Source organism: Streptomyces sp. F63 (assembly GCF_018070345.1).
GTDB lineage: Bacteria > Actinomycetota > Actinomycetes > Streptomycetales > Streptomycetaceae > Streptomyces.
This window is the reverse complement of the sequence record NZ_JAGPXX010000044.1, coordinates 1-41872: the sequence shown is the minus strand read 5'-3', so window position 1 is coordinate 41872 and position 41872 is coordinate 1. Positions and strand designations below refer to the sequence as shown.

28 protein-coding genes are annotated in these 41872 nt (G+C 74.4%); 15 read left to right on the top strand and 13 right to left on the bottom strand.

The genetic code is table 11. From position 1 onward, the window contains the following. Positions 1–73 precede the first annotated feature (73 nt). A complete protein-coding gene (locus KBZ10_RS27415) occupies positions 74–787 on the bottom strand; it encodes a response regulator transcription factor (RefSeq protein ID WP_210990430.1) in 714 nt (237 codons plus the stop codon). A gap of 449 nt (positions 788–1236) precedes the next feature. Here KBZ10_RS27415 and KBZ10_RS27410 point away from each other — a divergent pair, with 449 nt between their 5' ends. Together KBZ10_RS27410 and KBZ10_RS27405 are read left to right on the top strand one after the other, a co-directional pair. Further along, positions 1237–1713, top strand: a complete 477-nt coding sequence (locus KBZ10_RS27410) for a pyridoxamine 5'-phosphate oxidase family protein (protein WP_210990429.1) — start codon at positions 1237–1239, stop codon at positions 1711–1713. Positions 1714–1934: 221 nt separating this feature from the next. Continuing rightward, entirely contained in the window at positions 1935–3134 is a 1200-nt protein-coding gene (locus KBZ10_RS27405; RefSeq protein WP_210990428.1) for a globin domain-containing protein, read from the top strand. A 188-nt stretch (positions 3135–3322) separates the two neighbouring features. Here KBZ10_RS27405 and KBZ10_RS27400 read toward each other — a convergent pair whose 3' ends face one another. From KBZ10_RS27400 to KBZ10_RS27380, 5 genes are all read right to left on the bottom strand, one after another. Then, positions 3323–4003 (bottom strand): vitamin K epoxide reductase family protein, encoded by a 681-nt coding sequence (locus KBZ10_RS27400; protein WP_307847630.1) that lies wholly within the window; start codon positions 4001–4003, stop codon positions 3323–3325. Then, positions 4000–4785, bottom strand: a complete 786-nt coding sequence (gene narI, locus KBZ10_RS27395; RefSeq protein ID WP_210990427.1) for a respiratory nitrate reductase subunit gamma — start codon at positions 4783–4785, stop codon at positions 4000–4002. Before narI (KBZ10_RS27395) ends, KBZ10_RS27400 begins: the two co-directional genes overlap by 4 nt. Further along, positions 4782–5576 carry a nitrate reductase molybdenum cofactor assembly chaperone gene (narJ, locus tag KBZ10_RS27390; protein ID WP_374223425.1) on the bottom strand — a complete coding sequence of 265 codons (795 nt, stop codon included), beginning with the start codon at positions 5574–5576 and terminating at the stop codon, positions 4782–4784. The genes narI (KBZ10_RS27395) and narJ (KBZ10_RS27390) overlap by 4 nt, the downstream gene beginning before the upstream one ends. Next, a complete protein-coding gene (narH, locus tag KBZ10_RS27385; protein WP_210990426.1) occupies positions 5573–7126 on the bottom strand; it encodes a nitrate reductase subunit beta in 1554 nt (517 codons plus the stop codon). The genes narJ (KBZ10_RS27390) and narH (KBZ10_RS27385) overlap by 4 nt, the downstream gene beginning before the upstream one ends. Before the next feature lie 73 nt (positions 7127–7199). Further along, a complete protein-coding gene (locus KBZ10_RS27380; protein WP_210990425.1) occupies positions 7200–10898 on the bottom strand; it encodes a nitrate reductase subunit alpha in 3699 nt (1232 codons plus the stop codon). Between the two features lie 211 nt (positions 10899–11109). On the opposite strand from KBZ10_RS27380, the gene KBZ10_RS27375 reads away from it, so the two are divergent. Beyond that, positions 11110–12372: a TIGR04053 family radical SAM/SPASM domain-containing protein gene (locus tag KBZ10_RS27375; protein WP_210990424.1), complete on the top strand. Its 1263-nt coding sequence runs from the start codon at positions 11110–11112 to the stop codon at positions 12370–12372. 199 nt (positions 12373–12571) lie between these two features. Here KBZ10_RS27375 and KBZ10_RS27370 read toward each other — a convergent pair whose 3' ends face one another. Genes KBZ10_RS27370 through KBZ10_RS27360 form a run of 3 tightly spaced genes read right to left on the bottom strand, consistent with a single transcriptional unit; the run spans position 12572 to position 17693 of the window. Then, entirely contained in the window at positions 12572–15364 is a 2793-nt protein-coding gene (locus KBZ10_RS27370) for a multicopper oxidase domain-containing protein (RefSeq protein ID WP_210990423.1), read from the bottom strand. Continuing rightward, positions 15361–16944, bottom strand: coding sequence for a hypothetical protein (locus KBZ10_RS27365; protein WP_210990422.1), 1584 nt, complete (start codon positions 16942–16944; stop codon positions 15361–15363). Before KBZ10_RS27365 ends, KBZ10_RS27370 begins: the two co-directional genes overlap by 4 nt. Beyond that, complete coding sequence (locus KBZ10_RS27360) at positions 16941–17693, bottom strand: metalloregulator ArsR/SmtB family transcription factor (protein ID WP_210990421.1); 753 nt, start codon at positions 17691–17693, stop codon at positions 16941–16943. Before KBZ10_RS27360 ends, KBZ10_RS27365 begins: the two co-directional genes overlap by 4 nt. 69 nt (positions 17694–17762) lie before the next feature. Between KBZ10_RS27360 and KBZ10_RS27355 the strand changes: the two genes are divergently transcribed. The 9 genes from KBZ10_RS27355 (at position 17763) to KBZ10_RS27315 (ending at position 31105) form a co-directional block, all read left to right on the top strand. Continuing rightward, a complete protein-coding gene (locus KBZ10_RS27355; RefSeq protein WP_210990420.1) occupies positions 17763–18551 on the top strand; it encodes a DUF2249 domain-containing protein in 789 nt (262 codons plus the stop codon). Positions 18552–19489: 938 nt separating this feature from the next. Then, positions 19490–20719, top strand: coding sequence for an MFS transporter (locus KBZ10_RS27350; RefSeq protein WP_374223426.1), 1230 nt, complete (start codon positions 19490–19492; stop codon positions 20717–20719). 76 nt (positions 20720–20795) lie between these two features. Further along, complete coding sequence (locus tag KBZ10_RS27345) at positions 20796–21311, top strand: hemerythrin domain-containing protein (RefSeq protein ID WP_210990419.1); 516 nt, start codon at positions 20796–20798, stop codon at positions 21309–21311. Positions 21312–21492: 181 nt separating this feature from the next. Next, positions 21493–25239, top strand: a complete 3747-nt coding sequence (locus KBZ10_RS27340) for a nitrate reductase subunit alpha (RefSeq protein WP_210990418.1) — start codon at positions 21493–21495, stop codon at positions 25237–25239. Next, entirely contained in the window at positions 25239–26948 is a 1710-nt protein-coding gene (gene narH / locus KBZ10_RS27335) for a nitrate reductase subunit beta (protein WP_210990417.1), read from the top strand. Before KBZ10_RS27340 ends, narH (KBZ10_RS27335) begins: the two co-directional genes overlap by 1 nt. Next, a complete protein-coding gene (gene narJ / locus KBZ10_RS27330; RefSeq protein WP_307847629.1) occupies positions 26945–27586 on the top strand; it encodes a nitrate reductase molybdenum cofactor assembly chaperone in 642 nt (213 codons plus the stop codon). Before narH (KBZ10_RS27335) ends, narJ (KBZ10_RS27330) begins: the two co-directional genes overlap by 4 nt. Continuing rightward, positions 27583–28392, top strand: coding sequence for a respiratory nitrate reductase subunit gamma (gene narI, locus KBZ10_RS27325; protein WP_210990416.1), 810 nt, complete (start codon positions 27583–27585; stop codon positions 28390–28392). Before narJ (KBZ10_RS27330) ends, narI (KBZ10_RS27325) begins: the two co-directional genes overlap by 4 nt. 109 nt (positions 28393–28501) lie before the next feature. Beyond that, positions 28502–30193: a GAF domain-containing protein gene (locus KBZ10_RS27320; RefSeq protein ID WP_307847628.1), complete on the top strand. Its 1692-nt coding sequence runs from the start codon at positions 28502–28504 to the stop codon at positions 30191–30193. Between the two features lie 303 nt (positions 30194–30496). Then, positions 30497–31105 (top strand): ATP/GTP-binding protein, encoded by a 609-nt coding sequence (locus tag KBZ10_RS27315; RefSeq protein ID WP_210990414.1) that lies wholly within the window; start codon positions 30497–30499, stop codon positions 31103–31105. Positions 31106–31149: 44 nt separating this feature from the next. Here KBZ10_RS27315 and KBZ10_RS27310 read toward each other — a convergent pair whose 3' ends face one another. After that, positions 31150–31986, bottom strand: a complete 837-nt coding sequence (locus tag KBZ10_RS27310) for a M15 family metallopeptidase (protein WP_210990431.1) — start codon at positions 31984–31986, stop codon at positions 31150–31152. Between the two features lie 608 nt (positions 31987–32594). Here KBZ10_RS27310 and KBZ10_RS27305 point away from each other — a divergent pair. Next, positions 32595–33134 (top strand): NUDIX domain-containing protein, encoded by a 540-nt coding sequence (locus KBZ10_RS27305; RefSeq protein ID WP_210990413.1) that lies wholly within the window; start codon positions 32595–32597, stop codon positions 33132–33134. A gap of 62 nt (positions 33135–33196) precedes the next feature. Here the strand turns inward: KBZ10_RS27305 and KBZ10_RS27300 are convergent, their stop codons facing one another. Further along, positions 33197–35584 (bottom strand): TIM-barrel domain-containing protein, encoded by a 2388-nt coding sequence (locus KBZ10_RS27300; protein ID WP_210990412.1) that lies wholly within the window; start codon positions 35582–35584, stop codon positions 33197–33199. Between the two features lie 330 nt (positions 35585–35914). On the opposite strand from KBZ10_RS27300, the gene KBZ10_RS27295 reads away from it, so the two are divergent. Next, positions 35915–37954: an acetoacetate--CoA ligase gene (locus KBZ10_RS27295; protein ID WP_210990411.1), complete on the top strand. Its 2040-nt coding sequence runs from the start codon at positions 35915–35917 to the stop codon at positions 37952–37954. A 292-nt stretch (positions 37955–38246) separates the two neighbouring features. After that, positions 38247–39158 (top strand): hypothetical protein, encoded by a 912-nt coding sequence (locus tag KBZ10_RS27290; protein WP_210990410.1) that lies wholly within the window; start codon positions 38247–38249, stop codon positions 39156–39158. 93 nt (positions 39159–39251) lie between these two features. Here the strand turns inward: KBZ10_RS27290 and ptsP are convergent, their stop codons facing one another. Together ptsP and KBZ10_RS27280 are read right to left on the bottom strand one after the other, a co-directional pair. Then, complete coding sequence (gene ptsP, locus KBZ10_RS27285) at positions 39252–40922, bottom strand: phosphoenolpyruvate--protein phosphotransferase (protein ID WP_210990409.1); 1671 nt, start codon at positions 40920–40922, stop codon at positions 39252–39254. Between the two features lie 84 nt (positions 40923–41006). Continuing rightward, positions 41007–41456 (bottom strand): PTS glucose transporter subunit IIA, encoded by a 450-nt coding sequence (locus tag KBZ10_RS27280; protein ID WP_210990408.1) that lies wholly within the window; start codon positions 41454–41456, stop codon positions 41007–41009. Positions 41457–41872: the final 416 nt, after the last annotated feature.

Genomic DNA, 41872 nt, shown 5'->3' with positions numbered 1-41872 from the left:
CCTACGGCGAGGTGCTGTCGGGCCGGGGCCCCCCCCGCCCCCGCCCCGCCTCCGTATGCCTCGCGCTCCCCGGTCAGCCGTGGGAGCGGCCGCGCGCCGGCGGGTGCGCGGGCTCCCGGGCCTCCGCCTGGGTGGCGATGATGGCGGCCTGCACGCGCCGCTCCACCCCCAGCTTGGCCAGCAGCCGCGAGATGTGGTTCTTCACGGTCTTCTCCGCCAGGTAGAGCCGCTGGCCGATCTGCCGGTTGGTCAGCCCCTCCCCGATCAGGGTCAGGATCTCCCGCTCGCGGGCGGTCAGCCCCGGCAGGGCGTCCGGCTCCGGCTCCTTCTCCTCCTCGGAGCGGAGGCGGGCCATCAGCCGGGTGGTGGCGCTCGCGTCCAGCATGGACTGGCCGGAGGCGACCGTGCGCACCGCCGAGACCAGGTCCGTCCCCGAGATCTGCTTCAGCACGTAGCCCGCGGCCCCGGCCATGATCGCGTCGAGCAGCGCCTCCTCGTCGTCGAAGGAGGTGAGCATCAGACAGGCCAGCTCGGGCATCCGCGACCGAAGCTCCCGGCACAGGCTGACGCCGTTGCCGTCGGGGAGCCGGACGTCCAGCACGGCGACGTCGGGGCGCAGCGCCGGCACCCGGACGAGGGCCTGCTCGACGGTGGCGGCCTCACCGATCACCGTGAGGTCCGGCTCGGCCTCCAGCAGGTCGTGCACCCCCCGCCGGACGACCTCGTGGTCGTCGAGCAGGAAGACCTTGACCGGAGTGTCTCCGGTGGCCCGGTCGTTTTCCGCCATCCATCGCTCCTCTGTCCGCGCCGTCCGTTGCGGGGCCGGCGGCGCCCTGGTACCTGCGGTGCGGGTGCGGCCCGCACCGGATACGCGGGGTCGGGCCGGGTCGCGGGCCCGCGCCGCGCACCCCCACCGTATCCGGTGGGAGGGGATCGACGTATCCGTGTGTGGTGCCCTCTTCCAGCGGATACCCGGTGGAAGACGAAGGGAAGGGGGGCGGGAAGCGGTCCGTTCCGTCCGTTCCGCCGGAAAGGCCGGGACCGGTCGGCGGGGGATCGGGACCTGTGGCCCCTGCCGCCCGGCCGCGCGCCGGTGGATCCTGGGCCGCTGGGGCGGGAGTGCCTCCGGCCGGACGGCCGGGAGCCGGCGCCGCCCCGGAACCCCGCCCCGCCCGCGGCACCCGCGGGGCACAGCTGCCCCGGCGCGGACCGCCGCGCCGCAACAAGGATGGACAGATGCACCCAGACAACGGCTTCCACAAACTCGACCGGCAGGAGTGTCTGCGGCGGCTGGCCACCGTTCCGATCGGACGTATCGTCTACACCAGCGAGGCGCTGCCCGCCGTCCTGCCGGTCAACTTCGCCCTCGACAGCGACTACTCGGTGATCGTCCGCACCTCGGCCGGCTCCCGGCTGGCGGCCTCGGTGAACGGCGCCGTGGTCGCGTTCGAGGCGGACCAGATCGACGCGGCCACGTCCAGCGGCTGGAGTGTGATCGTCACCGGCATCGCCCACGTCGTGACGGACCCCGCGGAGCACCGGAGGCTGGAGGTGGTCGGCCCCGACTCCTGGGGGCCGGTCGCCGACGGCGTCTACATCCTCATCGAGCCGGAGCTGGTCACCGGGCGCGCCCTCGGCAGCCACGCCGATCTGATCGCGCCGCCCGAGCCCCGGGACGCGACGTCCGCGGCCGGGCTCTGGACCATCCCGTAACCGGCGCGAGGGCCGGACGGCGACCCCGCGGGGTGCCGTCCGGCCCTGATTTGTCACGGAGAAGACCGGGACTTTTGGCCCTGGTCTGTGGGACCTGTGTCCCGAGATCCACCGCAGAGGTCCCATCGCCCCTCTGACCTCGTATTTCGGCTGCTATACACGGATTGGCCGCCCCGTACGGGAGGCCGGAAACCCTTCTCCTCACCCCCCTGGGAGCTGCCGTGCTGTCCGCCGAGTCCGCCGAGCTCGTCCGCGCCACCCTCCCCGCCGTCGGCGGGGCACTGGACCAGATCACCACCCGCTTCTACGGCACGATGTTCTCCGAGCGCCCCGAGCTCCTCGACGGGCTGTTCAACCGGGGCAACCAGGCCAGCGGAGTCCAGCGGCAGGCGCTCGCCGGTTCCATCGCCGCCTTCGCGACCTGGCTCCTGGAGAACCCGGACCGCCGTCCGGACGCCCTGCTGGACCGCATCGCCCACAAGCACGTCTCCGTGGGCATCACCGACGACCAGTACGTGATCGTCCACAAGTACCTCTTCGGCGCGATCGCCCACGTCCTCGGCGACGCCGTGACGCCCGAGGTGGCCGCCGCCTGGGACGAGGTCTACTGGCTGATGGCCGGCGCCCTCATAGCCCAGGAGGCCCGGCTCTACCAGGCCGCGGGCGTCGGCCCCGGGCAGAACTGGCGGACGTGGCGGGTCACCGACCGCCGCGAGGAGACCGCCGACACGGTCTCCTTCGTCCTCCGCCCGGCCGACGGGGAGCCCGCTCCCGAGGCCCGCGCCGGGCAGTACGTGAGCGTCAGCATGGTCATGCCCGACGGCGTACGGCAGCTCCGGCAGTACACCCTCTCCTCCGCCCCCGGCGAGGACGAGCGGCGCATCACCGTGAAGCGGGTCGACGGCGAGGACGCCCCCGACGGCGAGATGTCGAACCTGCTCCACTCCACCGTCCGGGTCGGCGACGAGCTGGAGCTCTCCCCGCCGTTCGGCGACATCGTCCTGGAGGACTCCGACCGGCCGCTCGTGCTGGCCTCCGCGGGCGTCGGCGTCACGCCCATGGCGGCCATGCTGGCGCACGTAGCGGCCACCACGCCCGAGCGCGAGGTGCTCGTCCTGCACGCCGACCGTTCGCCGGCCGACCACGCGCTGCGCGGCGAGACCCTGGAGCTGGCCGCGAAGCTGCCCGCGACCCGCGCCCTCTTCTGGTACGAGAACGGCGCCGGGGAGGCCGGGGCCCGTACCGGCCTGATGGACCTCTCCGAGGTGGAGATCCCCGCGGACGCGCAGGCGTACCTGTGCGGCCCGCTGGAGTTCATGCGCGGTGTCCGGACGGACCTCCTGCGGGCCGGTGTCCCCGCCCGTGACGTCAAGTACGAGGTCTTCGGCCCCGACCTGTGGCTGGCCGACCCCGCCGCCTGACCCGGCTCCGCCGGGAGGCGTCCCCCTCCCCGGGACGCGCACCGGCGACCGTGGGCGCCCCGTCCCCCGCCACCGGGCGGGAGGCGGGGCGCCGCCGTGTGCGCCGCCGCCGGCCCGGCCCGCACGGCGGCCGGCCGTCCACGGGAGAGGTCCCCGGACGGCCGGCCGGCGCGGTCCGGCGGCACGGCTCAGACGAGGCTGGTCCAGTACGACCAGAAGCGGGTCAGGATGAACACGGCGATCAGCGCGTACCAGCCGGAGAGCAGCAGCCAGCGCACGTCCAGCACCGCCTCCGCCGCCTCCCGCCGGTGCTCGGGCAGCGGCAGCACCCCGTTGCGCAGGGCGTCCGTCAGCAGCGTCCAGAAGAGGGCGATGGTGACCACCCAGATCAGCATGCAGTACGGGCACAGCTCGCCCAGGACGTAGAGCGACTGGTAGATCAGCCAGTGGGCGAAGGCGACCCCGAGCAGGGACCCGCCCAGGAGAAGCAGCCACAGCCAGCGACGGAACCGCGCCCCGGCCAGCAGGGCCAGCCCGAGCGCCCCCACGACGGCGAAGACGCCCAGCCCCCACAGCATGTTGGGGATCCCGCCGAAGGCCTCCGACTGCCAGGTCCGCGCGATGTCGCCGCAGCCGATGACGGGGCTGATGTCGCAGGCCGGCGCGTAGGACGGATCCTCCATCAGCGCCCAGGAGTCCCGGGCCAGGCCGAACGAGGCGAGCCACCCGAGGGTGCCCGCCACCGTGATCAGGACGGCCGTGGAACGGCCCGCGCCGATGCCGTCCCCCTCGGGGGCGGGCATCGGCGCGGGCCGGGCGGTGGCGGAGTCCCGGGCGGGGCCCGGGGCGGAGGCGTGCCGGGCGGTCACCGCCGGGCCCCCTGGCGCTCCCCCGGGCTCCCCGCCGGGGCCCCGCGCCGCCGGGCGGCCGGCGGCGCGGACGGACGGTGCCGGTAGACCAGATACGGCCGGGACAGATACGCGACCGGCGCGCTCCACACGTGCACCAGGCGCGTGAACGGCCAGACGGCGAAGAGCAGCAGGGCCGACAGGGCGTGCAGCTGGAACAGCAGCGGCGCCCCGGTCATCGCCTCCGGCAGCGGCTGCAGGGTGAACAGCCCGCGGAACCAGGGCGAGATGGTGGTGCGGTAGTCGTAGCCGCCGCCGAAGACGTTGTGCGCCGCCGTCGCCGCGATGCCCAGCAGCACCGTCGCGGCGAGCACCGGGAAGAGGACCTTGTCGGAACGGTCGGTGGTGGTGCGGATCCGGCGGGAGAGCAGCCGGCGGGCGCTGAGCATCCCCAGCCCGGCCACCATGGCGATCCCCGCGACCGTGCCCAGCCACACGGCGGCCACGTGGTACATGTGCTCGGTGATGCCGGCGGCCTCCGTCCAGGAGGCGGGGATCAGCAGACCGACGGCGTGGCCGCCGATCACCGCGAAGGCGCCCAGGTGGAACAGCGGGCCGCCCCAGCGCAGCCAGCGGTGCTCCAGCAACTGCGTGGTGCGGCTGGTCCAGCCGAACTGGTCCCTGCGGTAGCGCCACACGTGGCCGACGAGGCAGACGGCGAGCGCGGCGTAGGGAAGGGCCACCCACAGCAGGAGGTCACCTGCCGTGGTGGCAGCGGCGAGTTGGCCGCCGGCGAGGGTCATCGGACGTTCTCCCTGGTGGTCGGGTTGGTGGAGGGACCGGCGGGGGCGGGCTCCGTCCGGGTGGGCGGGGCCGGGGCCGGGGGCGTGAAGGTGCCGGGCGGGGCGAACACGCCGCCGTCGAACGGGTCCAGGCCGACGTCCTCCGCGGGCGGCCCGGCCGCGGCCAGTTCGGCCACGGCCCGCAGGTCCGCGTCGGTCGCCGGCGGCAGCAGCGACAGCACCGCGGCCAGGACGTGCTCGTACGGGGACTCGACGGCGCCCAGGGAGCGGCGGATCAGCTCCAGGCCGCGCCGGTGCCGCCGCAGCGGGGCCTCACCGGCCGCCGTGCCCGTCAGGGCGGCGTACTCCAGGACCACCGGCAGATGGTCGGGGAGTTCCCCGCTGCCGCTCTCCCAGCCGGTGGCGCGGTAGCACTGGGCGAGGGTCAGCAGCGCCATGCCGCGCCGCCGGGTGTCGCCGTGCAGGTAGTAGGTGAGGTAGAGGCTGCTCTTGCGCCGCAGGTCGAACACCTCGACGTAGTGGCGCCGCAGGTCGTCCGGGCCGGTGGCCGTGAACCACCCGGCGAACGCCGTCAGTTCGGCGGCCGCCGGGGAGTCCGGCAGCGCCCGTACGGAGCTGCCGAGCACGGCCCGGGCGGCGGCCAGTTCGTCGTCCGGGTACTGCAGGAAGAGGGAGCAGAGACGGAGCAGCAGACCGCGGGTCTCCCGCTCCTCGGGGGTGAGGTCCGCGGGCCGCCGGGCGGCGGGGCGGATCCGGGTGCGGACCGCGTGCAGCGGGTTCCGGGGGCTCACGACACTCCTCCCGCGAGTCCGCCGGCCTCCGGGGCCGCGTCGCGGCGGCGGATCCTGGGCAGGCCCAGCATCACCTTGCCGCTCGCGGCCGGCTCGCCGCCGGAGCTCTCCACCGGGCAGCGGTTCTCCATCGCGCTGAGCGCGGCGGCGTCCTCCTTGTGGGCGGCGGGGACGACGTAGCGGTCCTCGTACTTGGCGATCGCCAGCAGCCGGTGCAGGTCCTCCGCCTCGACGGCGTCGAGCCCCACCGCTGCCAGGGCCTCCTCCTCGCCGGCCTCGCCGAGGTTGACGGCGCGCATGTGGCTGCGGAGCGCGGTGAGCTTCATCAGCACGCCGGCGACCACGTCGGTGTCGCCCGCGCTGAACAGGTTCGCCAGGTACTCCAGCGGGATCCGCAGCCGGGTCACGGCGGCGAACACGTGGTCGGGGTCGTCGGCGTTGCCGCCCGCCTCGCCCACCGCGTCCAGCACCGGCGACAGCGGCGGCACGTACCAGACCATCGGCAGCGTCCGGTACTCCGGGTGCAGCGGCAGCGCCACCCTGAACCGGGAGATCAGCGCGTACACGGGGGAGCGGCGGGCCGCCTCCAGCCAGTCCTCGGCGATGCCGTCGCGGCGGGCCGCCGCGATCACCTCCGGGTCGGACGGGTCGAGGAACACGTTGCGCTGCGCGTCCAGCAGGTCGTGCTCGTTCTCGACGGCCGCGGCCTCGCCGACCCGGTCGGCGTCGTAGAGCACCAGGCCGAGGTAGCGCAGCCGGCCCACGCAGGTCTCGGAGCACACGGTCGGCTGGCCCGCCTCGATGCGCGGGAAGCAGAAGGTGCACTTCTCCGCCTTGCCGGTGGCGTGGTTGACGTAGACCTTCTTGTACGGGCAGGCCGTGACGCACATCCGCCAGCCGCGGCAGCGGTCCTGGTCCACCAGGACGATGCCGTCCTCCTCCCGCTTGTACATCGCCCCCGACGGGCAGGCCGAGACACAGGCCGGGTTGAGGCAGTGCTCGCACAGCCTCGGCAGGTGGAACAGGAAGGTCTGCTCGAACTCGAACTTCACCTTCTCGGCGAGCGAGCCGCGCAGGTTCGGGTCGGCCGCGGCGGTCTCCCCGGCGCCACCGAGCCCGTCCTCCCAGTTGGGGCCCCAGGTGATGGCGGTCGGCTCGCCGGTCAGCACGGAGCGCGGGCGGGCCACCGGGACGTGGGTGCCCACGGGGGCGTCGACCAGGGTGTCGTACTCGTAGGTGACCGGCTCGTAGTAGTCGTCGATCGACGGCAGATCGGGGTTGGAGAACAGCGACAGCAGCCGCTTCACCCGGCCGCCGGACCGCAGCACCAGCCGGCCGCGGCGGTCCAGCATCCAGCCGCCCTTCCAGTGCTCCTGGTCCTCGTAGCCGCGCGGGTAGCCGACACCGGGCTTGGTCTCGACGTTGTTGAACCAGGCGTACTCGACCCCGGGCCGGTTCGACCAGGTCTGCTTGCAGGTCACCGAACAGGTGTGGCAACCAATGCACTTGTCGAGGTTCATCACCATGGCGACCTGTGCCATGACTCTCATCGTGCTGCTCCGCTCTGGGCGCCGGGGGTCCGGGCGTCCGCGATCCGTGGGGCGGGGGTCCGTGCGCCGGCCATCAGTAGTCGACCTGCTGCGCACGGCGGCGGATCACGGTGACCTCGTCGCGCTGGTTGCCGGTCGGGCCGTAGTAGTTGAAGGCGTAGGTGAACTGGGCGTAGCCGCCGATCAGATGGGACGGCTTGAGCAGCAGCCGGGTCAGCGCGTTGTGCGTGCCGCCGCGCTTGCCGCTGACCTCCGTCCTCGGCACGTTCACCGTGCGGTCCTGCGCGTGGTACATGTACACCGTCCCCTCGGGCATCCGGTGGCTGACCACGGCCCGGGCGGCGACGACGCCGTTGCGGTTGTACGCCTCCACCCACTCGTTGTCGCGGACGCCGATGCGCTCGGCGTCGGCGGAGCTCATCCAGATCACCGGGCCGCCGCGGGACAGCGCCAGCATGTACGCGTTGTCCTGGTACTCCGAGTGGATCGACCACTTCGAGTGCGGGGTGAGATAGCGGACCGTGACCTCCGCCCGGCCCTCCTCGCCCAGGTGCTCGTCGCCGTAGTGGCGGCGGGCGTCCAGCGGCGGACGGAACACCGGGAGCTGCTCGCCCAGTTCGGCCATCCAGTCGTGGTCGACGAAGAAGTGCTGCCGGCCGGTGAGGGTGTGCCAGGGCTTGCGCTGCTCGACATTGATGGTGAACGGCGAGTAGCGCCGCCCGTCCGTCTCGCTGCCCGACCACTCGTAGGAGGTCATCACCGCGCGCGGCTGGGTGCGGGTGTCGGCGAAGGTGATCCGCTCGCCCTCCCGCTCCGCCGCGAGGTGCGCCAGCTCCGTCCCCGTCCGCTCCTCCAGGGCGCGGAACCCCTCGGTCGCGAGGCGGCCGTTGGTGGTGCCGGAGAGAGCGAGGATCGCCTCGCACATGTCGGAGGCCGTGGCCAGCGAGGGCCGGCCGTCCGCCGCGCCGCCGCGCACCGCGCCGTTGCGCCGCCGCAGCTCGCCGATCTCGCGGTCCGGGTGGACGGTGACGCCCTTGGTGGTGGTGCCCAGGGTGTCCAGCAGCGGGCCGACCGCGCGCATCTTGTCGGCCACCGCCGCGTAGTCGCGTTCGACCGTCACCAGCTTGGGCATGGTGCGCCCCGGCACCGGCTCGCAGGCGCCCGTCTTCCAGTCCCGCACGATGCCACCGGGCTGCGCCAGCTCGTCCGGGGTGTCATGGGTGAGCGGCACCGCGAGGACGTCGGTACGGGTCCCCAGGTGGTCCTTCGCGAGTTCGCTGAAGCGGTCGGCGATGGTCAGGAACGTGTCGTAGTCGGTCCTGGCCTGCCAGGGCGGGGCGATGGCCGGGGTGAAGGCGTGCACGAAGGGGTGCATGTCCGTGCTGGACAGGTCGTCCTTCTCGTACCAGGTCGCCGCCGGCAGCACGACGTCCGAGAAGAGGCCGGTGGAGGTCAGCCGGAAGTCCACCGAGACCATCAGGTCGAGCTTGCCCTCCGGGGCCTCCTCGTGCCACGCCACTTCCTTCGGGCGGCCCCCGGGCGGGGTCTCCGCGGAGCGCACCGCGGCGTCCGCGCCCAGCAGATGGCGGAGGAAGTACTCGTTGCCCTTGCCGGAGGAGCCCAGCAGATTGGCCCGCCAGACGGTGAGGACGCGCGGGAAGTTGGCCGGGTCGTCCGGGTCCTCCGCCGCGAACGTGAGCTCGCCGGACTTCAGTTGCTCCACGATGTGGGCGGGGATATCGCGCCCGGCGGCCTTCGCCTCGTCGGCGAGGTCGAGCGGGTTGCGGTCGAACGCCGGGTGGCCCGGGGTCCAGCCCATCCGCACCGCCTGGGCGAGGCAGTCGGCGAACGCCCGTCCGGCGAACCGGCCCTCGCCGAGCGGCGAGGAGAGCTCCTCCGGGCCGAACGCCTCGTACCGCCACTGGTCGGTGTTCATGTACCAGTAGGAGGTGCCGGTCATGTGCCGGGTCGGCCGCTGCCAGTCGAAGGCGAACGCCAGATGCTGCAGCCCGGTGACGGGGCGCACCTTCTCCTGGCCGACGTAGTGCGCCCAGCCGCCGCCGTTGACGCCCTGGCAGCCGGTCATCGTGGTGAGCGCCAGGAACGCCCGGTAGATGGTGTCGGAGTGGAACCAGTGGTTGGTCCCCGCCCCCATGGCGATCATCGAACGCCCCTCGGTGCGCTCCGCGTTGCGGGCGAACTCCCGCGCGATGCGCGCCGCCTGCACGGCCGGCACCGAGGTGACCGTCTCCTGCCAGGCCGGGGTGTACGGCTCGGAGGCGTCCTCGTAGCCGGTGGGCCAGCGGCCGGGCAGGCCCTCGCGGCGCACGCCGTACTGGGCGAGCATCAGATCGAAGACGGTCGTCACCAGCCGGCCGCCGACCCGGCGCACCGGGACCCCGCGGACCATCGAGGAGCCGCCCTCGGTGGCGCCCTCGTCGAAGCGGGGGAGGGCCACCTCCACCCGGTCCTCGGCGCGGTCCTGGAGGGTGAGCGCGGGCACCGTGTCGCCCAGCTCCAGATTCCACTTGCCCTTGCCCTGCTCGCCCCAGCGGAAGCCGAGCGAGCCGCCGGGGACCACGGGCTCGCCGGTGGTCCCGTCCAGCAGCACGGTCTTGAACTCGGGGTGCTCCCCGCCTTCGCCGAGGTCGGCGGCGGTCAGGAAGCGGCCGGGCACCAGGGAGCCGTCCTCGTGCTCGCGCAGGGTGATCAGGAACGGGGCGTCGGTGTAGCGGCGCAGGTAGTCGCGGAAGTACGGCACCTCGCGGTCGACGAGGAACTCCTTGAGGACCACGTGCCCCATCGCCATGGCCAGGGCGCCGTCGGTGCCCGGGTGCGGGGCCAGCCACTCGTCGGCGTGCTTGACGTTGTCGGCGTAGTCCGGGGCAACCGCGACCACCTTGGTGCCCCGGTAGCGGACCTCGGTGAGGAAGTGCGCGTCGGGGGTGCGGGTGACGGGGATGTTGGAGCCCCACATCACGAGATAGCCGGCGTTCCACCAGTCGGCCGCCTCCGGCACGTCCGTCTGGTCGCCGAAGGACTGCGGGGAGGCGATCGGCAGATCGGCGTACCAGTCGTAGAACGACAGCAGCGTGCCGCCGATCAGCGACAGGAAGCGGGTGCCCGCGGCGAAGGACGCCATGGACATCGCGGGGATCGGGGAGAAGCCGGCGGTGCGGTCCGGGCCGTAGGTCTTGACGGTGTGCACATGGGCGGCGGCGATCAGCTCCGCCACCTCGTCCCAGTCGGCGCGGACGAGGCCGCCCTTGCCGCGTGCCCGCTTGTACGCCCGCGCCTTCGCCGGATCGCCGGTGATCTCCGCCCAGGCGGCCACCGGGTCGCCCAGCCGCTTCCGGGCCTCCCGCCACATCGTCAGCAGCGTGCCGCGCACATACGGGTAGCGGACCCGGCTGGGGGAGTAGGTGTACCAGGAGAACGAGGCGCCGCGCGGGCAGCCCCGCGGCTCGTACTCGGGGCAGTCGGCACCGATCGACGGGTAGTCGGTGGCCTGGTGCTCCCAGGTGATCAGCCCCTCCTTCACGTAGACCATCCAGGAGCAGGAGCCGGTGCAGTTGACCCCGTGGGTGGAGCGGACGACCTTGTCGTGCGCCCAGCGGCCCCGGTAGAAGTCCTCCCACCGGGGATCGTTCTCGCCGTACACCGCCCGCCCGTCCGGGGACACCTCACCGCGCGTCAGCAGCCGCCGGGCGGACAGGGGCCAGTGCCGGCCGGGGGCGTCCCCGCCGGGGTCTGCGGTTCTCTCGTTCGCCATGCGCCAGAAGCTAGATCGCGGAGAGCCGCGACCAGCAGGGCCCGTTGGTCCCCCGGGACCGTCCGGTAGGTCCCCCGGTACGGGCCGGGCCGGGCCTGTTGGGGCCCTCCGATCAGGACCAAGGTCCCGGCGGCCCGCCCCCGGACGGCCGCTGCCGCGCGGGGCGGACGGCGGGCACGCTGAGCCGGATGCCACTCAGGAGGGAACGGCCATGACCGATCACGGACCGGCCGCCGGGACGGAAGCGGCCGGCGCGCCCGCGCGCCCGGGCGTCCCGGCGCACGGACCGCGCGCGCTGCGCAGGCAGCACCAGAACGTCGCCGAGCGGCCGTTCATCGTGATCTGGGAGTCCACCCGGGCCTGCCCGCTGGCCTGTCTGCACTGCCGCGCCGAGGCCGTCACCCGGCGCAGCCCCGGGGAGCTGGACACCGCCGCGGCCGAGGACCTGCTGCGCCAGGTGGCCGCGTTCGGCCGCCCGGCGCCGCTGTTCGTCATCACCGGCGGCGATCCCTTCCAGCGGCCCGACCTGCGGCACCTCGTCGCGTACGGCACCTCGCTGGGCGTACCGGTGGCCGTCTCCCCGTCCGGCACGCCGACCCTGACGCCGGAGAACCTGGCCGGGCTGCGCGAGGCGGGCTGCACGGGCCTCTCGCTCAGCCTCGACGGCTCCACCGCCGAACGGCACGACGGCTTCCGCGGCGTGCCCGGCGTGTACGGCTGGACCCTGGACGCCTGGGACGAGGCGCGCCGCCTCGGAATGAAGGTCCAGATCAACACCACGGTCAACCGCGGCAACCTGGACGATCTCCCGGACATCGTCCGGCTCGTCCGGGAGCACGGGGCGATGCTGTGGAGCGCCTTCTTCCTGGTGCCGACCGGGCGCGGCCGGCTGCTGGACGCCCTGACCCCGCAGGAGGCCGAGGACGTCCTCAACTTCGTGTACGACGTGGGGCTCACCGTGCCCGCCAAGACCACCGAGGCGCACCACTTCCGCCGGGTGGTGCTCCAGCGCCGGATCCTGGAGGCCCGCGGCGCCGGCCACGTGCCCGCGCTGCGGCTCGGACCGCTCTACGAGAAGCTGCGCGCCCGCGCCGGTGAACTCGGCCTGCACACGGCCGTCCGCACCGCCCGCCGGCCGCCGCTGGACATCAACGCGGGGCGCGGCTTCGTCTTCGTCTCGCATCTGGGGACGGTGCACCCCAGCGGCTTCCTGCCGCTGGGCGCGGGCAGCGTGCGGGAGCGCCGGCTGAGCGAGATCTACCGGGAGTCCGAGCTCTTCACGGGGCTGCGCGATCCCGACCGGCTGGGCGGGCGGTGCGGCCGGTGCGAGTTCCGCACCGTCTGCGGCGGCTCCCGCTCCCGGGCGTACGGGGTCACCGACGACCCGTACGCCGAGGAGCCCTGGTGCGGGTACCGGCCGGGCTCCTTCCCGTACCAGGAGGACCTGGCGGAGCTGCTGCCCGGGGGCCGCTGAGGCGGGGCGGCGGCCCGGACGGTGACGGGCGGTGCGCGCGGAGCACGGCGCGGGCCGCCCCGTCACCGTGTCCGGGGAAGCCCGGACCGCGCCCGTGCCGTGCCGGGAGCCGCGCCGGCGCGGGCGCGCGTGGCCGGTGAGGGCGCGCGTGGCCGGTGCGGGGCCGCCCCGGACCGGGCGGCCCCGCGTGGCCGGCCGGTCAGCGGCGGACCTCGAACACTCCGTGGGCGCCCCGCTCGGCATCCGTCATCCGGTGCGAGACGAAGGGGTAGCTGCCCGGCTCGGGGAAGGCGAGTTCGACGAAGCCGCCGGAGGCGGGGGCGAGCCCGAGGACCTGGGCCCCGCCCTTCCCCGGATCGTCCGGCCGGAGCCGGTGGCTCCCCTCCTCGTACAGGGTGTCGAACTGGCCGCCGACCACATGGAAGGCGGTGTCCCGGTTCGGCCCGGCCGCCAGCACCCAGACGCGCACCCGCTCGCCGACGCGCGCCGTGAGCGGGTCGTGGTCGTACTGGCTCGCGTAGCCGTTGAAGACCACCGCGTCCGGCTTCTCCGCCGCGATCTTCGCCGCGTCGGCGGTGCCGCCCTGCGGGCCGAGGTACAGCTCCGACTGCACCAGCAGATACTCGCGGTCCACCTCCGGCAGATCCGGCGGATCGATCACCACGGCGCCGAACATGCCGTTGGCGATGTGCGTGGACATGGGCATCGTCGAGCAGTGGTACATCCACACCCCGCTGCGCTCCGCCGTGAAGCGGTACGTGAGCTTCTCGCCCGGCTGGATGGTGCGCATCGGACGGTCCGGGGCCAGCGCCCCGGCATGGAAGTCGACCGAGTGCCCGATCGAGCCGTCGTTGACGAGCGTGATCTCGAAGACGTCACCGACCCGTCCGCGCAGCACGGGACCGGGCGCGGTGCCGCCGAAGGTCCACAGCGTCTGCCGTACCCCCGGGGCCACCTCCCGCTCCGTCTCCCGGACGGTGAGGGTGCGCCGGTGGGTGACGGGTTCCGGTCCGCCGGCGGCGGGCGGGAGGACGGCGTCCCGGGCCTCGAAGCCCTCGGCGGGCTCCGCCATGGGGTCGAAGTCCCGCGCGGCGCTGTTCTTGTCCGCATCCGCATCCGCATCCGCGTCCGCTCCGCCCGGTGTGTGCCCGGCGTGACCGGAGTCCGCCGGGTCCCCGGAGTCCTCCTTTCCGGTGGCGGTGTCCTCACCGCCGGTGCCGCCGCCCGTGACGTTCACGGCGAACACCATGCCCATCTGCCGGTGCCCCACCACCGAGCACCACCCCTCCAGATCACGGCCGACGACCCCCGCGTCGAGCGTCTCCCGGCCGCCGGGCGCGAGCCGCCCGGTGCGCTTGCCGGACTCCAGCACCAGGTCGTGCCGGTCGGTCCCCGTGTTGCGGAACTCCACGACGAGGCGGTCCCCGGCGGGGACGTCGACGGTGCCGGGGGAGAACCGCATGTTCTCCACGGTCACCTCGACGGTGGTGGTGTGCCCCGTCGGCGTGACCTCGCCGCCGTCCCCGGTCGCCGACGGGGAGCCGGCGAGCACCGGCAGCGAACGCGTGTCCAGCGCCGCGCCCCCCGCCACGGCCAGCACCACGACGGCCAGCCCGGCGGCCACCCCGCCGAGCAGCCGGTGCCGTCCCGGGCCGGCGGGCGGCCCGGGGAGCGGTCTAGCGGGCGCTCCGGGGAGCGGTCCGGGAGCGGACGCGGACGTGTCCGGAGCGGGGGAGCGGCGGACCCTCCGGCTCCGCAGCACCGTGCGGACGAGCAGCAGGAGGAAGTGCACCAGTACCCACAGCAGCACCGTCGAGCAGACGACCCGGACCGTCGAGGGCACCGGCAGCAGGCACAGCAGCAGCGACAGGTTGCCCGCGGTGAGCCGGGCCGGCCAGGCCCCCTCCAGACCGGCGGTGGCCGCCCGGACGGCGGCGGGCCCGCCGCCGAGGACCACCGGCACGAGGAAGCTGAGCGCTCCCAGCAGCACCTGCGCGATCCACCCGGCGGCGAGCGGGGCGGTCAGCGCGGGCGTGCGCTCCGCGACGACGGCCCACGACGGAGCCGTGACCAGAACGGCCGCCAGCGCCACCAGCGACCCGGCCAGCCAGCCGCACCCGAGCGCCACCGACCAGGGGGCGAAGGCGCGCGGCGGCTTCACCCGGGCCTCACGCAGCCAGGGCGCGCCCGCGCGCACCAGCCCGGCCGCGTACAGCAGCACACCGGCCGCGGCGGCCGGCGGCGGGCCGGCCAGCGCCGCGGCCACCGCCAGCGCCAGTCCGGCGACCAGCACCGGCAGCGCCCGCCGGGTGGCCCGCTCGGCTCCGTCGGCCACCCGGGTGCGCAGCATGGTCGGCCAGAGAGTGATCAGTGTCCCGGCGATGGTGAGACCCACCCAGCCGAGCAGATTGACGAACTCGTGGGCCACCAGCAGCCGCGCCGTGAGCTCGCCCGAGTAGCCGCCGCGCGCCATGAGAACGCCCAGGGCGGCACCCGCCGGCAGCATCGACGACGCGGCGACGTAGTAGCGCACCGTCATGGAGAACCGCGCGGGCAGCGCCCGCTTGAGCAGGCGCACCAGCCACACCGCGTGCGTCAGCACGGCGGCCCCGACCGCGCCGCCGCCCGCGAGGACCACCGGCCACACCCCCGCCACCATGCCGGCGACCACGGCGACCGCCCCCGCGTTGAGCACCCCGAGCCGCCACGCCGCCGGGGCGCCCCGGTCGGCCTCGGGCAGCCGCAGCACGGACGCCGCGAAGTGGCCGGACCAGATGACGATGGCGTTGCTGACCGCGCCGAGCAGCAGCAGATGCACCAGCAGCCACCGGGCGACGGGGACGAACGGGTGCACGAGCACCCCGGCGACGAACAGCCCGAGCCAGCCGGCCACGACGGCGTTCACCCCGAGATGCCAGGAGGCACGGGCGGAGGGCCGCTCCGGGGCGGCGGGCGGCCGGCCGGGCGACGGGGGAGAGGAGAGCAGAGTCACCGCGGGACCTCCGGGTGTTCGGTTCCGGGCGCGCGGCCCGGCGTGCTGGGTGCGGCGCCCGGTACGGGATCCGGTGTGCCGGGAGCGGGCCGGGCCGGCCCGGATCCGGCCGCCGTACCGGCGCCGCGTGCCGGTGCCGTGCCGGGGGAACGGCTGTCGCCGGCCCGGTGGTTGCCGGGGCCGGTCTCCTCGCCGGTGCCGCCGCCGACCGGTACCGCCATCGGTACGCCGTCGGGGGCGGGCCCGGCGTCCGTCCCGGCTGCGCCCGGGGCGCCGTCCGGTGCGGGCACCGTGCCCCGTGAACCCTCGTCCACGTCCGGGCGGCCGCCGCCGTCCGCGGGCCCCGGGTCCGTCACCGGGGCGCTGCCCCGCGGCGCGGGCCGGGCGGCGCCGTCCGGTCGGGTGCCCTCCCGCCCTCCCGCGGCTCCGGGCCGCGCCCGTCCCGCGCGGACCGAGAGCGTCGCGGCCAGGACGACGAAGAGCAGGACGGCGGTGATGTTCAGCGCCCCGCCGAGCCGCCAGGCCGTCTCCGGCCCCCGGAGGTCCCCGATCAGGACGCGCAGGGCCAGCGAGAGGTGGAGCAGCCAGGCCGGGCCCGCGAGCACCCGGTGGTACGGCAGCGGCCGGCGCAGCACGGCGGGGAGGATCACCGGCGCGTGCGCCATGATCATCGACAGGACGAAGCCCAGGAAGACGGCGTGCACCACGGCGTCGTACCGCGGCCCCTCCGCCACCGGCCCGCCCACCAGCCACAGCGCCCCGGCCAGCCCCAGCCAGGCGTAACCGGCCAGCAGGCAGGCGGCGGAGAACCGCGGCAGGCCCGCCGAGCGCAGCATCCGGCGGGCCACGTCGTGCGCGGTGAGCCAGCCGACCAGCGCGAGCAGCGCCAGGCCGAGCAGCGCCGAGCCGGTCCCCGGCCACAGCAGGGTGACGACCGCCCCGGCGAGCACGGCACCCGAGGCGGCCAGGAAGCCGTCCTCCGTCCGCGGCGCGAGCAGGGCCACCCGGGCCAGCTCCAGCCGCTCACCGGCGATGGTCAGGACGAGGAAGGCGGCGAGCCAGGGCAGCAGCCGGGGGACGTCGAGCCCGCCCAGCCACAGCAGCGCCGCGCCGAGCGCGGCCACCGCACCCGCGCCCTGTACCAGCAGCGCGGCACCGGGCTGCCGCTTCCAGAAGCGGGTGTACAGGACGAGCAGCAGCGCCGTACCGGCCACCAGCAGCAGCCGCCCGGCGCGGAGGTCCACCGGCGCGGCGAGCAGGAGACCGCCGGCGCCGAGGCAGGCCGGGGAGAGGTACGCCCAGCGGGCGCCGAGGGCGACGGCCCGCTCCAGCGCCACCAGCGTCCCCGCGAAACCGAGCACCAGCAGCACGCCGTGGACCTCGGGCAGCCGTTCGGCGGTGAGCGGAGCGGGCAGCTCCAGCAGGATCAGGGCGGCGTCCAGCCCGAGCAGCAGGGCCGGCCCGGCGGGCAGCAACAGCACGGCCCGCCGGGCCCCGGCACCGCGGGACCCCTTGCATCGCGCCTCCGTGGCCCGCTCCCCGGCGGGCGCGCCGGGCGTGCCGGTCCCCGGGCCGCTCACCGGGACTCCCCGGCGTCCGCCGGAGCGGCGTCGCCCCGGTCGGCGGGGTCCGCGTTCCCGGCCGGCCCGCCGGGCGGGATCCCGAGCCGCAGCCGGCAGGCGTCGGGTTCCGCGAAGGGCAGCAGCTCGACCTGTGCCGGATCGCCGCCCAGCTCCGCGACGGCGCCCTTGGCCAGCCCGGTGTGGACCGAGCAGATCACGCCCGGGTGCTCGCGGACGGCCTCGATGAACGGGCAGCGCGGCAGCCGCGCCCCGTAACCGCCCTCGTCCGCCTCCGGCGCGAAACCGATCTCGCCGAGCAGGCCGAGGACCCGCCCGCGCGCCTCCTCCGGCGACCGGGCCGGCTCCTCGCCGGAGAGCAGGGCATGGCCCCACTCCTCACCGGCCGCGAGGGCGTCCGCCCGCGGATCGGCGCTGGACCGGGCGATCTGCCCGGCGAGCACGGTGGCCAGCCCGGCGTACTCGCGCGCGGCCGACTGCTGCGGCGGCCGGGCGCGGTAGCGCCAGGCGGGACGGCCGCGGCCGGCGGCCGGGGCTCGCTCGCGTACCGCCAGCCCGGAACCGACCAGCGCGTCGAGATGCTCCCGGACGGTGTTGGAGTGCAGGCCGCAGAGCTCGGACAGCGCCGTGACGGTGACGGAACCGGTCTGGCCGCGCAGGTGCCGGAGCACGGCACCGCGCTGCCGCGACAGGGGCGGCCGGTCGTCCGACCCGCCACCCGGCTGGGGACCCTTATTTTTCACGGACATGTCCGGAGTATATTGCAGGCACCGGACCCGGTCGGCCCCGGCCGGCCGCCAACGCTGGAGGAATGCGTCATGAGCACGATCACCATCGCCTCGGACCCCGAGGACGCCGCCGCCGTGGAGGCCGTCGAGGCGCACCACACCCAACTGGCCGGTGAGCTGGCCGGGCGGGTCTCCGTCCTCCTCGACACCGTGGTCCGCGACCCGGCCGGTGCCGAGGAGATCCGGGCGGGTCTGGCCGCCTTCTGCGAACGTGAGCTCCTGCCACACGCCGCCGCGGAGGAGAAGGCCCTCTACCCGGCCGCCCACGCCACCACCGAGGCCCGGCTGCTGGTCGACGGCATGCTCGCGGAACACCGCCGGCTCGCCGCCCTCGCCGCCGCCGTCCGCTCCGCGCCCACCGCCGTCCACGCGGCGGCCGAGGCCCGGGCCCTCCAAGTCCTCTTCGAGGAGCACCTGGAGAAGGAGAACACCCTGATCCTCCCGCTCATCGCCGGATCGGCCGAGCTCTCCCTGGCGGAACTGCTCGCGGGCATGCACGAGCTGCTCGGCGGCCACGAGCACGGGGAGGACGGCGAGCGGGCGGAGGCGGGCGGCTGCGGCGGCCACTGCGCCTGCGGCGAGACGGAGGAGGCCGCGGACCCGGAGCTCGACGTCCGCGAGGTCCCGCACGCCATCCGCCACGCCACCGTGTTCGGCGCGCTCGGAGCCGTCCCGGCCGGCCGGGCGATGGTACTGGTCGCACCGCACGACCCCAAGCCGCTGCTCGCGCAGATCGAGTCCCGCAACCCGGGAGTGTTCTCGGTGGAGTACCTGGAGCGCGGACCGGAGGCCTGGCGCCTCCGCCTCAGCCACCGCTGACACCGGCCCGCTGACACCGGCCCGCTGACACCGGCCCGCAGGCACCAGCGCCGACACCCGCCGCCGGCCGGACCGCCGGGGCCGCCGACCGATGCCCCGGCGGCCCCGGCCCAGTGCGCCCCGCGCGACCCGGCCCGGCGCGGGCGGTCCGGGGCGGCCCGGCCCCAGCGCGGCCGGTCGCCAACGGCCCCTTTCGGTGGCCTGTTGACGGTGACTCTCGTCCTGTGCGCGGGCGGGCGCTTGCGTGCCGCAGCGCGCCCACCATCACGTCTCCCCCGGCCCGGCACCGCCCGTACCGCGTCACGAACGCCGGCCCGACGCCCCCGGGGTACCCGGCACGTCCCCACGTCTCCCACGCCCCGCGGACCGTCCGTCAGCAGGCCGGACGGAGGTGCGGCAGGATCCCCGCGGGCGCTCCTCCCCGTCCGTGTCACCACGGAGCTGCCGTTTCCCGGTACCAGGCGTCACCCGGGTCCCGCCGGCCGCAGTTGGGCGGCCGGACCCCGGCCGCCCAACTGCCGCCGCACACCGCCGTACAAGGCGCCGTCTCCCCGCACGGCCGGGCTCACGGCCGCGGACCTCCCGGGGCGGCGCGGCCTCGGCCGCGGCCCCGCCCGCCGGCTCCCCGCTCCCGCTCCCCGAACGGCGCCGCCCGTGACGCGCGCCGGAGCGCCCGGCCACATGACCCCACGTCACGAGGGAAAGCGGAGACCACACGGCCCCCGGCGACGGTCCCAATGGTCCCTAACCGCTCACCGGGAGAGTGAAGATCCTGGGACACACGGGGATGACACCCGCGGCCGGAGGGCACCCATGGGAAACCCGCCGTGCCCCCGGTGCCACTCAGCCCCTCTCCATTCGGACTCTTTCGAGCGACAGCCGGGGACACGATGACCACAGACAGCCACACGAGGGATGCGGACACCTCCATGGACGACATGTCACGAGCGGCCACCGCAGCGCCCCCGCCGTCCGGCACCTGCGCCTCGTCCGGACCGCGCGGACTGATGCTGACCCTGGCCACGCTCGGATTCGCCCTCAATTTCTGGGCCTGGGCGCTGCTCAGCCCGCTGGGGCCGCGCTTCCAGGAGATCCTGAACCTCTCCTCGTTCGAGCAGTCGCTGCTCGTCGCGGTACCGGTGATCGTCGGCTCGGTCGGCCGCATCCCGGTGGGGGCCCTCACCGATCGCTACGGCGGCCGGATCATGTTCCCCCTGATCTCCGCCGCGACCATCGTCCCCGTGCTCTATCTCGGGCTGGCTGGGCACACCACCTTCGCCGGACTGCTGATCGGCGGCTTCTTCCTCGGCATCGGCGGAACGGCCTTCGCCGTCGGCGTCCCCTTCGTCAACTCCTGGTTTCCGCCCGAGCGCCGCGGTCTGGCCGTCGGCGTCTTCGGCGCCGGCATGGGCGGCACCGCGATCAGCGCGCTGACCACGGTCAACCTGGTCAAGGAGTACGGGACCGCGGCGCCCTTCGTCATGACGGCCGTCGCCCTGGGCGTCTACGCGCTGGTCGCCATCCTCCTGCTGCGGGACATCCCGGGCCGTACGGTGTCCAGCGGCTCCCTGCTGAGCCGGCTGGCGGTCACCGCGCGGCTGGTCGCGACCTGGCAGGCGTCCGGCCTGTACGCGCTCGCCTTCGGCGGCTACGTCGCCTTCTCGGTCTACCTGCCGACCTACCTCCGCACCGCCTACGGACTGGAGCCCGCCGACGCCGCCAACCGGATGGCCGGCTTCGTACTCCTGGCCGTGCTGATGCGCCCCGTGGGCGGCTGGCTCTCCGATCGCCTCGGTCCGGTGCGCGTGCTGGCCGGCGCCCTGGGCGTGGTGATCACGGGAGCCGTCGTCCAGTCCTTCACCCCGGAGCTGATGCCGCTCGGCACCATCGCCTTCCTGGCGATGGCCGCGGCCCTGGGCGTCGGCAGCGGCGGCGTCTTCGCCCTGGTGGCCCTGATCACCCCGCCCGAGCGGGTCGGGTCGGTCACCGGTGTGGTCGGCGCGGCCGGCGGCCTCGGCGGCTTCGTGCCGCCGCTCGTCATGGGCGCCGTCTACGGGGCCACGGGAAGTTACGCCATCGGTCTGGTGTTGCTCGCGGTGGTGTCCGCGGCCGCTCTGGTCTTCACCGTCACCAAGGTCCGTGCCGAGATCTCCGGCCACGGCGCCTGACCGCGCCGGCGCCGCCGGCGCCACGCCCCGGCACACCGCCCCCACGGCACACCGGCACACGGAAGGAGCCGACCCCATGTGCGAATACTGCGGCTGCCAGTCGCTGACCTCCATCGACGAGCTGACCCGCGAGCACGAGCTCGTCGTCGCGCTGATCTCCGAGGTGCGGGAGGCCCGCCGCGACGGCGACCTGCCCCGGATGGCCGCCACCGCCCGGCGCATCGCCGGCGTCCTCGGCCCGCACACCGAGGTCGAGGAACACGGCCTCTTCCCCGCGCTCACCGCGGACTTCCCGGACCAGATCGCCGCCCTGGAGGACGAGCACCGCCGCATCGAGGCCGTCCTCGCCGAGGCCGGCGGCCCGGACGGCCCGGACGGCCCGGACGGCGCGGACCCCGCGGGCGCCCCGGTGGTCCCCGCCGACCCGTCCTGGCCGCGGCGTCTGGAGGAGGCCCTGGCCGTGCTGCGCGACCACATCCTCAAGGAGCAGGACGGCGTCTTCCCCGCCGCCCTGGCCCTGCTGGCCACCGAGGAGTGGGAGGCGGTCGAGGCGGTGCGGCAGCGGGTGGGCACCCGGCTCCCGGCCGCCTGACCGGACACCCCGGGGCACCCTCCCGTGCCCCTGCGTGGTCATTCCCCGGAAGTTGCCGGGAGGTTGGCGAACACGCAGCGGGGGATCTTGCGTCGTGGCGTGATGTGTCGTTGGGTGGCGGCGGAGTTCGCGGTTCCGAACCGTCGTACGACACAGGGTCTGCATGCCCGGGAAGGACACCATGGCGAGGACGAGGGGAAAGGGGCGGCAGGACCGGAAAGGGGCGGTGCCCGGTCTGGACGGTGAACTGGCCGACGCCCTGGTCGGCACCCGCAGGTTCTTCACCCGGGCCGAGGTCTCCGGCGACCACCGGACCCTCCACCGGATCGGCGGCCGGCAGGCGGACGACTTCTACCGCGACCGCTGGAGCCACGACAAGGTGGTCCGCTCGACCCACGGGGTCAACTGCACCGGCTCCTGCTCCTGGAAGGTGTACGTCAAGGACGGCATCATCACCTGGGAGTCGCAGCAGACCGACTACCCCTCGGTGGGCCCCGACTCCCCGGAGTACGAGCCCCGCGGCTGCCCCCGCGGCGCGGCCTTCTCCTGGTACACGTACTCACCCACCCGGGTGCGCTACCCGTACGTCCGCGGCCCGCTGCTGGAGATGTACCGGGAGGCGAAGCGGCGCCTCGGCGACCCCGTGCTCGCCTGGGCCGACATCGTCTCCGACCCCGGGCGCGCCCGCCGCTACAAGTCGGCCCGCGGCAAGGGCGGCCTGGTCCGCGCGAGCTGGGCCGAGGCGGCCGAGCTGATCGCGGCCGCCCATGTGCACACCATCAAGGAGTACGGGCCCGACCGGCTCGCCGGCTTCTCCCCGATCCCGGCGATGTCGATGGTCTCCCACGCGGCCGGCGCCCGCTTCTACTCCCTCCTCGGCGGCGTCATGCTGTCCTTCTACGACTGGTACGCCGACCTGCCCGTCGCCTCCCCGCAGGTCTTCGGCGACCAGACCGACGTCCCCGAGTCGGGCGACTGGTGGGACGCCGGCTACCTCGTCATGTGGGGCTCCAACCTCCCGGTGACCCGCACCCCCGACGCGCACTGGATGGCGGAGGCGCGCTACCGCGGCCAGAAGGTCGTCGCCGTCGCGCCCGACTACGCCGACAACGTCAAGTTCGCCGACGAGTGGGTGCCCGCCCGCCCCGGCACCGACGGGGCGCTGGCCATGGCCATGGGCCACGTGGTCCTCAAGGAGTTCTTCACCGACCGCGCCACCCCCTACTTCACCGACTACGTGAAGCGCTACACCGACCTGCCCTACCTGGTCACCCTGGAGGAGACCGGTGAGGACCCGGACACCGGGGGACCGGCCCACAAGCCCGGCAAGTTCCTCACCGCGGCCGACCTGGGCGGTGAGGAGGCCGCGGCCGAGCACGCCGACTTCAGGACCGTCCTCCTCGACGCCGCCACCGGCCGCCCCGTGGTGCCCGGCGGCTCCCTCGGCCACCGCTACGCCGCGTCCGACGCCGGCCGCTGGAACCTCGACCTCGGCGACACCGACCCGCTGCTGAGCGCCGACGGCGGCGGCGAAGACCCGGTGGAGGTCGGCCTCGTCCGCTTCGACACCCCCGACGGCTCGGCGGGCCGGCTGCGCCGCGGCGTCCCCGTCCGCCGGATCGCCGGCCGCCTGGTGACGACCGTCTACGACCTGCTGCTGGCCCAGTACGGGGTGCGCCGCGAGGGCCTGCCCGGCGAGTGGCCCACCGGCTACGAGGACACCGAGCAGCCCTACACCCCCGCCTGGCAGGAGCGGATCACCGGGGTGCCGGGGGAGCAGGCGGCCCGTATCGCCCGGGAGTTCGCCGCCAACGCCGAGGAGTCCCGCGGCCGTTCGATGATCGTCATGGGCGCGGGCACCAACCACTGGTTCCACTCCGACACCATCTACCGCGCCTTCCTCACCCTGACCACCCTCACCGGCTGCCAGGGCGTCAACGGCGGCGGCTGGGCGCACTACGTCGGCCAGGAGAAGGTCCGGCCCATCACCGGCTACTCCGCCCTGGCCACGGCCTCCGACTGGAACCGGCCCGCCCGGCAGATGATCCAGACCGCGTACTGGTACCTCCACTCCGACCAGTTCCGCTACGACCCCTTCGGCGCCGACGCCCTCTCCGCCACCACGGCCGGCGGCAGCTTCACCGGCAAGTCCACGGCCGACGTCATCGCGCAGTCCGCCCGCATGGGCTGGATGCCGTCCTACCCCACCTTCAACCGCAATCCGATCACCCTCGCCGAGGAGGCGGCCGCCGCCGGCCGCGAACCCGCCGAGCACATCGTCGGCGAACTGAAGTCCGGCAATCTCCGCTTCGCCGGCGAGGACCCGGACGCCCCCGAGAACTTCCCCCGCGTCCTCACCATCTGGCGGGCCAACCTCCTCGGCTCCTCCGCCAAGGGCAACGAGTACTTCCTCAAGCACCTCCTCGGCGCCGACTCCTCCGTCCGCGCCGGCGAGGCCCCGCCCGGCGCCCGCCCCCGCGACGTCACCTGGCGCGAGGAGGCCCCCACCGGCAAGCTCGACCTGCTGCTCACCCTCGACTTCCGGATGACCAGCACCACCCTCTACTCCGACGTGGTGCTGCCCGCCGCCACCTGGTACGAGAAGCACGACCTCAACACCACGGACATGCACCCCTTCGTGAACTCCTTCAACCCCGCGATCCCGCCGCCGTGGCAGACCCGGACGGACTGGGACGCCTTCAACACCATCGCCGGGACCTTCAGCACCCTCGCCGCCGGCCACCTCGGCACCGTCAACGACGTCGTGGCGGCGCCCCTGCTGCACGACACCCCCGACGAGATGGCCACCCCGCACGGCCGGGTGCGCGACTGGAAGGCGGGGGAGTGCGAGCCCGTCCCCGGCCGCACCATGCCCAAGCTCATCACCGTCGAACGCGACTACCCGGCCGTCGCCGACAAGATGACCGCCCTCGGCCCCCTCCTGGACACCCTCGGCGCCACCACCAAGGGCGTCACCTTCCAGTACGAACGGGAACTGGAGTACCTGCGGCACAAGAACGGCACGGTCCGCGGCGGCCCCGCCGACGGCCGCCCCTCCATCGCCCGCGACGTCCAGGCGTGCGAGGCGATCCTCGCCCTCTCCGGCACCACCAACGGCCATCTGGCCACCCAGGGTTTCCGCCAGGTCGAGGCCCGCACCGGTACCCGGCTCGCCGACCTGGCCGGCGAACACGAGGGCAAGCAGGTCAGCTTCGCCGACACCCAGGCCGGGCCCGTCCCCGTCATCACCTCCCCGGAGTGGTCCGGCTCCGAGTCCGGCGGGCGCCGCTACTCGCCGTTCACCATCAACGTCGAACGGCTGAAGCCCTGGCACACCCTCACCGGCCGCCAGCACTTCTTCCTCGACCACGACTGGATCGCCGAACTCGGCGAGTGGATGCCCGTCTACCGGCCCCCGCTCAACATGCACGCCCTGTTCGACGAGCCCCGGCTCGGCGAGCGGAGCGAGGCCGGGCTGACCCTGCGCTACCTCACCCCGCACAACAAGTGGTCGATCCACTCCGAGTACCAGGACAACCTCTTCATGCTCTCCCTCTCCCGGGGCGGGCAGACCATCTGGATGGCCCAGGAGGACGCCGTCAGGCTCGGCATCCACGACAACGACTGGATCGAGGCGGTCAACCGCAACGGCGTCGTCACCGCCCGCGCCGTCGTCTCCCACCGCATGCCGGAGGGCACCGTCTACATGCACCACGCACAGGACCGGCTCATCGACGTCCCCCGCACCGAGACCACCGGGCGGCGCGGCGGCATCCACAACTCGCTCACCCGGCTGCTGGTCAAACCCACCCATCTCATCGGCGGCTACGCCCAGCTGAGCTTCGCCTTCAACTACCTGGGCCCCACCGGCAACCAGCGCGACGAGGTCACCGTCATCCGCCGCCGCGGCCAGGAGGTGCAGTACTGATGCGCGTCATGGCCCAGATGGCGATGGTGATGAACCTCGACAAGTGCATCGGCTGCCACACCTGCTCCGTCACCTGCAAGCAGGCGTGGACCAACCGCAGCGGCGTCGAGTACGTCTGGTTCAACAACGTCGAGACCCGCCCCGGCCAGGGCTACCCCCGCCGCTACGAGGACCAGGAGACCTGGCGCGGCGGCTGGGAGCTCAACAAGCGCGGCCGGCTCGGGCTCAAGGCCGGCGGCCGGTTCAAGAAGCTCATCACCATCTTCTCCAACCCCAAGCTCCCCGCCCTCGACGACTACTACGAGCCCTGGACGTACGACTACGAGACGCTCACCAACGCCCCGCTCCAGGAGCACACCCCCGTCGCCCGCCCCAAGTCGCTGATCACCGGCAAGGACCTGAAGATCAGCTGGTCGGCGAACTGGGACGACGACCTCGGCGGCTCCCCCGACCACGGCGACAAGGACGTGCTCCTCGCCGGCATCGAGGAGAAGGTCACGTTCCAGTTCGAAGAGACCTTCATGTTCTACCTGCCGCGCATCTGCGAGCACTGCCTCAACCCGTCCTGCGCCGCCTCCTGCCCCTCCGGCGCCATCTACAAGCGGGAGGAGGACGGCATCGTCCTGGTCGACCAGGACCGCTGCCGCGGCTGGCGGATGTGCGTCACCGGCTGCCCGTACAAGAAGGTCTACTTCAACCACCGCACCGGCAAGGCGGAGAAGTGCACCTTCTGCTTCCCGCGCGTCGAGGTCGGACTGCCCACCGTCTGCTCCGAGACCTGCGTCGGCCGGCTCCGCTACATCGGCCTGATGCTCTACGACGCCGACCAGGTCCTCGAAGCCGCCTCCACCCCCGAGGACACCGGGCTCTACGAGGCCCAGCGCGAGGTCTTCCTCGACCCGCACGACCCCACCGTGATCGCCGAGGCCGAGAAGGCCGGCATCCCGCGCGACTGGATCGAGGCCGCCCAGCGCTCCCCGGTCCACGCCCTCATCAGCACCTACAAGGTGGCCCTGCCGCTCCACCCCGAGTACCGCACCATGCCCATGGTCTGGTACATCCCGCCGCTCTCCCCGGTCGTCGACGTCGTCCGCGACACCGGCTACGACGCCGAGGACTCCGGCAACCTCTTCGCCGCCATCGACGCCCTCCGCATCCCCGTCGACTACCTCGCCCAGCTCTTCACCGCCGGCGACCCGGCCCCCGTCGACGCGGTCCTGCGCCGGCTCGCCGCCATGCGCGCCTATATGCGCGACATCAACCTCGGCCGGGAACCCGACGGCGCCATCCCCGCCGCCGTCGGCATGGGCGAGGAGCAGATGTACGACATGTACCGGCTCCTGGCCCTCGCCAAGTACGACGAGCGCTACGTCATCCCGCCCGCCCACGCCGAACAGGCGCACAGCCTGGAGGAACTCGCCACCGAGTGCAGCCTCGACTACGAGGGCGGCCCCGGCATGGGCGGCTCCGGCCCCTTCGGCGAGGCGTCCGGCGGCGCCAGCCCCGTCGCCGTGGAGAACTACCGGGCGCTGCGCGACCGGCAGACCTCCGACAGCTTCGCCTCCCCGGAGGACAAGGCCGCCCGGGTCAACCTCCTCAACTGGGACGGCAAGGGGCACCCCGAGGGCCTCTTCCCACCGGAGAGCGGCGAGCGCGGATCCTCCCCGGACGCCTCGGGCGGCCCCGAACGGAAGGAGGAGCGGCCGTGAACGGCTCCGTCGCCCCCTGGATGCCCATCGCCTGGCAGGTGCAGTCCCTGCTGCTGGCCTACCCGGAGGAACACTTCCCGGGGCACGCCCGGCTCGCCCGCCGGGCCGCCGGAGCCCTGCCGGAAGCGGCCGGCGCCCCCCTCCTCCGCTTCCTCGACCACGCCGGCGCCACCCCGCTCACCGAGCTGGCCGCCGGCTACGTGACCCTCTTCGACCACCGCAAGCGCTGCTGCCCGTTCCTCACCTACTACGCCCACGGCGACACCCGGAAGCGCGGCGTCGCCCTCCTCCGGCTGAAGCAGACCTACGCCCGGGCCGGACTGCGGCTCACCGACGACGAACTCCCCGACCACCTCGCCGTCGTCCTCGAATTCGCCGCCCAGCACCCCGAGGCCGGCCGCCCCCTGCTCCTCGACCACCGTGCCGGACTGGAACTGCTGCGCCTCGCCCTGCGCGACGCCGCGGCGCCCTGGGCGCACGTCCTGGACTCCGTCTCGGCCACCCTGCCCCCGCTGCGCGGGGACGAGCGGGAGGCCGTCGCCCGGCTGGCCGCCGAGGGCCCGCCCGAGGAGGAGGTGGGCCTGGCCCCCTTCACACCCCCGCAGTTCATGCCCGAGCCCGCCGGAGGCCGCCGATGACTCCCCCCGCCGCGACACCGGTGTCCCTGCCCGCCCTGCCCGCCCTGGCCGCCGGGACGGCCGAGACCGCCGGAGGGCAGTCCGGTGCCCCGGACATCGTCCTGTGGGTGGTGCTGCCGTACATCGCCCTGACGATGTTCGTCGCCGGCCACGTCTGGCGCTACCGCTACGACAAGTTCGGCTGGACCACCCGCTCCTCCCAGCTCCACGAGAGCCGGCTGCTGCGGATCGGCAGCCCCCTCTTCCACTTCGGCATCCTGGTGGTGCTCCTCGGCCACATCGGCGGACTGGTGATCCCCAAGAGCTGGACCGAGGCCGCCGGGATCAGCGAGCACACGTACCACGTCACGGCCGTCGTGCTGGGCACCATCGCCGGGATCAGCACCCTCGCCGGCATCGCCATCCTCGTCTACCGGCGGCGCACCGTCGGCCCGGTCTTCATGGCCACCACGCGCAACGACAAGTTCATGTACCTGCTGCTGGTGCTCGCCATCGTCCTGGGGCTCGCCGCCACCGTGGCCGCGAACGTCGTCGGCGGCGGCTACGACTACCGCACCACCATCTCGCCCTGGTTCCGCGGCGTCTTCTTCTTCCGGCCCGACCCCGCCCTGATGGCCGGCGCGCCCGTGCTCTTCCAGCTGCACGCCCTCAGCGCGCTGGCCCTCTTCGCCGCCTGGCCCTTCACCCGGCTGGTGCACATGCTCACCGCGCCGCTCGGCTACCTCACCCGCCCGTACATCGTCTACCGCAGCCGGGACGTCCAGCTGGGATCCCGCGGCCCCCGCCGCGGATGGGAGCGTGTCTGACACCCCGGTGCTCCGGATACCGTGGGAGACGTGACCCCGCCGGGCGTTCGGCCCGCCGGGACCATGTGGAGGTGAGCACAGGGTGGGAACCCCCGAGGAGAGCGGCGCGGTGCGTCTGCCGCAGCTGCGGCTGGACGAACTGCTGGAGGAGCTGCAGTCCCGGATCGACGCCGCCCGGGGCACCCGGGACCGCGTGCACCACCTGCTGGAGGCCGTGCTGTCGGTCGGGCGGGAGCTGGACCTGGAGGGGGTGCTCCAGCGCATCGTCGAGGCGGCCGCGGCCCTGGTGGACGCCCAGTACGCCGCGCTCGGCGTGATCAGTGAGGACGGCAAGGGGCTGGTGAAGTTCCTCACGGTCGGCCTCAGCGAGGAGGAGATCGCCGCCATCGGCCCGTACCCCGCCGGCCACGGCATCCTGGGCGAGCTCATCCGCAACCCCGAGCCGCTGCGGCTGGCCAAGCTCTCCGAGCACTCGGCCTCCTACGGCTTCCCGGCCAACCACCCGCCGATGAACAGCTTCGCCGGCACGCCCATCCGGGTCCGCGGCAAGGTCTTCGGCAATCTGTACCTCACCGAGAAGCGGGGCGGCGGGCAGTTCGACGACGAGGACGAGGCCGTCCTGTCCACCCTCGCCGTCGCGGCCGGCGTGGCCATCGACAACGCCCGGCTGTACGAGGAGTCCCGGCAGCGCGAGCGCTGGCTGCGGGCGAGCGGCGAGGTCACCTACGAGCTGCTCTCCGGCCGTCCGCGCGGCGAGGTGCTGGGCAGGATCGCCGAGCGCGCCCGGGAGATAACGTCCTCCGTGCTGGCCGTCATCGCCCTGCCCGTCGGGGACGGGACCAATCTGGTCGTGGAGCTGGCGATCGGCCGCGAGTCCGACATCCACCGCGGTCTGGTGCTGCCCATCGGGTCCAGCCTGTGCGGGCTCGCCTTCCGCGAAGCCGTCCCCGTGACCAGCTCCGACGCCGCCGACGACCCCAGGATCTCCGCCGGGCCGGAACGGTTCGTCGGTCTCGGCCCGGCGGTGGCCGTGCCCATCGGCACCGCCACCGGCGTCCGCGGCGTGCTGCTCCTCGTCCGGGAGAAGGACCGGCCCTCCTTCAGCGACCAGGAGACGGAGCCGCTGCTGGGCTTCGCCGGACAGGCCGCCGTGGCCATGGAGCTCGCCGAGCGGCAGCAGGACGCCGAGCAGATCGCGCTGCTGGAGGACCGTGACCGCATCGCGAGGGACCTGCACGACCTCGCCATCCAGCGGCTCTTCGCCACCGGTATGACCCTGCAGAGCGCCGCCCGCCTGATCGAGCACGACAGCGCCTCCGAACGCGTGGTGCGGGCGGTCGGCGACCTGGACGAGACCATCAAGATCATCCGGTCGACGATCTTCGGCCTGCGCTCCCGCCAGCCGGGGGAGGGCCACAACCTCCGTGCCCGGATCGCGCAGGCGGTCGGCGAGATCGCCGGGCCGATGGGCTTCCCGCCGAGCCTCCGCATGGAGGGCCTGCTCGACACCCAGGTGCCCCGCCAGGTGGCCGACCACGCGGTCGCCGTCCTCGGGGAGGCCCTGTCCAACGCCGCCCGGCACGCCCAGGCCACCCGCACCGACGTCGCCGTGAAGGTGACCGCCACGGAACTCGTCCTCACGGTCTCCGACAACGGGGTGGGCATCCCGGAGGGGGGACGCCGCAGCGGACTCCGCAACCTCACCGAGCGGGCCGAACAACTCGGCGGTTCCTTCGAGGTGACCGGCACGCCCGGCGGCGGCACGACCGTCACCTGGCGGGTGCCGCTGGAGGCGGACTGACCGCACCCTGGACCCGCGCACCCGGCTCCGGGGCGGGGCGAATCCCGCGATGTCCGGCACGCCACCCGTCCCGGCCCCGTCCCGGGGCCCGTTCCGGCGGAGGCGGTGACACGCCGGGCACTTGCCGGGACTAGAGTCCATCGGGAACGATCGCATGTCCCGGGGGAGTTGCCCGGTTCCGCTGCCCGCGGCGCCGGTCCGTCACCGTGGCCGGAGGACCCGGCCCGCCGGTGCCGGACGGCCCGTCCGGGCCTCGCGGAACCGCTCCGGCCCGCGGCCCCTATGACACGGAGGAACAGATCGATGGTCTTCGGGCGTTCTGAACGCCGCGGCGCGGCCGCCGTCGAGCCGGTCACGCTGAAAATCCTGGTGGCGGGCGGCTTCGGCGTCGGCAAGACGACCCTGGTCAGCACGGTCAGCGAGATCAAGCCGCTGCGCACCGAGGAGATGCTCACCGAGGTCGGGCGGCCGGTGGACTCCCTCGAAGGCGTCGAGGACAAACGCACCACCACCGTCGCCATGGACTTCGGCCGGATCTCGCTCCGCGACGATCTGGTCCTGTACCTTTTCGGCACCCCGGGGCAGGACCGGTTCTGGTTTCTCTGGGATGAGCTGGCGCAGGGTGCGCTGGGTGCGGTCGTCCTCGCCGACACCCGGCGGCTGAGCGACAGCTTCGCGGCCGTCGACTACTTCGAGCGCCGCGGCATCCCGTTCACCGTCGCCGTCAACTGCTTCGACGGCGCCGACCGCTACCCGCCCGAGGTGGTCAGTGAGGCCCTCGACCTCACTCCCGGCACTCCGGTGATCCTCTGCGACGTGCGGGAACGGGCCTCCGCCAAGGAGGTTCTGATCTCCGTCGTCGAACACGCCATGGACTTCGCCTCCGACCAGCCGGAGCCCGTCACCACCTGACCGGCCCGCCGTGCGCTCCCCGCAACCGGCCCCGCTCCGCGGGGTCATCGCTTCGCGCGGTCCCGTCCGGACAGCGAACGGCCGTCGACGGGGAAGTCGAAATAGCTGTCCGGGAAAGGCTCGGGCTGATAGGTGTAATGCCACCATTCCCGGGCGTAGTTGACGAAGCCCACGCGCTCCAGCCCCTCCTTCAGCAGCAGCCGGTTCTTCCGCTGCCCGCCCCGGACGCGTTCGTCGAGGGTGTGGGAGAGGGTGTCGAAGCAGTCGTACCCGGTGCCCATGTCCACGGAGTTGTCCGGGAACCGCTCCCCCCGCGGCGCGGTGCACGGCACCAGCGGCATGCCGGGCCGGTAATGCCCGCTCTTCCGGGCCGGCAGCCGCACCAGCGTGAGATCGACGGTGCTGCCGCGGCTGTGCCCGGAGCGCTCGGCGATGTAGCCGTCCTCGAACAGCCGGGACTTGTCGACATCCGGATAGAACTCCCGCTTCATCCGCTGGTCGCCGCGGTCCTCGGCCCAGCGCACGAAATGGTCGACCGCCCGCTGCGGGCGGTAGCAGTCGTAGACCTTCAGGGTGTATCCGCGGGCCCGGAAATCGCGCTGGGCCCGCTGGAGCGCCCGGGCGGCCGGCTCGGTGAGCAGGCACAGCGGCTTGCGGTAGCCGTCGATCCGGTCCCCGACGAAGTTGTGCTCCGTGGCGTAGCGGATGTCGTGCAGTATCGTCCGGTCGACGGACCGCAGGTCGACGAACTCGCGTGGAGCACGCGGCTCCCGGCCCTCGCGGGGACCGGCATGGGCCGGGGCGGCCGGGGCGGCCGAGGCGGCCGAGGCGGCTGGTGCGCCGGCGGCCAGGACGAGCAGGGCGGTGGCAGCGGCCGCCATCCGGGCGCGCACGCCGGTACGGAACACGGTGCTTCCGGGACACAGGAGTTGAGGCATGTGAAGTCCTTTACCGCACGTCGGCCTTCCGGGAAACCGCACCGGCGGACCCTCCTCCGGAGAACCACGCGGCGCACCGCGGACCACGGCGGTCCGGCGTCGGGCCGCGTCCCTGCCCGCTGCCTCCTCGCATGCCGTCCCGCTCCGCCCCGGTCACGCTCCGCGCCTCCCCGGGAGCCGCGCCCGCAAGTCCCGGGACGGCGCTCCGCCTGCCCGGGGCGGCCGCGAGCGCGACGGCCACCGCCCGCGCCCCGTGCCCCGCGCGCGGCCGCGCCGCCGGCCGCGGGCCGGGGACGCGGCGCGCACCGTGCGGGGTTACCCGCCCACCGCCGTCCAAACGGCCGCAGCCGCCCGTGGCCACCCGCCCGCGGTCCCGTTCCCTCGCACCGGCGGCGCGATACGTCGCGCCAGGGGGACACGGATACGGGTCGCCCGGCCGCCGGGGCCGCCCGCACCCCGTCCGCCGTGACGCCTCCCTCACGGATCCGGCCGGGACGGGGTCCGGAGAAGCCGCCCGGGGAGAACGCCGCGTCCGCTACAGTCCGCCCGTGATGACCGAGCCGCAACCGGACTCCCACTGCTCCTCCTGCGGTGCCGCCTTCCCTCCCGGCACCGGATGGCCCCGTACCTGCGCGAGCTGCGGCAGCGTCGCGTACCGCAACCCGCTGCCGGTCGCGGTGGCCCTGCTCCCCGTCCGCACGGCGGACGGCGGACGGGCCGGCGGCGCGGGGCTGGCCGTGGTGCGCCGGGCCATCGAGCCCGGACGCGGACGGCTCGCCCTGCCGGGCGGCTTCATCGACCACGGCGAGGACTGGCGTGCCGCCGTCGTCCGTGAACTCCGTGAGGAGACGGGCATCGAGGCCGCCGAGCGGGAGGTGCGCCTCGCGGACGTCCTCAGCTCCCCCGGCGGGCACCTGCTCGTCTTCGGGCTGCTGCCCGAACGCGACGCGGCGGACCTGCCGCCGTCCGCCCCCACCGACGAGACCGACGGCTGGCGGATCCTGCACGCCCCCGCCGAACTCGCCTTCCCCCTGCACACGGAGGCCGCCCGCGGCTGGTTCGTGGGCCGCTACCGCTACGCGCCCGTCTGACGGGCACCCCTCCCGTCCGCCGGGGCGGGACCGCACTCCGGAGTCACCGGCGGCCGCGGCCCTCAGATCCCGCGGATCCGCAGCGGCAGCGCGATCTCTCCGCCGCCCTCGCGTTCGACCACCACCCGCCCGCCCTCGCGCCGGGTGGTGAACCGTTCGAAGCGGGAGCGCTCCGAACCGTCGCCCGTGCCGGCGGCGAACACCCCCCGCCCGGTCCGTCCGGGGGCCGGAGCCCACACCTCCAGTTCCATGCCGCCCGCCGGCGACGCCACCGGCAGCACCGCGCCGGCCCGCGCCAGCACCGGGATCCGGGACAGCGGCGCCTCCAGCACGGCCGTGCCGGGCCCCTCGTGGACGTCTCCGGTCACCGTGTCGTACCAGCGCCCGCGCGGCAGCCGCACCGCGCGCCGGACCGCCCCCGGTTCCAGCACGGGTGCCACCAGCAGCGCGTCCCCCAGCAGAAAGGCGTCCCCGCAGTCCCGCAGCCGCCGGTCGGCGGGCGTACCCCACCACAGCGGACGGACGTACGGCGCCCCAGTGCGCCGCGCGATCCGCGCCAGCGTCAGGAAGTACGGCAGCAGCCGTTCGCGCCCGGCCAGCGCCGCCCGGGCGTGCTCCAGCACCCAGGGTGCCGCGTCCCACGGCTCCCGCGGTCCCGCGCCGCCGTGGCCGTCCGCGGACCGGGTGCGGAACAGCGGCAGATACGCGGCCAGCTGGAACCAGCGCAGGAACAGCTCCGCCGGCAGCGGCTCACCGCCGCCGACATCCGGCCCGCAGTACGGCACCCCGCACAGCCCCAGCCCGAGCACCAGCGACAGTGACGCCCGCAGCCCCCGCCAGTCCGCCACGGCCGGGCCGGCCACCACGCCCCCGTAGCGCTGCGTGCCCGCCCAGCCCGCGCGGGAGACGAGGAACGGCCGCTCCCGCGGGCGCAGGTCGAACAGGTACTCGTGAGCGGCCCGCGCCATCAGCAGACCGTAGACGTTGTGCGCCTCCCGGTGGTCCCCCTCCCGGCCGTCCAGGGCGTGCCGCGCCGACAGCGGCAGCGTGGCGTCGCCGAACGCCGCCAGGGACAGCGGCTCGTTCCCGTCCAGCCAGAGACCGGCGGTACCGCGGGGCAGCCGCTTCTCCAGCAGCCCGCCCCACCACGTGCGCACCCGGGCGTCGGTGAAGTCCGGGAACACCGCCTCCCCGGCCGCCGCCAGGCCCCGCACCGCGCGGCCCCGGGCGTCCCGGACGAAGGCGCCGGCGGCCACCCCGCCGTCGTACACGGGATCACCGCGCTCGGCCCGCACCGCGGGACGGACGGCCGTCACCAGCCGGACCCGCTCGGTCCCGGCCCCGGCCCCCGAAGAGGGCCCGCTCCCGTGACCGGCCCCGCGGGCGGTCTCCCCGGCGGGCCCGCCCCCGCCCCTCCGCCGCGCCGGCAGACCGGGCGGACTCACGTGCAGCGCCGACAGCGGCAGCCCGAGCTCCCGGTGCGCCGCGGCCACGGCCCGCGGGCCGACCGCGTCGTCGCCGCCGTACGCGCCGCAGGCGTGCTGGTGCCCGAACGCCCAGCCCGGCGGAAGCGCGGGCGCCCCCGTGAGCGCGGTCCAGCCGCGCAGCACCCGGGCCGGCCCGCCCACCACCGTCCAGGAACGCACCGGACCGCCATCGAACCGCAGTTCGCAACTGCCCGGCCGGTCGTGCCCGGAACCCGCGCCCTCCGCGCCCTCCCGCAGCCGGGCCCAGCCGTTCCAGGAGTTGTCGTGGAAGACCAGATGCGTGCCCGCGTCCGCGACGACCAGTTGCACGGGCATCGTCACCGGCAGCGGATCGCTCCCCGGCCCGAACGCCCCGCCCGGGTCCGTGTTCCAGAGCCGGTACGCCCCGTCGGGCAGCCGCGGTCCCGTTGCCCGGGCGCCGAGCCCGAAGAACCGCGCGTCCGCCGCCACCCGGGAACACTGCGTCCAGCGGGACCCGCCCCCGGCAGGGGGCCCGGCGGCCGCGGTGTCCACGGGGTCCCACCAGCGCGGCGGCAGGTCCCGCCGCAGCACCACCCCGCCCGGCGTGCGGAACTCCACCGCGCCCCGGTGCGAGACCGCCACCGTCATCCGCTCGGAGACGACCCGCCAGCCGCCCTCCGTGTCGGGCTCCAGCTCCGCCCGCGCGTCGGCCGCCGGGCAGCCGTGCGCCAGGGCGTACGACGGCTCCGGCCCGGCACCGTCCCAGCCGCAGAACACCGCACCGCCCACCGTCACCCGCACCAGCAGCGAAGACCGCGCGAACCGCACCACCCCGCCCCCGGGCCGCGGCTCCGCGCCCTCGGCGGCTCCCGGGACCCGGGCCCGCTCCGCCCCCGGGCGCGGCAGTGCCACCGCGTCCGCCCGGCTCCGGCGCCACGCCGACCGCACCCCCCGGGCCGCTCCCAGCACTCCCACCGACCGCACCAGGCCCCGCGCATCCATGCTGCTCAGACTGCCACCCGGCCGGTCACCGGGGAGAGTCCGGCAGTCCTTTGTTCAACTGTCGTTCACCGCACCTTGGCCGTCCCCCCGGACGGCTGTCGTCCGACGGGCGCGGGAGCACAGGGCACACCCCGGCGCACGGCCCCGCGTGTGGCGCACGCACACCCCCCGGCGACCCGCTGTGGTGGACCCGCCCTGGTGCGCGGGCCGATCCCATGGCATCGTCCTGCACAGCCGCCGCGCACACGCACGCCCCCGGCCACCACCCCGGGGGCCGGGCCGTGCGCGGCGACGACGCACACGACGCGTGACCACAGCACGGGAGCCGCCATGACCGCCGCGCACAGCGCAGCACCGACGACCGCCGACGGACCGGAGCAGCAGGAGCCCCTGTGGAGCCCCGGAGCCGACCGGATCGAGGGCGCCCGGCTCACCCGCTTCCAGGCCTGGGCCGCCGAGCGCTTCGGCGCCCCCGCCGCCGTCCCGGGCGACCCCGCCGCGAGCTACGCCGCCCTGCACCGCTGGTCCGTGGACGAACTGGCGACCTTCTGGCAGGCGCTCACCGAGTGGTTCGACGTCCGCTTCGCCACCCCGTACGAGACCGTGCTCGCCGACCCCTCCATGCCCGGCGCCACCTGGTTCCCCGGTGCCACCCTCAACTACGCGGAGCACGCCCTCCGCGCCGCCGAGGACTCCGCCCGCGCCGGCGAGCCGGCCCTGCTGCACGTCGACGAGACACACGAGCCGCGCCCCGTCACCTGGGCCGAACTCCGCCGCCAGGTCGGCTCGCTCGCCGCGGAACTGCGCCGCCTCGGCGTCCGCCCCGGCGACCGCGTCAGCGGCTACCTCCCCAACATCCCCCAGGCCGCCGTGGCCCTCCTGGCCACCGCCGCCGTCGGCGGCGTCTGGACCTCCTGCGCCCCCGACTTCGGCGCCCGCAGCGTCCTCGACCGCTTCCAGCAGGTCGAGCCCGTCGTCCTCTTCACCGTCGACGGCTACCGCTACGGCGGCAAGGAGCACGACCGCACGGAGACCGTCGCCGAACTCCGCCGCGAACTCCCCGGCCTGCGCGCCACCGTGCACATCCCGCTGCTCGGCGCCCCCGCACCCGAGGGCGCCCTGGAATGGGACGCCCTCACCGCCGCCGACACCGAACCCGTCTTCGAGCACGTCCCCTTCGACCACCCGCTGTGGGTGCTGTACTCCTCCGGCACCACCGGACTGCCCAAGGCCATCGTCCAGTCCCAGGGCGGCATCCTCGTCGAACACCTCAAGCAGCTCGGCCTCCACTGCGACCTCGGCCCGGAGGACCGCTTCTTCTGGTACACCTCCACCGGCTGGATGATGTGGAACTTCCTCCTCTCCGGCCTGCTCACCGGCACCACCGTCGTCCTCTACGACGGCAGCCCCGGCTACCCCGGCACCGACGCCCAGTGGCGCGTCGCCGAACGCACCGGCGCCACGGTCTACGGCACCTCCGCCGCGTACGTCATGGCCTGCCGCAAGGCCGGCGTCCACCCCGGCCGGGACCTCGACCTCTCCCGCGTCCAGTGCGTGGCCACGACCGGCTCCCCCCTCCCGCCCGACGGCTTCCGCTGGATCCACGACGAGGTGTCCGAGGACCTGTGGATCGCCTCCGTCAGCGGCGGCACCGACGTCTGCAGCTGCTTCGCCGGCGCCGTGCCGACCCTCCCCGTCCACATCGGCGAACTCCAGGCCCCGGGCCTCGGCACCGACCTCCAGGCCTGGGACCCGCAGGGGCGGCCCGTCACCGGCGAGGTCGGCGAACTCGTCGTCACCAACCCCATGCCGTCCATGCCCATCCGCTTCTGGAACGACCCCGACGGATCCCGGTACCGCGAGAGCTACTTCGACATGTTCCCCGGCAACTGGCGCCACGGGGACTGGATCACCGTCACCCCCCGCGGCTCCGTCGTCATCCACGGCCGCTCCGACTCCACCCTCAACCGCCAGGGCGTCCGCATGGGCTCCGCCGACATCTACGAGGCCGTCGAACGGCTCCCCGAGATCCGGGAATCCCTCGTCATCGGCGTGGAACAGCCCGACGGCGGCTACTGGATGCCGCTCTTCGTCCACCTCGCGGACGGAGCCGTCCTCGACGACGCCCTCCGCGACCGCATCAAGCGCGTCATCCGCGAGCAGCTCTCACCCCGCCACGTCCCCGACGAGATCATCGAGGCCCCGGGCGTCCCGCACACCCTCACCGGCAAGCGCATCGAAGTCCCGGTGAAGCGGCTCCTCCAGGGCATCGCACTCGACAAGGCGGTCAACCCGGGCTCCGTCGACAACCTCGAACTGCTCCGCTTCTACGGGCGCCTCGCCGAGCAACGCGCCGCCCGCCGCCCCTGAGGGCGGCCCCGCCAACCGCGTGGACCGGCCCGCGGCCGGCGGCCCCGGCGCCCCGCCCGGCGCCGGGGCCGGGCCCGTACCGCCTGCACGGAGGTGCGCCCGGCGGCGCGACGGGGTGCGATGCCCGCGCCGCGGACCCGGGGGAGGGCACACGGCCCCGGAGCCGCCGGCCACCGCCCCTCCTCGCCCGTCCGCACGCGACGCCGGGACACGATGTCACACCCCTCGGTTACGTTCAGTGATAAATCCGGTTCCGCTGGGAACCACACGTAACCAAGGGGGAGTCCTGGCCATGTCCCGATCCGACCGCAAGACCACGGCCGCCCGGCAGCCGCTGCTCCGCGAAGCCACCGCCACCCTCGCCCTGCTCGCCGACGAGGACGACTTCGCCGCCATGCGGGAGTACCCGCCCTTCACCGCACTCGGCGGCTACCGCGCCTACCTCCGCCAGACCGAGGAGGCGCTCCGCGCCCTCGCGGCCCGGGACGGCCACACCACGGTCGCCCTCCTCGATCCGGACCGCTACCACGCCTACTGCACCGAGCACGCACTCGATCCGGCGAAGCCGGCCAGCCGCGCCCGCTACACGGCCGAGGTCGCCGCGGCCGGCGCCACCGTCCCCTACGACGGACAGCCGGTCGGCCTGCTGCTGCCCCAACTCGTCGACGCCGCCGAGCGCCGCGCCGGTCTGGAGTTCGCCACCACGCTCCTGGCCGCCGCGGGCGCCTGCCCCGGCTGCGGCGAGGACATCGGCCGCACCGCCTGCAGCCGCGCCTCCCAGGCCCTGCTGCGGCTCGCCGCCGCGGCCGGCCCGGGCGTCCACCACCTCGTCTGCAGCATGCCCGCCGGTCCCGCGCCGCTCACCGCCGCCCTCCACGTCGAGAGCGGGGAGCGCGGGGGGCTGCGGAGCCCGGAAGCGGAGACTCTGCTGTTCTGCTCGGTGCTCGCCGCCGGGATCGCCACCGGCGCCCCGGGCGGAGTCGTCCTGCGCACCAGCGTCCCCGACGGCCGCGACCGGCTGCGCGGCTGGGCCCTGCGCGGCGCCTGGCTCCGCCCCCTGACGGCCGCCGAGGTCTTCTCCGCCTACTGCACCGACCCCGAGACCGGCGAACCGGTGGCCCCGGAACCGGGCGTCGACCACCTCCCGGGCTTCGACCTCCCGGAACCGGACGGCTGCTGCGGGCCACCGGCGGACGGGGGCTGACGCAGACAGCCGGTGGCCGCTCCGCCGCGGCGGAGCGGCCACCGGCCCGCCCCACGCCCCAGGGGAACCGCGTCCGCCGGTCCCGCGCCGGAATCACTCCCCGGACAGCACCGCCTGCGCGGCTCGCCGCGCCTCCTCGGCCGTGTCGGCCGCCCGGGCGGCGGCCGCAGCCCGCTCGCACTGGGCCAGGGTGTGCTGGGCCAGCGTCGCGCGCACATACGGGAGCGAGGCGGCGCCCATGGACAGACTCGTCACCCCCAGCCCCGTCAGCACGCAGGCGAGCAGCGGATCGGAGGCAGCCTCCCCGCACACCCCGCAGCTCTTGCCCTCCGCCTTGGCGGCCTCCGCCGAGACCGCCACCAGGTCGAGCAGCGCCGGCTGCCAGGGGTCCTGCAGCCGTGACACGGCGCCGACCTGCCGGTCCGCCGCGAAGGTGTACTGCGCGAGGTCATTGGTGCCCAGCGAGAGGAACTCCACCTCCTGCAGGATCGACCGGGCCCGCAGCGCGGCGGACGGGATCTCCACCATGGCCCCGAACTTCGCCCGCAGGCCGGCCTCACGGCAGGCGTCGGCGAACGCCCGCGCATCGGTGCGGTCCGCCACCATCGGAGCCATGACCTCCAGATAGACCGGCAGTCCCTCGGCGGCCCGGGCCAGTGCCGTGAGCTGCGTCCGCAGCACCTCGGGATGGTCGAGGAGGCTCCGCAGGCCCCGCACACCGAGCGCGGGGTTCGGCTCGTCGGCCGGGGTCAGGAAGGCGAGCGGCTTGTCGGCCCCCGCGTCCAGTACCCGTACCACCACCCGGCCCTCCGGGAACGCCTCCAGCACCGTCCGGTAGGCATCGACCTGCTTCTCCTCCGGCGGCGCGTTCTCGCCGTCGTCCAGGAACAGGAACTCGGTACGGAACAGCCCCACGCCCTCGGCGCCCGCCTCGACCGCCGCCGGCACATCGGCCGGCCCGCCGATATTGGCCAGCAGCGGCACCTTGTGCCCGTCCGAGGTCGCCCCCGGCCCGGTCACCGCGGACAGCGCCGCGCGCCGTTCGGCCGCGGCCGCCTCGATCTCCGCCCGCTTCTCCGCGCCCGGCGACACGAACACCTCACCGGTGCTCCCGTCGACGGCGACGACCGTTCCCTCCCCGAGGTCGCACGCCCCCGGCAGCGCCACGACGGCCGGCACCCCCAGGGCCCGCGCCAGAATCGCACTGTGGCTGGTGGGACCGCCCTCCTCGGTGACGAAGCCCAGCACCAGCGTCGGATCGAGCAATGCCGTGTCGGCCGGGGCCAGATCCCGCGCGATCAGCACGTACGGCTCGTCGCTGTCCGGCACCCCGGGCATCGGCACCCCGAGCAGCCGCGCCACGATCCGGTTCCGCACATCGTCCAGGTCTGCCACCCGCCCGGCCAGATACTCCCCGGCCCCGGCGAGCAGCGACCGGTACGCCGCGAGGGCGTCGTACACGGCACGCTCGGCGGTGCTGCCCACCGCGATCCGGCGGTCGACGTCCGCCATCAGCTCCGGGTCCTGGGCCATCATCGCCTGGGCCTCGAGCACCGCCTGCGCCTCACCCCCGGCCAGTTGCCCCCGGGCCGTCAGGTCCGCGGACACCGCTTCCACGGCCCGCCGCGCCCGGGCCTGCTCACGCGCCGCCTCGTGCTCGGGAATCTGCTTGGCGGGCGGCTCCAGCACCGCCGTCCCCATGTGCCGGACCTCGCCGATCGCCACTCCGTGACTCACACCGACGCCTCGCAGTGTTGTGTTCATCGCACCCGTCTCCGATCGATGCGGCCGGGCCCTGCCGCCCGCCGCGGGGGAAGTCGTGTCCGCCGTTCCGCGACGGCGTCGTGCTCAGGTCCAGGAGAAGAGAACGGTGCCCGCGGCGACGTCACCGGACTCGGAGATGTCGGAGAGCGACTCCACGGTGGCCTCCAGCGCCACGACCGGACAGACCGGGGACTTGCCGGCCGCCTCGACCTGCGCGGGATCCCACCGCACGATCGAGTCGCCCCGGCGCACGGTGTCCCCCTTGCCGACCAGGAGTTCAAAACCCTCACCGTTGAACTGCACGGTGTCGATGCCCAGATGCGTCAGCACACCGTGTCCTTCCTCGTCGACGACGACAAAGGCGTGCGGGTGCAGGGAGACGACGATGCCGTCCACGGGCGCGACGGCGACGGACGGCTCGCGCACGGGGTCAACGGCGGTGCCCGGTCCCACCATCGCACCGGAGAACACCGGATCGGGCACCGCCGCGAGTCCGATGGAACGGCCGGCGACCGGGGACGTCACGGTGGTCATGGAATGCCTCTCAAGCAGAGATTGATCGAGCGGCGCCCGGCGGGTCGTGCCCGGGGCGGCGTGCTGCCAGCAGCCTAAGTCAAGGGACCCCAAACGGGCTGGTGCCGAATCGATTTGCTTTGCCGTGGCGGTGCGCTGTACTGTCGAACCCCTGCCCACGAGGGAGCATCGCCGGATCGGCCGTGCCGAGTGGGTGGCACCCTCCAACTCTGTGAAGTGGCAATCGACTTCCGCTCTCCGCATGCCCCTGGGGCACTGGTCGGAGAGAGTCAGAAGCACTGGTAGGGTGGGAAACACCGAAGGGAAGCGCCCGGAGGGCCCGGAGACGGGGCCGAAGGAAGCGTCCGTTCCTTGAGAACTCAACAGCGTGCCAAAAGTCAACGCCAGATATGTTGATACCCCGTCCGGGCGGCAAG

What these genes read in the sequence shown, in the direction of transcription:
- KBZ10_RS27415 (WP_210990430.1), bottom strand. Translation starts at nt 787, where the DNA reads ATGGCGGAAAACGACCGGGCCACCGGAGACACTCCGGTCAAGGTCTTC.
- KBZ10_RS27410 (WP_210990429.1), top strand. Translation starts at nt 1,237, where the DNA reads ATGCACCCAGACAACGGCTTCCACAAACTCGACCGGCAGGAGTGTCTG.
- narI (WP_210990427.1), bottom strand. Translation starts at nt 4,785, where the DNA reads ATGACCCTCGCCGGCGGCCAACTCGCCGCTGCCACCACGGCAGGTGAC.
- narH (WP_210990426.1), bottom strand. Translation starts at nt 7,126, where the DNA reads ATGAGAGTCATGGCACAGGTCGCCATGGTGATGAACCTCGACAAGTGC.
- KBZ10_RS27380 (WP_210990425.1), bottom strand. Translation starts at nt 10,898, where the DNA reads ATGGCGAACGAGAGAACCGCAGACCCCGGCGGGGACGCCCCCGGCCGG.
- KBZ10_RS27375 (WP_210990424.1), top strand. Translation starts at nt 11,110, where the DNA reads ATGACCGATCACGGACCGGCCGCCGGGACGGAAGCGGCCGGCGCGCCC.
- KBZ10_RS27360 (WP_210990421.1), bottom strand. Translation starts at nt 17,693, where the DNA reads ATGTCCGTGAAAAATAAGGGTCCCCAGCCGGGTGGCGGGTCGGACGAC.
- KBZ10_RS27355 (WP_210990420.1), top strand. Translation starts at nt 17,763, where the DNA reads ATGAGCACGATCACCATCGCCTCGGACCCCGAGGACGCCGCCGCCGTG.
- KBZ10_RS27350 (WP_374223426.1), top strand. Translation starts at nt 19,490, where the DNA reads ATGTCACGAGCGGCCACCGCAGCGCCCCCGCCGTCCGGCACCTGCGCC.
- KBZ10_RS27345 (WP_210990419.1), top strand. Translation starts at nt 20,796, where the DNA reads ATGTGCGAATACTGCGGCTGCCAGTCGCTGACCTCCATCGACGAGCTG.
- KBZ10_RS27340 (WP_210990418.1), top strand. Translation starts at nt 21,493, where the DNA reads ATGGCGAGGACGAGGGGAAAGGGGCGGCAGGACCGGAAAGGGGCGGTG.
- narH (WP_210990417.1), top strand. Translation starts at nt 25,239, where the DNA reads ATGCGCGTCATGGCCCAGATGGCGATGGTGATGAACCTCGACAAGTGC.
- narI (WP_210990416.1), top strand. Translation starts at nt 27,583, where the DNA reads ATGACTCCCCCCGCCGCGACACCGGTGTCCCTGCCCGCCCTGCCCGCC.
- KBZ10_RS27315 (WP_210990414.1), top strand. Translation starts at nt 30,497, where the DNA reads ATGGTCTTCGGGCGTTCTGAACGCCGCGGCGCGGCCGCCGTCGAGCCG.
- KBZ10_RS27310 (WP_210990431.1), bottom strand. Translation starts at nt 31,986, where the DNA reads ATGGCGGCCGCTGCCACCGCCCTGCTCGTCCTGGCCGCCGGCGCACCA.
- KBZ10_RS27305 (WP_210990413.1), top strand. Translation starts at nt 32,595, where the DNA reads ATGACCGAGCCGCAACCGGACTCCCACTGCTCCTCCTGCGGTGCCGCC.
- KBZ10_RS27300 (WP_210990412.1), bottom strand. Translation starts at nt 35,584, where the DNA reads ATGGATGCGCGGGGCCTGGTGCGGTCGGTGGGAGTGCTGGGAGCGGCC.
- KBZ10_RS27295 (WP_210990411.1), top strand. Translation starts at nt 35,915, where the DNA reads ATGACCGCCGCGCACAGCGCAGCACCGACGACCGCCGACGGACCGGAG.
- KBZ10_RS27290 (WP_210990410.1), top strand. Translation starts at nt 38,247, where the DNA reads ATGTCCCGATCCGACCGCAAGACCACGGCCGCCCGGCAGCCGCTGCTC.
- ptsP (WP_210990409.1), bottom strand. Translation starts at nt 40,922, where the DNA reads ATGAACACAACACTGCGAGGCGTCGGTGTGAGTCACGGAGTGGCGATC.
- KBZ10_RS27280 (WP_210990408.1), bottom strand. Translation starts at nt 41,456, where the DNA reads ATGACCACCGTGACGTCCCCGGTCGCCGGCCGTTCCATCGGACTCGCG.